The sequence below is a fragment of the Vibrio sp. D401a genome, from assembly GCF_030248515.1.
Classification (GTDB): Bacteria; Pseudomonadota; Gammaproteobacteria; order Enterobacterales; family Vibrionaceae; genus Vibrio; species Vibrio rotiferianus.
In genome coordinates this window covers 1-57,671 of the sequence record NZ_JAHGAI010000044.1, presented here as the reverse complement: position 1 = coordinate 57,671, position 57,671 = coordinate 1, and the positions used below count along the sequence as shown (strand labels likewise).

Sequence of the window (57,671 nt, the reverse complement as noted above, 5' to 3'; positions counted from 1 at the left end):
CCTAATGGAAGCCCACGGTGTACATGGAACGTTGCTACTGGCGAGTGAAGGTATTAACGGTACGGTTGCAGCGAAACGCGAAGGTATTGATACACTGCTTGCATGGCTAAATGCCGAGCCTCGCCTTACTGGTATTGTTTACAAAGAGTCGTACTCAGATACTCAGCCGTTTAACCGCACCAAAGTAAAGCTAAAGAGAGAGATCGTGACATTGGGTGTTGAAGGCATCGATCCTCGCCATGTCGTTGGCACCTACGTGAAGCCGCGAGATTGGAACGAGCTGATTGCTGATCCAGAAGTATTTGTGGTTGATACTCGTAATGACTATGAAATCGAGATCGGAACATTTAAAGGTGCAGTTAACCCAAATACGGACACGTTTCGCGAATTTCCTGACTATGTAAAACAAAACATGGACCCAGAGAAACACAAAAAAGTCGCGATGTTCTGTACTGGTGGCATTCGCTGTGAAAAGTCGACTGCTTACATGAAAGAGCAGGGCTTTGATGAGGTGTACCACTTAGAAGGCGGCATTCTGAAATACCTAGAAGAAGTACCAGAAGAAGAAAGCTTGTGGGAAGGCGACTGCTACGTATTCGACGGTCGCGTTGCGGTGAACCATCAGCTAGAAAAAGCGGACTACGACTTGTGTAACGCTTGCCGATTGCCAATCACAGAAGAAGACAAACAATCAGAACAGTTTGAGCAAGGTGTCAGCTGCCCAAAATGTTTTGGTAAACACAGTGACGAGCAAGTAGCGCGCTTCCGCGAGCGTGAAAAGCAAGTGTCGTTAGCAGCGGTTCGTGGCGAACAACACGTCGGTGGTGAGAGCGCCAAACAACGTGAGCAGCGACGCGCAGAAAAACTGGCAAAGAAAGACGCGCAACGTAAACAAGCGTAATCAATCTGGTGCGAGCTAACAAACCTAGCTCGCACTTCCTCCCCTTTTTATCTAATTTCAATAAAACTGGTTATCTTTCAGCAACACTTCTAGCTCATTAGTACCAATGCTGCTTGGCTGCCCAACCATTTCATCATAGGCACTTTGCTGGCGAAGCATCTGTTTGTTCGCTTTCAAGTTACGACATTGCTTTTGCAACTCTAGTATCGAATGCGCCCTTAAAAACTTCCCTTTATCGTCGGTAACAAAATGCTCCTCTCCGTCGACTAGAACCGAGACTTGATACAATGCGAGATCGAGAGAGTGGATGACAAGCTTGTCGATATAGAAGAATTTTTCCAGTTTACTGAGTGGCATAGACATAAAGCACCTCCTTGCTCCGCGCCTTTACGTCAACCGTAATAAAATCGATCACCGAGTGAGAAATTTGCCTCTCTCATGCGTAGAAATCGGAAAACCAGTGAGGGCTCCGATGCAAACAATCAACTTAGTGTGGCTAAAACGCGACTTACGTCTGACCGATCATGCACCTTTGCAACACGCTCTATCTTCTGAGAATCCAACAGTGCTGCTCTATATTTTTGAGCCCATGCTGTTGGATGACCCACATTACTCCGAACGTCATTGGCGCTTTGTTTGGCAATCACTCCAAGACATGGACGTACAGCTTGCTCAACATGATCAAAAGGTCTCAGTAATGTTTGGCAATGCTCGGGATTGTTTGAGTGCGATTCAAAACCAATTCAACATCAATGCCGTTTTCTCCCATCAAGAAATTGGATTGAATTGTACGTTTGAGCGAGATAAACAAGTATCAGCATGGCTTCAAGCACAAGGCATTTCATGGCATGAGTTTGAACATGGCGCAGTTGTGCGAGGCGCAAAAGACCGATTCGGCTGGGACAAACACTGGGATACCGTTATGCGAGCTCCCATAGAAAAGATTGAACTTGAAAGCGCTTCTCTTATTACCCTCGACATTGACGCGCTAGGTTTCACCTTTACTCCTCCCCCTTCTTGGTTAGAAAAAGTAAAAGGCATGCAAACTGGCGGGAGCTCACTCGCTTGGCAAACCATGGAAGACTTTTTTCAACGTCGGGGACGAGATTATTACCGAAGTATTTCCAACCCGACGGCATCTCGAACAGCCTGTACTCGCCTCTCTCCCTATCTTGCATGGGGGAACATTTCGCTTCGAGAAGTGTACCAATACCTCTTGCAACATTGGCAAGTGACGGGGTTTCGTCGCAGCCTAATTGCGTTGTCTTCAAGGCTTCATTGGCATTGTCATTTTATGCAGAAATTTGAATCTGAATGTGAGATGGAATTTCGCTGTGTGAACCAAGCCTATGAACCTTTGCTTCGCCAAGCGAGCAACAACGACCCAATCCGACTAAAGGCTTGGAAGGAGGGAACCACCGGCATACCTCTCGTCGATGCCTGTATGCACTGCCTTCATCACACCGGATACATCAACTTTCGCATGCGTGCGATGTTAGTGAGCTTTTTAACTCATCATATGAACATGGATTGGCGCGATGGCATAACTCACCTAGCACAGCTCTTTCTCGACTTTGAGCCGGGCATCCATTATCCACAATTTCAAATGCAGGCTGGAGTAACGGGCACCAATACCATCCGTATCTACAATCCGACGAAACAAGCACAAGAACACGATGCCGATGGTGAATTCATTCATAAATGGATCCCGGAGCTCGCCAAGGTACCTTCCCCACTGTTGTTTGAGCCTTGGAAAATGACCGCAATGGAAGTCGTGATGTACCAGTTAGAACCGGACTCAAAATACCTCGCCCCAATAGTCGATTTAGAAGCGAGTGCGAAAGCAGCAAGAGAACGCTTATGGGCTTGGCGAAAACGTGCCGACGTAAAAATGGAAGGTACACGCATTTTATCTCAGCACGTCCGCCCTTCTAATAAAAAGAAAGCCAGTTGATCGCCTAGAAAAAGGCATGCGTAAAAACTGTCACTACATACTCGATAGACACAACGACTGGCGTCAATATTTAGATATGAATAACGTAACTCTTTCAAAACACGACATTAAGGCAATGGAACAACGTAAGCGAACTCGCCTCGTCAATTCATTAGCAGGCTACAAAAGCGCAAATCTGGTCGGGACAAGAGACAGGCAAGGACAAGAGAACCTTGCTATCGTAAGCTCTGTGATCCATTTAGGCTCACATCCGCCACTGTTCGGCTTTATTGTCCGTCCACGCAAGAGTCGCCGCCATACGCTAGAAAACATCCTCGATACCAAGCACTTCACCATCAATGCCATCGGCGTCGATTTCGTGCAAAAAGCGCATCAGACCTCCGCCCGCTATCCAAAGCAAATATCCGAGTTCGAGGCAGTTGGACTCACACCGTATTACGATGATGCGTTTCCTGCGCCATTTGTTCTGGAGAGCAATCTCAAAATGGGGTTAGTGTTGAGAGAGCACATCAAAATTGAAAGCAATCAAACAGAGATGTTGATTGGTGAAGTGTTGGTGGTGCATGCACCTGAAAGAGCCATCATGCCCGATGGCTACTTAGATCTAGAGCTACTCGACTTAGTGACCATTTCAGGGCTGGATAGCTACCACGTCACGCAACGCCTACATCGGTTAAGTTATGCCAAACCAGACACTCGCCTATTCCCCCTAACGAGAGAGGGAGAGCCTTCATCTTGGGGAGCGCTTGAAGTTGATATGGACTAAATTATTTAGGCCTCAAAAGCTAAATACAAAAATGGCAGTTTTCTCTGTCCAACCCGTGCTCACCAGCTCGGTTAGTCAAATGGTTGCGTCCAGCTTCAAGCCCCATTTCATAGCCTTCTAGCAATACCGATTGTCGCATTGATAAGCGCTGCACACTGAATTCATCCGGTGGCGCGATGACTCGAATACTGGTGCCTCTCGGCGGATTACGAATGAACTCTAAAGACTCATTATAGTTTTGCGAACGATGCATCATCGCTTCTGCCATTTGGGGATGTTCAGCAAACAGCTTTTTCATCAACCACGTTGTTTTGACTGGCTTCTTTTCATATGCCAATGGATGAGAAAGGATAACCGTGATATCCCGAGCACCACGACGATGGGCTTCACGCACAGGAATAGAATCCGCCACGCCACCATCTGTGTAACAACCACCGGAAAAACATGGCGTGTGTTTGTAAGCAATAGGCAGTGCAGTCGTCGCTTCCATCGCATTGTGGAAGTTATGACGATTGACACGATAATAGTCTGCCTTGCCTGTATTAACGTTAGTTGTCGTTGCTAGAAAAGGGATTCCGTCAAACAGCTTTGCTTCATCAACTGGGTACAAACGATTTGACTCTTCAAACAGCCATTTTACGTCAATCAAGTCCCCTCCTTTCAAAAAACGAGTGGGATCAAAAAAGCGTTTGCTGGTTGCTAACTTGGTGATCACATTGATACTACGGTGCGGATAGTCCGTGAGATATCCGATTAAGTTTGATGCCCCTGCAGAGACGCCAATCGCAAAATCAAATGGTTTGTAGTCCTGTTCTAAGAATGCGTCTAGTACACCACTAGCAAAAACTCCACGCATTGCTCCGCCTTCAACGACTATTGCTTTTGTTGCCATGTTTCCCCCAATAAATACCCGAAAAAGACTACTGAAATTCGTGCTACAACAACAATTGGTTATTCTTATTATTGAAATAGAGGAAGTCTATGTATATCTGATACTGATTATGAAAACTTAATATGCAAAACCTTCTGGGAGCTTTGATTACGATGGGCAAAGTAACAGATAACTCCAGCTTCCTACGGGCGTAATGACGCGATCTAACTAAGCTGTTTGACGATGCTATTTCTTTACCAAATGACACACCAGTGACAATCCCTAAGCATCTCGAGGTAGCCTAGGTACAATTCAATACCCTCAACGATAAAAATGGTCCAACTTCAAGCAAGCCAACTAAGGTTAATAACATAAGTCAACCTCGTTAAAATCCAGTTAACATTCAAGACCAAGACTCTTACATTCTCTAAATGTCCAATTCAGATCATAATTACGGGATAAAGTTCTAATATTTGACATTTCATTTTATACCGCCATAAACAGCCGTATGCGGATCACTCTTTCCCAATAATCCGTGTGTATCATTCCGAATCAATCACTATTAGTAATGCCGACAAGGTACATATAACGATTATCGCTATCAGTCTTGGTAAAAATAGAGCTAAGACCAGCGTAAAGCATTAGAGTTAAATCTAATATAACTGAAAGTAATATATAAAGATAATTTAGCCAACAAAGCATTTATAAATATTATTGAATATATCTATTCACGAGAATACCACACCAGTAAATCTAATCGTGGATAATTCAATTCTAACATCATATGAATACTTTTCTGGCACTAGGAAAGCCTAACAAAGGCCGCTAATGAGTTACTTATTATGGAAACTAACTGCAAAAGTCATTACTTGGCGTCCAGACTAAAATCGGGAACACATATTGAGTTTAGCGTTTTTAATGTTTTACCTAACGTCCTCATGCTTCGGGGAGAAAACGTTTGTGTCCAATGGTCACTAAACCGCGTTGGAGTTGAGATTTCCGATTACGACAAGATGATCAAAATTGGCTTTCATTATATGCATGATGAACTGGGAGATTGTCAGTACTTCTTCTTTGACAAGGGAGAGAAGAGCGCACTGTTTAACTTTTTCAAAAGTCTGGGATTAGTCCGTATAGAGGAAAATCAAGTCGATTAGGTTCTTCGAATCTCTATCACCCAGATCTTACAACTCAACTTTTATTTATAACTATTCCCATCGCCAAAAATTACTGGGAATGGTCAATAGTTTGTTCTTGTCATTAAAAGGAACTTAAGGGCTGTTAGAAACTAAAAATAACTAAAAAAATTCATGTATTAAACATCAGAAAGATTAAACATTAATAATTACGAGACTTAAAATGAATCTATCACTCAGAGGGAAAATAGCACTTGCCTCTATTGCTATATCCGCGACACTATCGGCATCAATAATTGGATTAAGCACATCCAAAATGACATCTCTAACCGAGAAGGAAATCAAGACAAAAATAGTATCTGTAGCTGAAGTTACTGATAAGTTAGTGGCAAAGTGGGTCGATTCAAAAATCTCCGTACTTAATGGTGTCGATATTAAAGGTGACTTTAAACAAGCCGGAGATCAGGCAATAAAGTCCGCAGACTTAAAAGATGTTTTTTATGGTGAGAGCAACGGCCATTATCGTGGGGCCGCACTAAACGAAGATGAGATGCCAGAAGATGGGTTCGATCCGAGAACAAGGCCTTGGTATAAAGGGGCAATGACAAGTGGTAAAACCATCATAACGAGCCCTTATCTTGATGATGACACTAACAAAATGGCCATTGCTATCGCTAAACCTATTACTGGCCCAACGGGGCTTGATGCCGTAATAAGTGTCGAGCTATTCGTTGAAGAGTTCTCTAAAGAAATTTCGGAAATAACGGTTGGTGATGAAGCGAACATTTACTTAGTAGATAAAAGCAACGCCACGTTTATCGCGCACTCCAAAGGTGAGTTCTTATACAAACCAACCACCGAATACACCAAAGAATTCACCACCAGCAAACTGACTGACTTCGAGTCTGATCGAAAAATCCATCATGTGAACGTTGGCGGGGAAACAAAATTGGTGTACTTCATGCCAATACAGTCGACAAACTGGATCATTGCTGTTGAATTAGATGAGGCCACCGAAATGGCGTCGCTTCACGCCATTATTTTACAAAATGTCCTGTTATCTATCGTGCTGATTTTCGCTTCAGCCCTATTTATTATTTGGTTATCGAAAGTATTACTAAAAGATTTGCATACTGTCTCAGATGCTCTTGGGGAAATTGCTGATGGTGACGGCGATCTAACGCAACGTATTGATATCAAAAATCACGACGAGATCGGTGCCCTAGCGGAAAACTTCAATAAGTTCGTAGGAAACATGCACGGCATAGTCACTCGATTGAGTTCGGTATCCACGAACCTGAACATCCAGGCTCATGACATGAATACTCAATCCGGTGAGAGAAGGATTCTAATTCAGAACCAACAGGGTGAAGTGAATATGGTCGCAACCGCGATTCATGAAATGGCTAGCGCGACACAGGAAATCGCGAAGAACGCCGAAGGCACAGCCAACGCATCCGATAATGCCGTTGCTAAATGTAAAGACGGCGAGTCTCAAGTGGTACGAACCCAAGAATCCATCAACGAATTGGCGAACGAAGTTCAATCCGCAACAGAGATCATTCTCAAGCTAGAAGATCACGGAAATGCGATTAACGCCGTTCTCGCAACCATTCAAGATATTGCTGAGCAAACCAATTTACTGGCGTTAAACGCAGCAATTGAGGCTGCTCGAGCGGGCGACGCTGGTCGAGGATTCGCTGTAGTGGCAGATGAAGTAAGAATATTGAGCCAGAACACGCACAAGTCGACCAAAGAAATTCAAGAAACCATCGAGACGTTAAGAACAACGACAGCGGATGCGGTTGGCATTATGGAGACAAGTAGAGAGCTTGCGTCGAAAAGCGTGAGTGAAGCAGAGTCTGCGGCTTACAACCTAAGTAAAATAAACCAAGTCGTTGTCGAGATTAGTGATATGGCATCTCAGATTGCTACAGCCGCTGAAGAGCAAGCATCTGTGACCGATGAAATTACCAAAAACACGGAGATGATCCGAGATGCGGCAGATGATTTATCGGAAAAAGCCGTGATTGCGGAAGAGCAGTCTGTCGCACTATCTGGGTTATCAGGTGACCTGAACAAAGAAATAGGTAGCTTTAAGCTATAAGCACTCATCCACCGCTCCCTTTTCAGTTTGATTTCAATCACTCAGATAAAGCAGAACACCCCTCATAAAAATGCCCGGCTTAACTCACTAGCCGGGCATACTTGAAGAAAAGGCTCTATGCAAAAACCGTTTTATAAGCGACTGCAGCGCCATCAATAAACATCTGAGTTCCGATGACCGCCAAAATCAACCCCATCATTTTAGTGATAACGTTAAGTGCACTTGGCCCAACGGCTTTCACTAACTTGTCGCCAAATAAGAACAGCACATAAGTGATCACACAAAGGATGGCAAACGAAGCGATGGTAATGATGGTCTCCGTCATGCCACCAGCGGTAGCAAAGTTCATAGCCGTAGCGAGCGTACCTGGGCCCGCTAAGATTGGCATCGCCAATGGGGAAACGGCAATACTCAGAGCCGCTTGTTCTTGCTCAGGTGAATAAGCTTTTTCTTTTGTCTTTTTGTGTGTCGATTCACCTTGCAGCATGTGAAAACCAATTAGAAATACTAAGATGCCGCCAGTAATGCGCAGGGCGTATAGCGTAATCCCAAACAGATCGAATATGACTTTGCCAGCAACGGCAAACACAGCGACGATAACAAAGGCGATAAAGACAGATCGAAACGCAATTGAACGAACCGTTTGTTTATCTTCATCTGCCGTTAGGCTCAGAAAGATAGGAATATTGGCGATCGGGTTCATGATGGCAAAGAAGCCCATAAACACTGTGACCGTATGAAGTATCAGCTCTTTCATGTTCTCCACACTTGGTAAGCTATTGATTATTAAAAATCAGTATATACCTTACTTTATAAATAACGTCACTTTATGTTCAGTTTGCTCGATAGAACTTTGTCAATTTTGCCCTTTGGCACAGTTTGTAGCACGTACAGGTTTACGCTCCCCGCAAATACCATTATGGTGAAGTTTCAACCAACTAAAGGCAGCCCAAGGAAGTTAGCACATCATGAACAGCACGATTGAAACCATACTCGGTCATCGCTCCATTCGAAAGTTCTCCTCAGATCCGATTACGAATGAACAACGACAAACCATTCTTCAAGCGGGCTTAGCCGCATCTTCTTCAAGTATGTTGCAGGTTGTATCCGTCATCCGAGTTACAGATATCGAAAAACGTAAACTGCTGGCCCAGTACGCCGGCAACCAACCTTATGTAGAAAGCGCCGCTGAGTTCTTGGTATTTTGTATTGACTACCAACGCCATATGACAATCAACCCAGAGGTTCAAGCAGACTTTGCAGAGCTCACTCTGATAGGTGCTGTAGATGCTGGTATCATGGCACAAAACTGCTTGTTGGCGGCAGAATCAATGGGGTTAGGTGGTGTGTATATTGGCGGCCTAAGAAACAGCGCAGCCCAAGTTGATGAATTGCTTGGTTTACCACAAAACACGGCCATTTTATTTGGTATGTGTTTAGGTCATCCAGATCAAAACCCAGAAGTAAAACCTCGCTTACCAGCTGATGTCATCGTACATGAAAACCAGTACCAGCCGCTAAATCTTGAAGATATCCAAACGTATGATCAAACCATGCAAGACTATTATACGAGCCGCTCAAGCAATCAAAAACAAAGCACCTGGTCACAAGAAGTCACTAGTAAGCTCGCGGGAGAATCTCGCCCTCATATTCTGCCTTACTTAAACCACAAAGGCTTAGCAAAGCGTTGAATTATCCCCTATTTCTGTACCAGGTGATTTTGACTTCAAGTTAAGGTGTGACTTAGCGTCACACCTTTATAAATAGCTCAATCTTTTCAGTGACATCGGCAACACACGTCTTTATTCTCAACTAAATATGTAATTAGTTGTAGTGCAAGTATTATGTCAGTTGCTTTAGATACCCAATCTCTGGTCGTGGAATACGACCCTCAATCTCTTGAATCTTTACGCCAAGCCCTAAGACACTATCGAGAAGCCCTCCTGCAAGAAAATGCCTTTGATAACTATCATTGTCATGTTCGCTTCCAAGTAAATAACGGGTGTGACGATCAAATTGGTTCATTACTTGAAAATAAAATTGCTCAAGAAGTGTTTGCTTACGTTGGCTACTCGTACAAAAGCGATATTCAACCAACTCAGTTATTAAACAGCACCTATTTAACCAGTGAAGGCGCGTTTTTTCTTCGAGCATGTCAACATCAAGCACTAGAGTCTGAATTAGAGGAAACGGCTAAATTGATTTGCCACCTCGCGAGACAATTTAATGACTCTAGTGAGATGTGGGTATCTGAAGAACAAGTATTTGGGTTGTTACCACTTTTGATTGTAGGGCTCACCTTCCCTCGCCTGGCTTTTTATCTTGGCGGTTACACCATCCCATATTGGGACAGTGAGCACGCTCCCCACGGTGAGTTTGCATTGGGGGTTCTTACAAACCATTTGGGTTATACCCACGATACACTGAAAGCATTTTGCTACTGTGATAACAGTGCTGCTCGAGGATACATGTTTGATGATTCTAAACATGAGAGTGCAAGCAACCTAACGACTCGTAGCCAGATCACTGGATTACTTAAGATCTTCCGCGAAAAGCCACACGAGTTCGAAGTATTTCGATCTTTAATGAAGCAGCGCTTTGCTGATCAAGACTACCTACAATATACAGATGACTCTCGCTACTATGTTGAACGCCCAGTAGACCGATTCATCTATTCCATCATGTCGCCCATTCATGGCATTGATATCGATGATCATGAAGTAGATTACCACGCGGTGATGATGAGCAACTTTATTGACTCATCAGCAGAACAAGCAGCGGTGGCACTTACCAGTGAGATCGAAGCATATCTGGGTCGTCCAATTGTTCCACCCAAAGTCATCGAAAATGAAGACGACTACTACCGTGATCACTACTATTATCGAGGCACTGGTATTGCGCAATGGAAGTCATTCATTACCGAAGGTTTTAATGAAGGGAAAACAATTTGGCATTACATCGAGAGTGGGGAAGATGCACAAGTCCTAGATGTGATTGAACCGTGTAACATTCAAATCGCTGCGAGAAAAGGTAACTTCGATATCTCCGAGAAATTCGAATATTACCTCGGCCGCTATGACTCTTATCACGAAGAGATGATGACCATTGTTGGTGACATCCTATACGATTGGCACAATGAAGACTTGGATGACGCAGCGATAGCGGAAAACAATCAAAAGATCTTGCGCTTGTTTGACGTATTACATTGTTGGAACAACAAAGCGTCTTTTCATGCCGATGTGGCTCATGGGCTTGTCCACGACTTTGAGCTCATAAGTGATGAGGATTTCACCCAACGTTATAACGGTGATTGGAAGGCGCAATTTCTAAACTATGTCAAAGAATGTGGTGCATACCGAGACAATATTCGCCAGAAAGAGACCCAGCTTGCCCATGAGTTATTTAACAAACATCGTGAAGAGGCAACGGATCTTCTCGAACAATTGGCTGACGCGTTTGATGAAGAGTTTAGCTTAGCCAGTCAACTGGCCTTCTGTGCTGGCATGCTTTACCACGATAAAAAGCACGGTATCAACGACAGGGCAACAGAAGCGTTTGAGGACAAACTTGCCTCAAGCCTAAAGTCAGAGCTTCTTCTCGCTTTGAGTGAAAACAGTCGATTCCATTGTATTGAGACTGCCGAGAAACGTTGGCGATACGTTCCTCTCACAGAGGAAGAGGAATCCCAAGCAAAACAAGATTGGAAGATCGTCGATGCATTTCTAAGCAATGAAAGCGATGATTTCGATGTCACGCTAAAATCTTTTAAAGGCAATATCGAACAACTCAGTGACAGCAGACAAATCAACAAAAATCAGCCTTACTATGAGTTTCTGCGTGACTTTGACGACAAAGCCCAAAAGCTATTAGTTGCAGCTCATGTTTGGGGCTCACTTCAAAATACTCCTGAGCAAATCTATTGCCATCGCTTACTTTTACTCTGGTTGACATCAGCTCCGGCGAAAGTCACTCGCATGCTGTCTTATTTTTATTGCGATCGTTATGGAGAGTTAAGCGATCAATCACACTCATTTGTCGATGGCTTAGAATACCATTCAGAGATCGATAAATTGACTGGGCGCTTGGAATTACTATTGTCTCAAATCGATCGTAGGGACGATGATGAAATCAGTTTGATGGACATGTATTTCGATCAGTTCGAAGCGCAGCAACAAACAGAACAAAACAAACAGCTCGTTCGATCAGCACTAAAAAAACTCCGTCCGGATGCTGAGCTGCGCTTCTTCGAGCTGCTGGAGCAACGAAGACCAAATATCAAAACCAGTTACTACGATGAAGCGATCTTAGACTCTATTCGCTACACCGTAAGTGAACAAATGGGACGTCGTAACCCTAATGGTTACGCCATCACCAAAGAGCAATACAAAACAGTAGAGTGGATCACTGCTCAGATCGCCCAAACGACATTGCTCAACTCAGAGCAGTTACAAAAATTACTGGATACACTAAAAACTAACTTCATCAGTGATTTTGATACCAGTTACGGAATTCCTGGTATTGATGAACTGTATTGGAAAGCCTCACCACACATCCAAGATAATCTCTTGCGATTATTTGCTCTTAATCCTAGTCTGGGATTGAAGCAACTTGAGAGTGAACGTGATCTCCCTCTGCCAGACTTGTTTCAACAACTGTATGAACGTGATGCGCAACTGATCGTCTTACTCAAGTATGCAATTAAGCAGCATTGGGTCAGTGCGATGCCTTGGTTTACCAAGCAAACCGATCTAAAGCGCTATACAGATCAGTTGGAGATAAGCCAACTACTTAAGCTGATTGAGTTGGTCGCTAACCTCCCAGAGTTCACAACACTCATCAGTGAATATGCGCAGCACCCATCGTTGAAAGTCCAGCAGCTTGTAGCAGATATACAGGCTGGAAAATATCGTCATGCTGCGCTTTCTCCTTTTGAGTTGCTCGATTGGGGCATTTACCATATTCCAGAAGATGATGACCCAAGCGAATTAATAAAACAAACCACCCTAGTCCGTGCGGAAGATCAACGTTGTTTCGGGCTTCGTATCGGCTATTTCCCAGAAGATGATGACGAGGACGGTTATGAACCCGAAGTCGCCCTAACAGTTCGCATCGATCACCCATACAGAGCTTCAATTGGAGGTTACTCACATGAATATGAGTCTTCGATTCAGCTGAATCACTCCAACTGTTTGACTTGGAACCTAGGCGAAAAAAGTTCTAACTCTACCGGCGTCTATCGATATCGAATTTATCATCCAAATGGCGACTTGCTTGCGGACAAAGTGTTCCATGTCGTCGATGATAGCCCTAGGCAAATGGCGCTACTGGAAGAAGCTCAACAAAAAGCACCATTTGAAAGCTCTCATATTGGTTCGATCTGCCTTAATCAGGGGCTTCTCGATTTTGTGGATGCGAAAACGAAGCCGTACGGAATGATCTTTGGTTGTAAGTTGCCAGAAAAGCCGATGCCCGTTCACTGTCATACAAAAGACAACCAATTGGAAATCGCTGAAATACACGTCACTCCTGCCGAGCCGACACAGTGGTTCTATGCTTCAAACCCAACCTACGCTTTTATGGAACAGCGCGTGAAAAGCCGAGTGCTTCTCGTTGGCAGTACAAACACCATAACCGAGACTCAATCAAAAAAATCGCTATGGAAAAATGCGGTCAAACAGAGCTCCCCCGTAGTACTCATTCAACCAGATGAAACAAAAGCCAACAATGTTGCAGCAATTTATCTCGATAAGTGTGGAGCGAAGGTGTTTTATGGTTTTGATGAGAAAGACAACTTATGTCGTATCGCGGTAACGAACGTTAAATATGGTTTGGCTCGGCGCTTCTTCATCCGTGTCATGAACCGTATTGCGAAAAAGATAATGAAAGATGGTGGCGAGTTTATGCCTCATTAAAAAAGCAAGCCCCGCGCGCATCGCGGGGCTTTCTTGATATGGTTTGTTCTACGATTGTTTCTTCCATTGAATAAAAGTGAGCGCACTCAGTAATAAGAAGAAAGCAGGGTCACTCCAACCAAAGCCAACAAACACACCTGTAATGCCTGCGTAAGTGGTGATCACCACGCCTAAGAGATTCGTGACCAACAGCGCTTTGAACAGTTGCTTGGCTGTGTTGCTAGGTTCCACATCACGTAGCATCAAACTGACCGCAGCAATCCCACCTAAAAAGATCGACGTATGCTGCGATAAAAACAGCGCGTACTGGTCGTTAATTTGTACGCCATACATCGGCCACATCATGGTTGGCACAAAAAATAGCGCAAAAGCGAATACCGTATATATGGCACCATGAACGGTTAGAAAGGTGCGGTTAGTCATAACATTACTCTCCGATTGGACCTTGGTTGATATTACTTAGCGGTGTATTAATATCGAATATCTGACCTCTTACTTCCTCGACACCCATCTGTTTCAGACGAGCAGTGTGCATTTCGAGATAAGCTTGCGCCGTGGCTTCATCTTCAAAAAGATAGATACCCCCACCGAGCTTGTCTTTTTCGCTTTCCGTCCAAATTTTCCAAATCATGCCCGGCTCTTGGTTAATTGATTTCGCTAAATCGATCAGAGCATTCGACATCTCTTCACCAAATGGGCCATTAAATTCAAAATCAACTTGCAGCAATTTCGCCATCTTGAGTCTCCTCTTATTATTGACTCGCTTTCGATGGGAAGATTATTACCTTTATAAAACTGACAAAAAAGTTCATAATTTTGCCATTAACTGTGGAAAAAACTGACCAATGAGACTCAAAACAACCTTAGAGCAGTGGCAAACACTACAAGCAATTGAACATGCGGGAAGCATTCAGTCAGCCGCAGTAACGCTCAATAAAAGCCATACCACTCTTATCTATTCGGTGAAAAAACTCGAAAACCAGCTTGGTATCAAGCTGATAGAAGTAAAAGGTCGTAAGGCGGGGTTAACCGAACACGGTAAGACGATGTTACGCCGTGCGCAATCAATGCTTGAGCAGGCTCGTGAACTTGAAATGATCAGTGAGCAGCTAAATAGCGGTGTAGAGTCGCAAATTACGGTAGCTATCGATCACCTGTGCGATCCAAGTTGGCTCTATACTCCTCTTAGCGAATTTCTCACACAAAACAATACAACTTCAGTTCAAGTCGTAGAAACCTCTCTGAGTAAAACAACAGACATGGTGATCAATGAATTAGCGGACATCGCCATCATCAACCTTCCGATCACCAACTACCCTGCTGAAGCGTTTGGCACTACCACTATGGTCCCTGTGATCGCAGCTCAACATCCGCTAGCAAAGAAGGAACATATTTCATTGGCGGACTTTGCGACCACCAGCCAAATTGTGGTTCGAGATTTGGGGGAATCAGACAAAGAGAAGCGAGACGTAGGCTGGCTGCGCGCGCGCCAAAGAATCACGGTGGACAATTTCGACCATGCGTTTAGAGCGGTTGAGCAAGGTGTCGGCTTCTGCCGCCTCCCAAAACATCTCGTTGAATACCGCCAAAATGACCACCTCAAAGTAATTGACCTAGAGCATTCGAACCAATATCAAGTCGCTCTGCATCTCACCTTACCTAAAGGGGCGAAAAGTGGACCAGCCGCTCTTGCCCTCTATCAAACACTACTTGATAGTGCCAAAGTGCGAGTGGAATAGAGCAACACAAAGCACGCTCAACAACCGGCGAATCTTGAGTTTTCATCATCGATGCTCTCTCCATTCCAACTTGGGTTCTGTCGCAGGGTTTGGCCGCATAGGTTAAAACCCACCCAGCACTCACTTAACACATTGAATCGTAAAGTTTAAAAGCTACCCCCCCATCAAAAGTGATTCTGGAAATCATTGCGTTATCAAATTTACACCTGTTCTTGAGCATAAAGCGAGGTCTAATAAAAAGCCTGTATTTGCTTCGTAGCGTATGGACGAGACCTATATCAAAGTCAAAGGAGAATGGCTCTACTACTATCGAGCTGTCGGTAAGTTTAAAGACGCCATTGATTATTGCCTAAGCTCCAATCGCGATGAAGCTGCTGCCAAAGCCTTTCTAAATAAGGCGATAGCTCAACATGCTGTCACTGATAGAGATACTCGACATCAAGTATTTGAATAATATCGTTGAACAAAGCCATCGCTGGGTAAAACAGAAAACTCGGCAAGCACTTGGTTGGAAGTCAATAGAGGGAGCTGCAGCCTGCATGGTCGAGAACTGTGGACGATAATTAACCTAGGTCAAATTAATCTTGAGGGAGCAACTCCCTCTGAACAATTCTAATCTCTCGCAAGCTGAATGTGTCTGTAGCACGGCTCTGCCATAGCCTAATCTATATTTGCGACAGCACCGCGCAACCTGATAGGATGGCAACAGACAGAGTTGATACCAATTTAATTTTTATTAAAAATAAACCCCTAAAGCATCGGTTAATTCAAGTGAGCGATCATCGTACCCATCAACGCGGTTAAATGTCCATTCTGCTAAATCATCTGATAACTTGACTAGCACTGCGTCATCGTGCATTGCTGTGCATTCGTTTGTCAGCTTGTAACAAGTAAAACGCTCATCATTACCGTTGTTTTGGACTACAATGCTGGCCTCCTTTCCGTAACGATAAACGTAGATATCAAACGAGTTACCAAGCAAATCTTTACACTGGCGCATCTTGGTTTTAGTTGTGCCCCACCAACGCCATTCAACCCAGTCGTTGCAATCATAAGCAGCAATACTTTCGCCAGAAAGGAGTTCACTGCTTAGGTTCACATACTCAACTCTCATCGGCGCATAAAAATCAATGGTAGGAACGAAATCAGTACCACACTCGCCACCTTTCGCACGGCATTAATATGCTGTTGGCGCTTGAGAATAGCTGTAGAAAACCCACACGACTTTATTTGTTGGGGGAGGTGTTGGATTACCGCAACTGCTTGAATTACCAGAATCACCACCACCGCAACCAGACAGAGATATTGCAGTAGCTATTGTTAAAAGTTTAAATGTTTCATCTTTCTCTTCACTATTGTTTTGCTTTGATGAACTGGAGTTGATTTGCGCTCACAACACAACTCATTTTTGAGTTCCGTGATACTCTTCCAAGATGCGACGCAATTCAGCTGTGTTTGTCTCATCAAAGTATGTCCAACCATCACGACAAACAGCTAAGCGAGCAACTGGATTCTTTATTGAGCAAGCACTCATACCAAAGTAACGCTTTCCATCTTTAATGCGACCTTTGAAGACGTATGAACCATAGAAGAGCGGAGCATAATCGAGATCACCATTTAGGCCACGTTGAAACATATCAATGTTTTCTATTGTCTTCTCGTAACCTTCTGGCGTGAATGCTCGAATCTCATCACCAAATACAGGAACAAGGCCGTCGAACTTAGCAAATATATTGCCCGTTTCATTGGTGAAGACTTCCGCAGATTCTTGCTCATGCCCAAAGATGTCATCAAAAACCGTCATCTCAAGTGTCGAATCAATAGCTTTATTGGTCACACAACCTGTAGTAAGTGCAGCCATAGCCGCAACGATTAGTAGCTTTTTCATTGGTTATTTTCGCAACTCACTAGTCAGAGTCGATGACGTTTTAACAGGTTCGTTTTTAATGATCTGCATCTCTTGGGGGGCGTCGCCTTTGTTGCTCATTTTCACGTTGATCTCACGTGGATAATCATAGAACGCACCTGTTGCCGCATCGATTGGGCAAGACAAAGTGATTAGACACAAGTCCCAAAAGAAGTCAGCTAATAGCCAACCCGCTTGAAAATTACTTTCTACAATTGCTGTTCCTACTTGGGTATCGTTCTCACACTTCACCGCAATGTCACTGTAATCACGTTTAACTACAACCGTGTCTTGCTTGCCTTGTGTGTACCAACTACCCTCATCGCTCGACAATAGGCATTGAGTAAGGCGATCATCCGTGTTAAGCGCTCTCACGTTTACTGTGTCGTCTGTGCCTTGAATTACTGTTGCACAACCTGATAGTGTCATTGCTGCAGCCACTGCTAGAGTTTTAAATTGTTTCATTTTTTCATTCCAATAAATAAGCGCCCTAACTTAGAGCGCTTGAGTTAGATATTATTTGTGTTTGGTCGAGTAAATAGGACAAACAACCTAAAACAAAATCACCGAAGAACCAGATTGCTGCGATAACTGAGCTACCTGGTTAGCCGAAAAGAAAAGGAAGGTTTTACCCTTCTTTATAATTAGATTTGAGTAATACGTTAACGTGAGAGTTAACGTTAAGGAGCAAATTTGCTTCACCTAGACCACTGCAAAGGCAACGATCTAGAAGAAACTTATTTCTTTGATTCCAAATCTGTATAATCGTTTAAGTCAATACCTAACTTATCAAACAGCTCAGCAAACCCCTCATTTATGTATCTATCTATGGGTTTATCATTCTCTTCTGCTAAGTAACGTATGTATTTAAGTCTGGTTTGCTCAAACGAATGGTATATCTCTCTTTAGGATCTCTACTCTTAAAAATTCCCCAAACTGAATCTTCACATCATTTCGAATTGTTAAAGAGCATAATATAGAATCTAGCTCTCTATCCTGGCAGGGGAGTATGTATGTCTTTTGTCATGACATAAAACTAACTAATTTAATCGATATGACAAAAATTGGTTCTGTCGCAAAATTTGGCCGCATAGGTTGAAGTTTACCCATCACTCACTTAACGCATTGAATCGTAATGTTTAAAGGCTGTCATTTTCCTTCAGAAGTGATTCTAGAAACCGTTCGCTATTATCTTGCTTACAAGCTTAGTTATCGCGAGATTGAAGAGATACAGAGGGACGTGGTGTTAATGTGGACCATGCAACCATTAATCGTTGGGTTATCAAATTTGCACCTGTTCATGAGCATAAAGCGAGGTCTAATGAAAAGCCTGTATTTGCTTCGTGGCGTATGGATGAGACCTATATCAAAATCAAAGGAAAATGGCTCTACTACTATCGAGCTGTCGATAAATTTAGAGACGTCATTTAATATTACCTAAGCTTCAATCGCGATTAAGCTGCTGCCAAAACCTTTCTAAATAAGGCGATAGCTCAGCATGCTATTCCTGAAAACGTGGTGATTGACTGCAGCAAAAGTAATTACGCAGCGATAGATGCAATGAATGTTCAGCTCTGGTTAACGGAGATCTTCATGCTGTCATTGATAGAGATACTCGACATCAAGTATTTGAATGATACCGTTGAGCAAAGCCATCGGTGGGTAAAACAGAAAACTTGGCAAGCGCTTGGTTGGAAGTCAATAGATGGAGCGGCAGCCTGCATGGTCGAGAACTGTGGACGATAATTAACCGAGGTCAAATAATCTTGAGGGAGCAACTCCCTCTGAACAATTCTATTCTCTCGCAAGCTAAATGTGCCTGTAGCACGGCTCTGCCAGAGCCGTAATCTATATTGGTGACAGAACCAGTCCTTGAACTGTTTTATGTGAAGTTAAGTGCACTTTTGCTTCTTTATATTATTCAAAGTTGCGATACCTGTTTCGATTACATACCATGTAAAAAGCTCAAGCCTAAAGCACCCAACACTCGCGGAAAGAACTCGGTTCACGGCAACTCAACCTCCCTGCTCTTGTTAGCAGGAACAATCTGTTTTTACCTTCTTTTAAACTTCTAATAAGGCGAGTGTGGAAGAGATAAGAAAGGTGAAAAATGCAATCTCATAATAGCTTCTCTATTAACCTCAACCAGCAAAAGTCTCTGGCCAAAAAACGCTTAAAAGCGATCCGCCAAAATGATGAGCGTGCCTTACAGCAAGTTAAGCAGTTTCATACTCAGCCAGAAAAGCTTACGACAGAGTCCATTCAACTAGCAGATGTTCAACATGCCTTAGCAAGAGAACTCGGCTTACCTAGTTGGAGTAAGTTAAAGGCGCATATAGAAGAGTTGGAATTTCACAAGCTCGCCATCCATAACCGAGAACAGCCTCTAGATGCGGAGCTAAAGACTCTGCACGTGCGATGTGGACATGACATTCAGCAACAATTGAAAACTTGTGGCTTTGAAGGTGAATTCTTGCCCATGATTGATCCTTTGTGCATCGGCCCCATTCCAAATGATGAAACGGCTTTTGTCGCAATCCGAGCACAATATGTCGTTGATACGTTGTTACCCGTAATGGGGCGTGAAGGCTCGGTGCAAGACATCGCCCTATCTGAGCAAAAAAATATCAATACTCTGCTCGACGAGCAGTTTGAGCGAATTGTGTTTTGGGTAGAACATGATGCCTATGATCAGTTCATGTTACTTCGAGGGTTAACACTTTTAGAAGACACCGAAGGAAAAGTCATCGAGATCATCGAGTTCAATCAGTTTCCGGGAACCGAGCGTTTTATTGGCTTTGGGCAACTCCCTGCAGAGGCGGTTCGCTCATGCTGGCAGCATCGAAAGGCCGTTACATCAAAGCTTAGAAGCCAAGCTAAGCGTTGTTGGCAGGCTTTGATATCACCGACTCCTCAATCCCTTATCGAACTGCTTACGCAGCATGAGTTAGATTGTTTGCCAAATATTAAAGCCGCGATGAAACGACACCTTCAAGAGCTACCTCACTCGGAGTCAGGGTTGAGCTTCACCCAACAATTGGCGCTAGAAGCATTGGCCGAACACAGCACACCAATCACCGTTAAAGATTGGTTTGAGGAATACCAAGAAAAAGAGCCTCTTCCGACATTGGGTGATGTGATGTTTTATGCATTACTCCTCCCACTGACATGCAGCGACAAGCCGCTATTTAGCACCGACTCATTGCAAAAGAATTGGTGGGAGCAACAAGTCTGTATTACTGAGCACGCTCAAGCATGTCTGGAGGGAAGCCAACCCATAACTCAAAACTACTGGGTCGGAGGCATGCAAGTCCGAGAATCAAACCTATGGGTTTGGGATCACAATCAACTATCCAGTTTGAGCCATAAAGAATGGTAACAGAACGCTCTATTTAACAACGATACCCATCTAGGAACAGCGTAAGTATATCTTCAATCGATTTCTTGCGCTGTTCAAGGTTTGGCACCTTGTGGTTAGCAATCAACTGAGGCCATAAAAAGTTACCTTTCAATAGACACATCAACATATTACTCATCATAGCCGGATTTAGGTTTTTGATTTTCTGATCGTCAATTGCCTCAGAAAACCACTTCTCTAATTGTTCATCCTGGCTTTGAAGTTGATGCAGATAGTTTTCCACAAGTTCTGGTGTGCGCATAAACTCGCTAATAACCATCTTAGCTAACGGCAAACCAAAATCCTCATACATCGAATCGAGCTTAGCGAGTAAATAAGTGCGAAGTTGAGCCTCTATACTCTCTTCTGGTGAATACTGAAATTGTAGACGTGCCCTTTGAATTTCCATCACAGCTTGAATGGACTCAATAAACAACACATCTTTGCTTTCAAAATGGCGATATAGAGTTCGTTTGGAAGTGCCGGCTCGCTCGCAGACTCTGTCCATATTGGCACCTGAAAAGCCATGCTCGATAAATTCTTGTTGTGCGGCTTCAATCAGCGCAATCCGTTTTTTTTCTGAAAGCTTCATCGTTCTAAATTCACCAACCTCATGTAAGTGGCTGCAGAGTATAGCGCACAACAATATAAAGTACACTTTAAAGTTTACTTTTATAATTTTAGGAGTAAGATGCGCTCGCCGAAGTTAAGAAGCTGCTCTAAATCCGTTAAAAAACAGCGGTCCTTATCTCTCGCTAAAGTGCTTTTTCTCCATGATAAAGCTGTGATTTACCCGTGACGCTCATTAGATATTCATATCCCGTTCAAAACGGCTCTGGCTATATAATGATCGCCATGCTTAATGAAGTGACTTATGAAATTACCTTCTTTGCTTGTTGCTGCTTCTTGCCTCGTTACCGGCGTCGCGAATGCGGATTCAATTTCTCTGCCGATATGGAAAGAGAAAGCAGAAGCACTTGGCTACGAGTTACCAAAACCTTTTGGTTTAAACCTCAGCTATATGAGTATGGAACAAGGCATCAATGTCGACTCTATCGCACTAAAAGGTTTAGGCGGGATTGAAAAGTTAGTCGATATGCAAGCAGAACCAGGTAAGCAAGCCACTGACGTTATGACATTACGCGCCGATGTCTGGCTGTTCCCTTTCCTAAACGTTTATGGCTTGATCGGTACGCTTGATGGCTACTCAGAAACTGATGTAAACGTAAAGGTTAAGTTGCCGTTTGTGAAACCACAACGTATTGAAAATTTCCGCCTAGATCTCGATGGCTACACTAAAGGCCTTGGTTTTGTGCTTGCTGGCGGTTATGACCAATGGTTCGCATTGGTCGATGCAAGTTACACTCAAACCAATTTAACCGTTATTGATGGTTCAATTGATGCAGTTGTGGTTTCTCCTCGTATCGGTTACGACTTCCATCAAAATGGCGTACCGATTCGTTTTTGGGTTGGCGCTATGTATCAAGATGTCGAGCAAGAACTCTCTGGCTCACTCAAAGACCTTGGCTTACCGCCATCTTTAAGTGGATTAATGTCATCAGATGCCCGTTTTGAAGTAAAGCAGCGCTTAGAATCTGAATGGAACACCATCGCTGGCATGCAATACCAAATCAATGAAGATTGGTACCTTTTGGGTGAAGCCGGTTTTGGTGATCGTCAAAGCATCTTCTTCTCTTTAGACCGTCGTTTCTAGGGTAGCGAGAAGATGAAAGCCTCTTATACCCTTGCGCTGACAGCGCTGCTTAGTTCGTCATACGCTATTGCTATCGAAAAAGACGAAAGTAGCTTAATGGATGACATCCTGACCAAGCTTGGTTCAAGTGAAGCCGTGGATGAATCTAAATTAATCGACTGGGGCGTATTACCTGGTCCTTTTGTTAACCCAGAACAAGGGTTTGGTATTGGCGTTGCCGCAGTAGGTTTGTACACGCCTTACGACTGGCAAAAAGGCGAGCCTTACTCGACCGTCACCGTTACTTCTTATGGTTCAACCTCAGGTTCTTACGGATTGGGGTTAAACAATCGCACCTATTTAAAAAATGACAAAGTGCGTCTTTTAGGTGAGGCATGGATAAGCCATACCCCCGGTTACTATTGGGGTATTGGCAGCCAAGCCGCTGAAAACGAGAACAACAAAGTGCAATATGAAGGGCAACGTTTACAGTTGAGCCCAAAAATCGCCGTTGAAGTCGCGCCAAATACTTACGCCAAACTTGGTTGGCAATGGCAGTCATTCAGTAAGGTCGACGGTGTCGATGGCGATATTCTCCCTTCAGAAGTTGCCGATGCCACTAGCAGTGGCGTCTTAGTTGGAATGGAATACGACACTCGTGATTTCGAACCGAACCCAATGCGGGGGCAGTTTCTCGATGTTGAATGGATTGCTAACCGAGATTCACTCGGCAGTGATGAAGACTACGACAACCTCGTTGCTAACTATCGTGTTTACCAACAATGGTCTGACACGACGATTATTGCAATGGAGGTATATTCACAATCGATTTTCGGTGACGCACCTTGGTTTGATTACGCCCAGCTAGGTGATGACCAGCGTATGCGTGGCTACTACCAAGGGCAATATCGCGATAAGCACCAGCTTTCTACACAAGTAGAAATTCGCCATACCATTGCAGGTCGCCATGGTGTGGTTGGGTGGCTAGGTGCTGGTAATATCGCACCAACTTATCACGAGCTCTTTGAAAATAGCTGGCTACCGACTGTCGGGGTTGGTTATCGATTTGCCTTTAAGGCACGTATTAACGTGCGCGTCGATTTGGGTGTGGGCAAAGACAGCACCGGTTTTTATTTCCAGATTAATGAAGCATTCTAGGAGTATGGTTTGAAGAAAGCAGCACTATTACTACTAAGCCTTTGTAGTGGATTCGTTCACGCGCAACAACTAAAAGCACCGGTCGGCGTTAGACCGTGTTGTGCATTTGGTGTCGATCTCAAAGCGCAATTAGGAAGCGTGCCTGTTCCTTTCTTTTCTCTTGAGAATGTCTTATCCAGCAACGAAGTGGGTACTCACCACTATAACGACGGCAGCGAGTCAGTCTCTGGCAGCTTGCTAGGGCTGAATGAAGAAGCCAACGGTATTATCTTTACCGAACTAGGCGGCTTTATTGATACTGCCCACGTCCGTGATACCGCAGACTACACCTATTATTTGTTCACTCTCAACCAACATTATTTAGGTCGCGCTGCGCACCTAGATTTACCAGAAGAGCTACGTGTTCGTCGTATTCGTTGGTATGAACAAACAGAGCAACTGAGTGAAGAAGAAAAGCTAGATCGCAGTGCTCAAGCAGCAGCGTTAACGGCATTTCGCCTAGCTCAATGGCATGAAATTGCTCAGTGGTTCGGTATGGTATCCGTCAGTGGCTTTAAAGAACTGGCATCAGCATTCTCATCGGAAGATCTCTATTCCAACATGCTTGGGGCAAAGTTAGCCAAGCAAGTACTCCTGAACAACCCCGAACTCGATCAAATAGGCTTTTCGAAAGCAATGGACAGCGCTTTTAAACAAGCATTAAAGGACTTAAAAGCTCAGTCGAAAGCCGTCACTAAAGAGAAAATTCAACAACTCGATGGGGATTGGTGGGACAGCTCAAGACGCCTACCGGAGAAGTGGGTGGTTCGCTTCCGTGATTACCATATGGCGCTGAAATTAACGCCGAACTATTCTGGCGCGAACCATGAGCTTTCACTATCGGCGACCTTTGCGGATCAGCAGCCGATCGACAAATGGATGAGCGTTGAGTTTAGAGCAAGCGACAATGAAAAAGCGTTCTCCGCACTGCCTAAATCATTATCATCAAAACCCATTTGGACGCCCGCTGATTATCAACAGATTTCAGATTTTGCTCGCACTATCGATAACCAAACCCGCCCGCCATTGAACTGAGGTCGAAAACAACGAGTGAATAAAACATGCCTAGTTATTCACTAGGCAATGTATTACCCCATTCTATGCAAGTCGTTTTCTACCACTCAAGAATGTAAGAAATCATTTCTATCGGTTGTATGTTCGATAAAAATGTTAATTTACAAACTTTTCAACCACAAATTCGTTACCATTTGGTTAAAAGTCTATTTTTTATAGTGATATAGTTCACATCTATTAACCATTCAGACGATTATTCTTTCGTGTTTCCACACTCCGCTGCTAATCTGCACGCCGCCTTGAAGTGAACTTAAGGTGCATAACTATAAGGAGTGTTCTCATGAATACCAAGAAGCCGATGTCGCTTACCAGCCGAGTAATCTTAGGTATGGTAGCGGGTATCTTGACAGGATTTGCAATTCGCACACTTTTTGCCGACAACGGATTTGTCGACGCATACATTGTTAATGGATTATTCGAAGTTGGTGGACAGATCTTCGTTGCCAGCTTAAAAATGCTTGTCGTACCGCTAGTGTTTGTTTCATTAGTTTGTGGTACTAGCTCTCTAAAAGACCTATCGACATTAGGTCGCATGGGTGGCAAAACCCTAGCTTTCTACGTAGCAACTACTGCTATCGCAATCACACTTGCTCTAACCATGGGTACCCTATTCCAGCCTGGCGCTGGTGCAGACCTAACCGCAGCAAGTTCATTCAAATCAGCAGAAGCGCCATCTTTGGGTCAGGTGATCATTGATATGTTCCCGACTAACCCAATCAGCGCAATGGCAGAAGGTAAAACTCTGCAAGTTATCGTATTTGCCGTCCTATTCGGTATCGCGATCAGTGCAGCAGGTAAGCCAGGCGAACGTATCGCAGCATTCTTCTCTGATCTGAATGAAGTGATCATGAAGCTAGTTGCGATTCTGATGAACCTAGCGCCTTACGGTGTCTTCTTCCTAATGGCGAAACTGTTTACCGGTCTTGGTCTTGGTGCAATCTTGAACCTTGCCGAGTACTTTGTGGTACTAGCTGGTACGCTATTGCTGCACGGCCTTGTCACTTACAGCTTGATGCTAAAAGGCTTTACTGGTCTAAACCCAATTACGTTCCTACGTAAGATGGAAGACGCAATCATGTTTGCTTTCTCTACAGCATCATCGAACGCAACCATTCCAGTAACAATGGAAACGGCTAAGCACCGCATGGGTGTTGAGAACCGCGTATCATCGTTCACAGTACCGCTAGGTGCAACCGTGAACATGGACGGCACGGCGATCATGCAAGGTGTGGCGACAGCGTTCATCGCGCAGGCATTCAACATCGACCTAACTATGGGTGACTACCTAATGGTTATCATGACGGCAACATTGGCGTCTATCGGTACCGCAGGCGTTCCTGGTGTTGGTCTAGTAATGTTGGCAATGGTATTGAACCAAGTAGGTCTGCCGCTGGAAGGGATTGCACTTATCATGGGTGTTGACCGTCTACTTGATATGATTCGTACCGCAGTTAACATCACCGGTGACAGCGCAGTGACTATCATTGTTGCTAAATCGGAAGGCGCATTGGATGAAGCTCGTTTCAATGATCCAATGGCTGGCGTAGCCGAAGAAGAAGTGCATCTGAAACGTGCTGACGCCTAAATCGTTCTACGATTAAACTATCCTGTCTAAATGAAAGCCCCGATGGAAACATCGGGGCTTTTGTTTTATTTGGAATCTAAAGAATAGGTCACAGTCCTACTCCGTCATTGAACTCAGCTTTTCTCTCGCTTGTTCTTCATGCTCGTCGGTGATGGCATTGCCGACCGAGTTCACCGCTAGGGTAAGTGCTGCCATGTCATCGGTAAAGCCGACGCCTGCTAGTACGTCTGGCACCATATCAGTGGGGAGAACAAAGTAAGCTAACGCGCCACCAAGGAGCGCTTTGTGGCGAACAGAGGTATTGGAATCTGCCATCGCAAGCCATGATTTGATGCCCATAACCGCAATCTCTTCGCCTGCTTTCTTGACGGAGTTTTTCATTTTACGCCAGAAGGTTTTCTCATCTGGTGCTTGCATCGTTTGGTCTAAGACGTCATCGGACGCCGAATTTACAGACATGCTTGTGGTCATCGTGCCTCCTAAATTAATGACTGTGTCATAGATATTAAGACGATGAACCTGAACGTAGGATTAATAGCGAGTAATGATAATGAAGAAAGGAAGCCAATTGGCTAGATAAAAAAATCCCCAAACCGAAGTCCGGGGATTATTGCTTTGGAAACCAAAAGCTTTGGGAACCAAGCTCTAGAAAAATGCCTTATTGAGCAATCTTCTCCAGTACACGCATCAACATTTTGATACGTGGTTCGATAGACTCAAGCAACAAGTACTCTTGATCACTGTGGAAGCCTGCACCGATAGGTCCTAGACCGTCCAAAGTTGGAACGCCAAGAATTGCCGTGTTATTTGCATCAGAGCCGCCACCCACTTCTTTCCAGTTGATGTCGATCGCCAGTTCACTTGCCGCTTCTTCAACTAGCATCATCAGGCTTTCTGTTTGTGGACTTGGCACCATAGAAGGCTTATAAGCTTCACGAACCAATTCGATACTTACGCCATCAACGAATGGTGTCTCCAACATACCGTTTAGCTTGCTATCGACATCATCGTATTCTTCGTTGCTCCAGAAACGCACATCCACGATCGCTTCAGCGTGCTCAGGGACGATGTTCGCACCGTTACCGCCAGAGACAATACCGACGTTCAACGTGGTACCCGATTCAAAGTTGGTCATTGCATTGACAGCCAGAATCCAGTTCGCCATCTCTGTGATTGCGCTGCGACCATTCTCTGGTTCGTTACCTGCGTGAGCAGCAACGCCATTAAAGGTCATTTTGTAGCGAGCCATGCCTTTACGCGCTTTGACTAAACCACCGTCTGCACGTGCTGCTTCTGCAACCAGTACATTCTTAGCGTTATTCGCAACTGATTGAATCCAATCCACAGAATCCAGAGAGCCCGTCTCTTCATCTGGGTTCATACAGATAGCGATAGACAGCTTATCCAACAGCGCTTGGTCTAGACTGCGCATCGCGTATACGATGTTCAGCAAGCCAGATTTCATGTCCGAGACGCCCGGGCCGTAAGCTTTCTCTGCATCTTGAGACATTGGACGAAGCTCAGCGGTACCCACAGGGAACACGGTATCCATGTGACCAATCAGCATCACATCAATGTGAGCAGCTTCAGGCTTGTTTCGAACTTCAAGACCAACGCCTGCTCTGCCACAGTCGATGCGTTTTACGCTCCAACCTGACATTGCTTGGTACTTCTCTTCAAATTGAGAAGCGATGAATTCGATACCATCAGTGGTGTAAGTGCCACAATCTACATTAATTAGCGGACGTAGCTCTTCTAGATATTCATTTAGAGAGAATTGCATGACTCACTCCTAGACAAACAGATTCATCACCAGCATTGCGCCAAACGCGTTCAATACTGAGATTGCAATCATAACTGGGATGTAACGACCTTCAGTACCAATTGGACCCATGATGCGACCCATGTACTGAACTTGAGAGCCCATTAGGTAGATAGCTGGCGCTAGAATCGCAATGTGCGTGCCGTTCAGGATGCCTTGGTCAAACAGCGTGATGACTACGCCAACCGCGCCGCCCATCGACATCCAAGCACCGATCAATACCGCTGCTGCTTCACCCGGCAGACCAAATACCGCCATGATTGGAGAAAACACCGTGCCCATCAGATCCAGCGCGCCTGTGATTTGCAGCGCTTTGATGATAACGAACGCCATCAATACGTTAGGAACCGTAGAGGTAGTCGCAATCACCCAACCTTTCTTAGCACCTTCGACGAAGATATCCGTCACCATTGGTTTTTTCGCTTTAACGTCACCCATTATGCCGTCTCCTCTTTTAGGTTCTCTGATTTGTTTTGGTCTTGTTTGTCTTCTTTACCTTCCGTCATATTTAGGTAAATGCGGAACAGGTTCGCACCGATGATCTTAAATGCGAACATCACCACAACCGCCAAACCAATAGAAGAGGTGACCGCTAGAGAGCCGTCAGCCATCGTCAGTGTGAACAGCACAGCACCCGATGAGAAGAAGTTCACGATGGTTGCACCCGCAGTGAACTGGAACATCGTAAATACGTCCGTTTCACGCTTAGTTAGGTGGCCTTCATCTTTTAGCTGACGCGTCATCGCTGCACCTGCATCGGTACTTTGTAGAGAAGCAATCAGAGCCAAACCTGAGTTACCAGGGATGCCCATTAGAGGGCGTAGAAGAGGAGTAAGAAGCTTACGAGCTGCTTCAAGTGCACCGTAGTGTTCAAGTACGTTGATCATACCTAATGCGAACATAACGGTTGGGATCAAAGTAAGCGCAAAAATGAAACCATCACGAGCACCGCTACCGCCAGTACCGCGGAAAGAAGTGGTCGCAGCTTGTACCGCGCCATCCGCACCTTCCGTTACGCCGTAGGCCACTTTACCAAAAGAGCCATTAAGCGTTGTAAAGTCGAATACACCGTACCATTCGTTGGATTGCATCAGACCAGAAAAGAACACAACCGCAAACGCGAGTGCAATGTAACACCCAATCGTCACCTTGCGTTCAGCATGAACAGGGCTTGTCATAAATTCACCTATGTATGTGGAACAGAACACATAGATGATCCCTTGAACGACGTGCTAGAGAGATGATCAAAATCAATCCATTTACCGAACAGCCATGCCGCTTAATTATGAAGTTTTATTTTATGATTTTAATCACATTTAAAAGATAATAAATATTTATGACCAAGATAAGGTATATTTATCTGAAAACTTACCTATCCAATCCATTAACAAAGCAAGCTAAAGTTTGGAACAAGTTTGTGATTAGCCACATTCTCAACGTGCTTCATGGTTTGTTGCTTATTTGAGATTTCTTGACCAAAAACTAACAAATTTTCTGTGCAATTTAATTTAGGGTGGTTCGGTCATAATTATGAGAATTATTCAGGGTTTGCCTTTTGCTTCGATCACAATCCAACATCGCTCGATGGACACTCGCCCTTGTAGCTTGGGTTATCGTGATCTGTCTAAGTAAAAATGCGGGCCTCTATCAATCTTGCCCTCTCATTAGCGATCAAGTCGCGCCTGAGCACGCCACTGCGCAGCAAGAAAAGAGCACAAAAGGACTAAATAAGCAGTGTGAACTGTCTGAAAAGCTGATTCAGGTGTCACAAAACCATCTCGACAGCTTTATTGTGCCCTTATTTCTATTTGCGTTTGTCTTGCTTTCCATCAGTGGCGGTGAACGTAACGCTTTCCGTCATCATACCGAGCCGATACCCGAAAAAGTTCGGGTGCACCTCAAACTGTGTGTGTTTAGAGAATAAAACCCGATGGCTAGGATCTATTGACCTTAAATCGTTTATTTTATTTTTAATCACTTCGCGGCAAAACCGCAAAGAAAAAGAGTTTTAGGAAAAATCATGAAATTCACTCGCACACTATTAACTGTGGCTATCGCACTCACTCCACTGTTTTCACACGCAGCAGAAAAGACATCGCAAGAGAAGCTCGACGAGATCAATCAACTGCTTAAAGAGAATCCACAGCTCCTAGATGCGCTGCATCAGAACTTGCAAGACTACGTCGCTTACCAAAAGACGTTTAGCACGACGCTGGATGAAGTGCGCAGTTACTTAAACGATGGCAAGCACTCGTCATTCGGATCAGAGAATCCAGAACTGACCATCATCAACGTGACCGATTACAGCTGTCCTTTCTGTAAGCGTCTTGAAGGTGAGTTAGTTAAAGTCGAGAAAGAATACCCGCAGGTAAAAGTGCTGAACATGACGGTATCGTTCAAAGAACAGTACGAAAAGAACGGTTACAACTCGGCAAGTTACGCATTAAATGTTTGGCAGAACCAACATGACAAGTACAAAGAAGTACACGACTTGTTGGTGAAGAAGCCGGGGCCACATGATGCAAGTTCACTACAAAAAATCGCTAAGAAAACAGGCACCGAAGCACAGCTTGTTGACGACAAAGAGACCAAAGCGTTGTTGGATAAAAACTACGAGTACTTCACTCGCTTAGGTCTACGAGGCACACCAGCTATCATTATCAATGACCAAGTCATTCCGGGCTATGTACCTTTCGAGGAGCTTGAGAAAGTTATCGACCAAGAGCTAAAGAAATAACTATCGAAGCAGGTAGCTATTAAAAGAGATAAGTAACAATCAAAAACAACAAAGCCCTTCCCTGATATCTCAAGGAAGGGCTTTTTATTTATCGAAATAAAGAACGTTTGGTTACTTATCGCGCCCTACAAACGCCACAACGACTTTGTCATTGCCAAGCGAACGAGAGAACACGTACGCGCCTTCTTGTTTAATCACTTGATGCTCACCCGCACCAATCGCTGGGTGCGCTTTACGGAACTGACCAAGTGTCTGCCAATGCTTGAGCAGCGCTTGCTTCTCATCAGATAGCTTCCATACCATGTCAGAGCGTGTGCCTTGGTGGAAATCATCCGCGTAAGGACCAATGTTACGACCCACTTCGTCACCGTAGTAAACCTGAACAGCACCAGGGCTTAGAAGCAGTGCATTCGCAGCATTACGCTGCATGCCGTAGTCTTTGAAGCGAGAGAAGAACAGCTCGGTATCGTGAGAAGACATGTAGCTCACTGGGTTGAAGTCTTTCTCGTTGGCGATTGTGTCTGCGTAACTTTGGTAGGTGTCTGCCATTTGGCTGAAACACGCCGCGCCTTTATCTAATTTCTTCTGCATGTCGAAGTTAATCAACGCATCAAAGCCATCGTCAAAATATGGGCTGCGATATGCTGTATGTCCCCATACTTCGCCCATCATCCAGAATGGCTGACCTGATTTGCCGTTCTCTTTACGCCACTGCTCAAGACTGCTCGAAGCTTCTTCTTTCAAGCGTTTCCACACATCACCTTCTACGTGCTTCACCGTATCGACACGGTAGCCATCAATGCCAAAGCGTTTCACCCAGTCAGTTTGCCACTCAATCAAATAATCGGAGACGGTGTAATTGTCACGCGCTTCTACACGTGTGCCCGGGTTATCTAATAGCCATTGCGCTGGCTTCACGGCTTTGTCTGATTCAGTGATAAAGTCAGGTAAACCCGCCAATGACATGGTGATATCGCTGCTGCCCGGTGCAGGGTAGCCCGGTAAACCCGTTCTTACCCAGTCGCCGCCCCACCATTTCGCCCAGTTTGGACTCTGGTAATCAATATTCTGGTGGTAGCTATGCCAATTTTCACCCGCTTTTGGTTGCCAATCACCCCACTTCTTAGGTAGGTCAGCGTTTGGTTTTAACACCTCAATACCGTCAAATTGCAAATCGGCTAACGTTGAGTAGCCAGTGTGGTTGATTACTGCGTCCATCAAGACTTTGAGGCCACGTTTATGCGCCTCTTCCACCAGCACTTTAAGGTCATCTTCGTTACCAAAGTTCTCATCAATCTTGGTGAAATCACGCGTCCAGTAACCGTGATAAGCGTAGAATGGGAATGAGCCGCTATCGCCACCACCAACAAAGCCATGCACTTGCTCGACGATTGGCGATAGCCAAATAGCATCGGTACCTAGACTCTTGATGTAATCCAGTTTCTCGATCACACCTTTTAGATCACCACCGTGGAAAGTGCCGATTTCCTCTTTGCCGTCTTTCTTGCGTCCATAGCTGTTGTCATTGCTCGTATCGGCGTTGTTAAAACGGTCGACCATCACGAAGTAAATGTTGGCATTACGGTAGTCGAACGGCACTGCTTCTTTGGTTTTCTTCACTGGCTCTAGTAGCACCAAACCGCCAGAACCTTTACTTGGCGTCAGCGATACTTGTTGATCTTTCACTTCCACCATCTGACCCGAATAGGCATCACGTAACTTCGTACCGTCAGGGAAGCTATTGCCCAGTGCGATCGTGACTTCCCCACCTTGGTACACTTCACATTGCACTTGTGGAATTGGACGTTTGAATTCAGTCTTTGCGGCTTTCTTAGGTTCACGCTTAAAACGCAGTGTTTTCGCTTCTGCATCAAAAGCGAAAGAGTAATCGCCGGTAAAGCGGATTTTTAACGGCAGTTCCGTTGGCTTTCCGCAGTTCAGCGCGATAGGTTTGTTGAATTTCACCTTCTGACCATCAGGCGCGACACAGTCGCCTTCAACGCCCGTAATTTTGAGCGTGTAGCCATCTTTGGTTAATGGCACAACCAGAGGTTGCTCAGCACTTAATGGAAAGTCTCGACTGTTGGTCGTGGTAGAAATGGTAATGTTTGGCTCGGCGATGGCACTTGCCGATGCAAGCAATAAAGTGGTCGTAATCAGATTCAGTTTCATCGTTCAGTCCATTGGAAAAGTAACGCTAAGTTATTAGTTTTATTCACGCTAATAATAAATGGATGAAATACTGAACACATCATTCTAAAAGGCTACGCCCTAAAGCTTGTGATGCTTCACATTTTGCTTTTATCGGGGCGTAGTTCTATTTATCCGAGTTTTGCCAAGACATTAAGCCCCAAATATCTACAGCTGCACATTGCCCAGATTGCGCATTTGGGTTAGCGCCCAATTGGTGCGGTGTTGAGTGTAGTTAGTGTGCGGATACACTTTAATTTTGTAAGGATTAGGCAGGACCACTGCCAATCTTGCCGCTTGCCATTGGGTCAATTGGCTTGCATGAATGCCGTAATAGTTTTGCGCTGCCGCTTCGATACCGTAGATACCGGGACCGAACTCCACCACATTTAAATACACTTCGAGAATGCGTTCTTTACTCCACATCGCTTCCATCAACAGGGCAAAGTAGAGCTCATACGCTTTACGTACATAAGAGTGAGAAGGGAACAAAAAGACATTTTTGGCGGTTTGCTGAGTAATCGTGCTAGCACCACGAGAAGGTCCATTCTCACCGGCTTGTGAAATAACTTTGAACAACGAATCAAAGTCCACCCCATAATGATGAGGAAACTTCTGATCTTCCGTTGCCATCACTGCCAGTTGGATGTTTTTTGAAATCTCAGACAATGGCACCCACTCTTGTTGGCTACTTTCTGGGTACCCTTCTGGTGGCGAGATCATGCGGCTGATCTTCCATCCCCACACTGGTGGATTAACGTATTTGACGAAGCCCACCAACAACACGGGAGTCAGTAACAAAACCAATGAAATTTTGAATAGAAACAACTTCAGTCTTTTCAGCATGCTTTATTTGCCTAACCAGAGTAAGGGGTACGCCACTGATGAATCTCTATTTGTGGCTGTTTAATTAAATGGGAGCGAAGATTGCCTGATTCAAGGTAGAACAACAAGGTTACAAGGTCAAAAATTGGTTAAAAAAAGCCCGATTTAAATTGTAAAGCGGGCTTGATGTTGATTATGAATTTTGGCTAGTTACGTTTGTTTTGCTAACTCAACTTACTTTGCCAACTTGTAGAATACGGTTGATAGTGGCGGTAAACGCAGCTCAAGAGACTGAGGTAGCGATTCGCTCTCTACTTCTTTTGTTTCTACGCTAGTCAGCACCTCAAAATCGCTGCCGTCGTATTTCGCGTCGTCAGTATTCAACAGAAGTTCGTACTTACCTTCCATTGGTACGCCCAAGCGGAAACGCTCATGCGGCACTGGCGTGAAGTTGCTGATCACTAATACGCGTTCGCCATCTTGGCTGATACGCTCGTGCGCAAGAATGCTTGCTTCCGCCTCATCCTGTAGACGCCATTCAAAGCCAGCTGGCACACAATCTTGATCGTGCATCGCCGCTTCGTTGCGGTACAAGTAGTTCAAGTCTCGAATCAGTGCTTGCACGCCTTGGTGGCGACCAAACTCCAGCAAGAACCACTGTAGCTGGTCATCGTGGTTCCACTCTGCGGTTTGACCAAGCTCTGCACCCATGAAGTTTAGCTTCTTACCCGGTTGACCATACATGTAGCCGTAGTAAGCACGTAGGTTCGCGGTTTGTTGCCACTCATCACCTGGCATCTTGTTGTGGATAGAGCCTTTGCCGTACACCACTTCATCATGAGAAAGCGACAATACGTAGTTTTCGCTGTGTGCATAAACAAGCGGGAACGTGATGGTATTGTGGTGGTATTTGCGGTGAATAGGATCTTCTTGGATGTAAGAAAGACTGTCGTGCATCCAACCCATGTTCCACTTAAAGCCGAAGCCTAAACCGCCCATAAAGGTCGGCGCGGATACACCTGGGAATGCGGTCGATTCTTCTGCAATGGTCATTGCGTTCGGGAAGTGTTTGTAGACCTCTTCGTTCATCCACTTCAGAGTTGCGATCGCATCATAGTTCTCATTGCCGCCATCCGCATTCGGGATCCATTGATCATGGCTGCGTGAGTAATCAAGGTAAAGCATCGACGCAACAGCATCTACGCGAATGCCATCAATGTGGAATTGCTCGAACCAGTACAGCGCGTTAGACACAAGGAAACGACGCACATGTTCACGACCTAGATCGTAAATGTATGAGTTCCAATCTTGATGCCAGCCACGACGCGGATCTGGGTCGTGGAACAGTGGCGTACCATCAAAGTTTGCTAAGCCATGATCATCCGATGGGAAGTGTGCTGGAACCCAATCCAGTACTACACCAAGACCCGCTTGGTGACACGCATCAACAAAGAACTTGAAATCATCAGGTGAGCCGTAACGACTCGTTGGCGCAAACAGACCTACTGGTTGGTAACCCCAAGAGCCAAAGAACGGGTGTTCAGAAACTGGCATTAGCTCAACGTGAGTGTAGCCCATATCTACTAGGTATGGCACAAGCTCAGCAGCCAGTTCACGATAGTTTAAGAAATCACCATCTTCATTACGTTTCCAAGAACCTGCGTGCAGCTCGTAGAAAGACAGTGCTTCATCACGCTTTTGCGTCACTGCACGGTTCTGCCATTTCGCGTCTTGCCATTGGTAACGGTTGTGATCGTAAGTGATCGATGCGAAAGATGGGTATTGCTCTGAGTAGAAGCCCCAAGGATCTTGTTTGTGAGGAAGCCCTTCCCCATTCGGACCTTTGAGTTCAAATTTGTATTGTACGCCCTCTTCCAAACCAGGAATAAACAAGCCCCAGATACCGTAGTCTAGGCGTTGCATTGGATGACGACGGCCATCCCATTGGTTGAAGCTGCCCACTAAGCTAATTGCCGATGCGTGAGGAGCGTAAACCAAGAAGCGAACACCAGAGATGTTTTCACCACCACGCTCTAGGGTCACAAATTGCGAGCCCATATAGCGGTACATGTCTTTTGGTGTATGCAGGTGTTCATATTCTTGGTAAATGTTGTGGTACTGGTAAGGGTCGTCGATCAACTGTTCAACGCCATTCCAATCCACGGCAAGTTGGTAATGAGTCAGGTTTAAGTCGTGCTTTTCTTTTAAAATAAAACCACTTTCGCCTTCGCGCTCAAGTGCAACGCGGGGTTCACCAGTGACGACTAGCTCGACGTTATCCGCACCCGGCATCCACACACGTAATGACCCTTCGCCGTCATCAATGAATGGACCAAGCGACGCAAATGGATCTGAGTAAGCCGCCTGAGATAATAGTTCGTAAGCACGTTCGTGGTTTTTCTTTACCTTAGTTTTCAAATCTTTCTCCCTAGCCCCGATATTCTCCATATATTTTCGAACATCGGTTTCCACAGCCAAACGTTGTGAATTCACATAAAAGACTCTGTTATCGAATTTAACAGCGTCAAAAAGCAAAAATGCCCGCTATTTTTGCGGGCATAATAACGGTACTTCATCCTAACGGATTGTGCCGGTTCAATGAGTGACCTAGGCTTTACTTTCGTACCTCGGTACAATTAATTTAAGTAATTGCTACATCACTCATTTCACCTTATTTGCTCGCTTTCGCGCGCACTTCAGTTAGGCGCTTAGAAATACGATTTACGTCTTCACGGCTAAAGATTTCATCTAGGTTCATCGACAGTTTACGACGCCAGTTCGGGTACTCATTTACCGTACCAGGAATGTTGACCGGTTGATCCATTTCTAGCCAGTCTTCAAGTTGAACACTCAACAGTGCAGAATCACCCGCAGCCACGTGCAACTGCAACGCTTCACTTAGGTAAGTATCCATCGGCACATATTGTGCGTCATGACCAATACCTTCTGGTAGGTAACCATGCCAACGAACGCTGTCTAGGATGCCTTGTTTGCACTTCAGACGGTCATCAAACAAGCCTTCTAGTTGCTCTTCGTCAGGGTATAGACCGATCTCACGACCCATCTTCAAGTCATCACAATGCCAGAAGCCACGTAGGGTTGGCATATCGTGCGTACACAGTGCTGACATAGACTGTTCAGCGTAATGCTTCGGAGAAATAAAGCCGCCGTCATCTTTTGATGTTTCGAAGAAGAACACTTTGTACGAGTGAACACCTGCGTCACGAAGGATATCCACGATTTCATCAGGCACTGTACCCAAATCTTCACCGATAACTGAACACTGATGACGATGTGACTCAAGTGCTAGGATTGCTAGCATGTCTTCAACTGGGTAGTACAGGTAAGCACCTTCAGTTGCCTTCTCACCTTTTGGAATCCACCACAGACGAAGTAGACCAAGTACGTGGTCAATACGAAGTGCACCACAGTGTTTCATGTTCGCACGTAGTAACTTGATGTACGCGTCGTAACCGGTCGCTTCCAACACTTGTGGGTTAAGCGGTGGTAGACCCCAGTTTTGACCAAGAGGGCCAAGGATATCTGGTGGAGCACCAATACTAGCGTCCAGAACTAGGTTGCCATCATCAGCCCAAGTTTCGCTGCCTGAATCCGCAACACCAACAGCCAGATCACGGTACAGACCAACCGTCATACCTTTTTCTTCAGCTAGCGCTTGTGCTTCTTTAATTTGATCGTCAGCGATCCACTGCAAGTACATGTACAGGTGAACACGTTCTGCGTTGTCTTTGATGTACTTCTGAGTGGCTGCAGAATCAAATGTGCGGAACTTCTCAGGGAATACTGGCCAGCCCCACACACTTGAATCTTCAGCATGCAGTTCACCGTGTAGCGCATCGAATGCTGCTTGGTGAAGTAGGCTTTCGCCACCAAGTTCTACAAACTCTAGAAATGCGCGCGCGCGATCAGTATTCTTGTCTAGATGACGTGCTTTGAACTCGCTAAACAGCAGCGGTAAAACACTCATCTTGAGTTCAGACACTTCGGTGTAGTTCACCCAGTGTGAGTCACGAGCTTTTTGCAGACGTTGCTGGAACTCTGCGCTGCCAACACGTTGCTGAGCTTCTGCACTTAACGCAAATTCAGGCACTGAACTTACGTCGATGTACATGATGTTCAACCAACGACGAGAAGACGGGCTGTATGGGCTCGCACCTTCTGGGTTCGCAGGGAACAATGAATGAATTGGGTTCAAACCAATGAAGTCACCGCCACGCGATGCGATGTCGCTTACCAACTGCTTAAGGTCGCCAAAGTCACCGATACCCCAGTTGTGCTGAGTGCGCAGTGTGTAAAGCTGAATGCTTGGACCCCATAGCTTTTTGTGTTGGTTTAAATCTTCTTGTTTGAAACACGCTTTCGGTGTGATGATCAGCGACATTTCGTAAGGAGTCTTACGACGTTTACGACTGATGATCAGTTTGTGGTAACCCCATGCCAAGTTCTTTGGCAATGCAAACACTAGAGGGCCACCCTCAGCTCGTTCATCACGAACAATTTGCGACTGAAGATAGCCTTCAAGTACCTCTCCTTGTTCTGTTTCTAAACGCCAGCTAAATTCACTCTCACGAGCACTCGTACCTAGGTTTAGTTCCACTTCGACAGGATCGCCGTCGCGTAAAACAAGAACAGGGGCTAGTACGTCTTTTTTATGTTTTCGTTCAGCAGAAGCCAATAGCTTCTCATCGCTGCTAGTATCGTAGCCAAGTGAAGTGAGCAAGCGGCGCAGAGTCTCTTCAGAAACTTTTGCTTCGTCTCCCCACGCGCTGACGTAGCTGTCAGCCAATCGCGCCATGTCTGCGACTTTCTTTAATGCTGTTTGTTCTTTCATCGCTTTCTCCGAAGGTAATACCAACACCTTCCATGTAGGGTTTTATTGTTATCAATAATTTATCTTTGAAATGACCAAAGGTAGCGCTCGGCTACCTTGGTCTTAACTGGGTTCTATTAACGTTTTACCGCTTCAAGTTTCCAGATGTTGTTCACATAGTCTCGAATCGAGCGGTCTGATGTGAACTTACCAACTAGGGCGGTGTTAAGAATTGCTTTCTTAGCCCAGCCTGCTTGGTCTTTGTATTGTTTGCCCATTTCTTCATGCGCTTTCACATAAGATGCGAAGTCAGCAAGACATAGGTATGGGTCACCGCCATCTAGTAGGCTATCGAATGTAGCGCGTAGCAGGCCTGGTTGACCTGGCGTGAACTCGTCACCTGTTAGTAGGTCTAGGGACGCTTTCAGTAGGTGGTCAGCATTGTAGTAGTCGTATGGGTTGTAGCCAGCAGCTTTCGCTGCTTTTACGCCTTCAACGTCTAGACCGAAGATGTAGATGTTCTCGTCGCCCACTTCTTCACGGATTTCAACGTTCGCACCATCCATCGTACCGATAGTTAGCGCACCGTTTAGAGCCATCTTCATGTTACCAGTACCAGATGCCTCTTTACCCGCTAGCGAGATTTGTTGAGAAACGTCCGCTGCTGGGATTAGCATTTCAGCCATGCTTACACGGTAGTCAGGGATGAATACCACTTTCAGCTTGTTGCCAATGCGTGGGTCGTTGTTGATCTTATCTGCAATCTTGTTAATCGCGAAGATGATCTCTTTCGCTAGGTGGTAACCTGGCGCCGCTTTAGAACCGAAGAAACATACGCGTGGAGTACACTCGAAGTTTGGATCGTTGATAATGCGGTGGTATAGAGACAAGATGTGTAGCAAATCAAGTTGCTGACGCTTGTACTCGTGCAGACGCTTGATCATCACATCAAAGATAGCGTTAGTATCTAGCTCGATACCCATGTTCTCTTTAACCCAATCCGCTAGGCGCTGTTTGTTTTCTTTCTTAACAGCCATGAATTCTTTTTGGAATTTCGCGTCTGTTGCGTACTTGGCAATACCTTCTAGTTGCTCAAGTTTCGCTGGCCACTCAGAACCAATCTTACCAGTGATAAGGTTAGATAGACCTGGGTTACAGAACTTCAACCAACGACGAGGTGTAATACCGTTTGTCACGTTATGTAGACGAGTTGGGTACATCTCGTGGAACTCTGGGAATAGGTCTTTCTTAACTAGCTCAGAGTGAAGTGCTGCTACGCCGTTAACTGCGTAAGAACCGATTACACATAGGTTAGCCATGCGAACCATGCGGTGGAAACCTTCTTGGATGATAGAAAGCTTCGCTTGCTTCTCACCGTCACCAGGCCACATCTTACGAACTTCTTGTAGGAAGCGGTGGTTGATTTCAAAAATGATTTCCATGTGACGTGGAAGTAGACGCTGAATTAGCGACTCAGACCAAGTCTCTAAAGCTTCTGGAAGTAGTGTGTGGTTCGTGTAAGCGAACGTGTTTGCACTGATTTCCCATGCCGCTTCCCAAGTTAGACCTTTCTCGTCTACTAGGATGCGCATTAGCTCAGGGATAGCGATAGTTGGGTGCGTATCGTTAAGCTGGATAGTCTCTTGCTTAGGTAGATCCGCTAGCGAGTAACCTGCTGCTTCGTGGCGACGTAGAATATCGCGTACAGACGCTGCTGAGTGGAAGTACTGTTGCATTAGACGTAGTGTTTTACCTTTCTCGTGGTTATCGTTCGGGTAAAGCACTTTAGTGATGTTACCAGCGTCGATCAGCGCGTGCTGAGCTTCGAAGTAGTCACCATTGTTAAAGCTTTCTAGTGAGAATGGTGCGATAGCCTGACATTCCCAAAGACGTAGAGGGTAAACCGTGTCTGATTCATAACCTACGATAGGCAGATCCCAAGGCATTGCTTTTACAGACATGCCAGGAACCCATTTACGAACTTCTTTACCGTTCTCGTTTACCACTTCAACGTGACCGTAGAAGCCGATTTCTTGCGCAAGTTCTGGACGAGCCACTTCCCATGGGTAGCCTTCTACACCGCGCCATGCGTCTGGTGCTTCTTGTTGACGACCATCTTTGAACGACTGTTTAAACAGACCGTATTCGTAGTGCAGGCCGTAACCTACTGTTGGGAATTCTTGAGCGGCACATGAATCCATGAAACATGCTGCTAGACGACCAAGACCGCCGTTACCCAATGATGGGTCGCGTTCTTCTTCTAGAAGGTCTGTTAGGTTGTGACCTAGTTCAGCCATTGCTTCAGTGATCTCTTCGTAAAGACCCATGCTGATTAGGTTGTTACCAGTCAAACGACCGATAAGGAATTCTAGTGAAAGGTAGTTAACGCTTTTCGCTTTTTGGATGCGAGGGTCAGCTTCAGTAGCAAGCAAATCACAAGTTGTGAATTCAGCCAGTGCACGACCCATTGCTAGGTACCATGCGCGGCTGTCTGCGTTTTCAATAGTGTGTGCGTAAGTCACTGATAGGTGTTTCTTTACGCTTTCTTGGAACGACTTCTTGTCAAATTTTTTCTGTTGAGTAGGTTTCATTAAGAAATTCTCACGTCTTGTATTAATTCATCTGCCATACATCCTGCATTTCCCCCTGTGAATAAACATCCTCCTATTTCTCCTCCTTAACGGGAGTAGGAAGTAGGGCGTAGAGAGGGGACCATTGCGAAGTTAGTGATCCAACTCTCAACACAAGGCTCATTTAACGAGTTCTTAGTGATTAGGATCACATCACATCGTTACTTAGATTACTTTTTCAAAGTGACGATATTTATTACGCCATTTTTGCTTGTTGTAAAAACTGTCTGTTCGATCACACAAAAACAGCGAATAAAACCAAACTTCCTTTAATATGTGCGCAACTGTGCCTATACACGTTCACTACATTCGATTTTAAAGTGAGCTAAATCACAAATTAAGGGCGTAGTTGGTGGCAATTGCATCAACTCTTGAGAATTAGGAAGTGGATCAAAGTAAGAGACATTTCGGATGTCGTAACATCCACAACACATAGGAAAGTAGTATAAATATTAACCAACGCTGCCCGTTTACGTTCGTTTAAGAATTATTTTTCGCTAGCTCATGTACCTAAGTGATCTCTAGCCACATTTTTAGTCGTGCTGCATCCACGAGATGAATAGGCACCTTGTGGCAATAAAAAGTAAAAACGGATTGATTGCTAGATACGCATAAACAAAGGACATATAAAATGTGGATCCCTTCTAAACTTACTCGCCCAGGACGATTGCATAATGCCATTGTTCGCCCAAGAGTATTGGACCTACTACAACAAGCGCCCTTTTATAAGCTGGTTTTATTTCGTTCACCAGCAGGTTACGGAAAAACCACTATGGCTGCTCAGTGGCTATCAGATAAGCCAAATGTTGGCTGGTACAGCATAGATGACAGTGATAATGATGGTTTTCGTTTCGTCAATTACCTTTTGCAAGCACTGAACAAAGCAACTAATCACAACTGCTCGAACTCTCAGAAACTGGCGGAGAAGCGCCAGTTTTCGTCATTGCGCTCTTTATACAGTGAAGTTTTCGCCGAAATGGCCGATTTCCAACAAGAATGCTACATCGTTTTGGATGACTATCACCTAATCACTAATGATGAAGTCCACGAGTCCATGCGATTCTTCCTCAAGCACATGCCAGATAACCTTACTGTCGTCGTAACCAGCCGCGCAAACCCTCCTTTGGGTACCGCAAACTTACGTGTTCGAGACCTGATGATCGAAATTGGCAATGAAATGCTGGCGTTCGATATCGAAGAGACCACTCGCTTCTTTAATCAACGAATCGAGGACGGTATTGATGAGGACACCGCAAATAACCTACGTACCTATGTAGAGGGGTGGCCTTCAGCACTTCAATTGATTGCCCTCCAAGCCCAGCATCAAAATCGCACGCTGGCGCAAACAGTCGAATCAGTGTCTCAGTTTAACCATGCCCACTTATGGGATTACCTCGTTGAAGAAGTATTTGACTTACTAGATTCAGAAACGCGCCATTTCTTAATGCAAGTATCTGTCCTTGATCACTTCAACGACGGACTAGTGTTTGCCCTAACACAACGTGAAGATGCGCTGGGGATGATCGAGTCATTAAACCGTTACGGCTTATTTATCTACCCACTCGAAGGCGAGCATAATTGGTTCCGTTTCCATAACTTGTTTGCAGAATTCTTATCTCACGAACGTTTAGCTCGCATTCCTCAACAAGAAAAAGATCTTCACCGCAATGCTGCCGTCGCGTGGCTGCAACAGAAAGCACCTCACCAAGCGATTCATCATGCTCAAAAATCGAACGACAAAGATCTCGTTGTCGAAATTCTTAACGAGTTTGGCTGGAAGATGTTTAACCAAGGTGAGCTAAGCACGCTAGAGTCAGCCATTAATCAACTAGATAGCGACCTGCTATTCAGTCACCCTAAACTCACCATGCTAAGAGCGTGGTTGGCACAAAGTCAGCACCGTTACAATCAAGTCGGTCAGCTACTAGCGGAAGCAGAAGAAGAGCACAGTAAACGCGACATTGAACTGGATATTCATTATCAAGGACAAGCCAACGCGCTACTTGCTCAAGTTGCCATTAACAGCAACCAACCAGAACATGCGCTTGAACTCGCAGAATTGGCATTAAGTCAGTTAGACCACACCGTCTATCGTAGCCGCATTGTTGCAACCTCAGTCGTGGGTGAAGTAAACCACGTGCTCGGTAAACTCGACCGTGCTTTACCTATGATGCAGCAAACAGAAAAGCTAGCGCGTCAATATCAAGTTTACCATCAAGCACTTTGGGCTATTTTGCAACAAAGCGAAATCTTAATTGCTCAAGGCTATGTTCAAGCTGCATTTGAATTGCAAGACTCAGGTTTCCGTTTGATTGAAGATCAACAACTGCAACATGTTCCTTTGCATGAGTTCTTACTTCGTATCCGAGCACAAGTGCTGTGGTGCTGGAACCGCCTAGATGAAGCAGAAGAGTGCGCTTACAAAGGCCTACAAATCCTAGAAAGCCATTCACCGAGTAAGCACTTACACAGTTACTCAATGCTGGCACGAATCGCCATTGGCCGCGGTGAACTGGATAAGGCAGGCAAGTTCATCGAGCACATGCAGCATTTGATGAAACAATCGACTTATCACGTAGATTGGATGGCAAACGCCTCGTTATCTCTGATTTTGTTCTGGCAAGCACGTGGGAACACTGAAGCAATTCAAGAATGGTTAAACTCGGCAGTGAAACCAGAGTCCGCATGCAACCATTTCTCTCAACTCCAGTGGCGAAACATCGTTCGTGCCCATATCAATTTAGGCCAGTATGATGACGCTCGACAAGCGCTTGATTTCCTACAAAGCGAAGCGTCTCGAGCAAACTTGATCACAGACACTAATCGTAACTTAGTGGTTGACGCGGTTTTGGCGGCTAAGCAAAAAGATGAAGAGAAAGCAAAAACGCTACTTAAAGAAGCGTTAGTCATGACCAATCAAACAGGCATGGTGGGTAATTTCCTCATTGATGGCGCAACCATTGGTGGTCTACTTGAAAAGCTCAGCCTACGTCATGAGCTAGGCGATCTAGAACGCCATCGCGCTCAGCAATTGATGAAAGACATTTCTTCAAACCAGCGCAGTCGCTCGATTCACTTTGATGAAGACTTTATTGAGAAACTGGTAAACCACCCGAACGTACCAGAGTTGGTCCGTACGAGCCCACTGACTCAACGTGAATGGCAGGTACTTGGCCTGATTTACTCAGGGTTTAGTAATGAGCAAATCGCACAAGAACTTGATGTCGCTGGCACGACTATCAAGACTCACATTCGCAACTTGTACCAAAAGCTAAATATTGCCAACCGTAAGGAAGCAATCGTGACAGCTGAGAACTTGTTGCAACTAATGGGTTACTGATTTAGCGGATTAAATAAAGCGTAAACATAAGGGTTGGCGTAATGCGTCAGCCCTTTTTTATTACTCAATAATCTTTGAAAAGTGCAAATTGCAAAGTACGTAAGAAACGTTGTACATATATACCCAAGTAACCTCAAGATGACTAGGGATACAACAGGCAAAAAAATAGCCAACCGCAATTAGTGCGATTGGCTTATATATATTGTGAACAAATTTTATTCACTAACAACGTCAGTTGGCTAGGTGACCCTCGGCTTAAGAAGGGTCGAAAAGTATTATGCATTAAGCGTGCCAACTTTTGAAGTGCTATTTTTGGGTATAAGGTCGCATATCAAATCATTTCCCCTCTCCAACAATTGCATTATGCAAAACAAAGTTGCGAAATGAAATTGCAACATGCAACAACGCTAAAGTGATGATAATTAACTCATCAGAATTAGGCCATCTTATCTAATTACACATCCCTACAAGAAATTGAATATGAATTCATACTTTTTTGACATCAATGTTTGTATACTCACTGCCACTTACATGACTTAGTATTTGAGAAATGAACTATTTAACTACCTTCTTTAAAGGGATAGCCATGGGTGCTGCTGATGTGGTACCAGGCGTATCAGGCGGCACCATCGCATTTATAACTGGTATTTATGACACCTTGCTCGAGAGTATCCGTCGCATTAACCCTTCTCTTTTTTCAATTTGGAGAAAAGAAGGCTTCAAAGCCGCATTTAATCACATTAATGGCTTCTTCCTAATCTCATTGTTTGCGGGCATCCTTACCAGTATTGCAACGTTGGCAAAGCTGATCACGTGGCTGCTGGAAACACACCCAATCCCAATTTGGTCATTCTTCTTCGGCCTAATCTTGGTCTCTGTATATCACATCATCCGCCAAGTAGAACAACGTGATGCGATTCGCTTTGTTGCGCTGTTGGTTGGAATTGGCTTCGCTTACTGTATCACTGTACTTAAACCACTCCACATGGAACCAACGGCGATCAACACCATTCTTGCTGGCGCTATCGCGATCTGTGCAATGATTCTACCGGGTATCTCTGGAAGCTTTATTCTGCTGTTGATCGGCATGTACACTCCCGTTTTAGGTGCGGTTAAAGGCTTCCAAATTGATATCCTTGCGCTGTTCCTTGTAGGCTGTGTTGTTGGTCTTCTGTCCTTCTCTCACCTACTATCTTGGTTACTACGCAAATTCCGCGATTTAACCTTGATGTTCCTAACGGGCTTGATGATCGGCACGCTACCAAAGATTTGGCCTTGGAAAGAGACGCTAACATGGCGCACCAACTCGAAAGGCGAGCAAGTACCACTACTGCAAAATAACCTGTCACCATTTGAGTTTGAGCACATCACTTCTCAACCTTCACAACTTGTGTTGGCTGTCGTGATGATGCTGGCAGCAATCGCGCTGGTACTTGGTTTAGAGAAGTTTGCAGACTCAGACAAATAACCATAATTGCACGTCAGTAATTTTAGAAGCGGAGCCAAGGGCTCCGCTTTTTTATAGGTGTGGGTTCAAGTACATATCCCCGATTCAATTCAAAACTAGGTTACTGGGTATAGTGCACAGTTTGTCGAAGTTACGAGTTTTCATATATGCCATCTGTGCTAGGATGCACTCAATGTTAAGTGATAAGTACTGAATCTTAATGAAAGTGTTACAAATCGCAGGGATAGCCGTGGCGCTGGTCGCCGGCTTTTACGCGCCTACTCTCATCAAAAATTTTTCCTCAGCACCCGAGCCTAAATCGCTCGATGAATACTGTTTCCTTTCTACCGACCCTTGCATCCAAAATGATGTTGCGATGACGCTCAGCGCCGATACTGCTCAACCTTTGATCCCAGCGAAGCTCGAAGTCGAATGGCTAGACAGCGACGCCGATCAGCTTGTATTAAGCTTGGTTGGGCGAGAAATGGAAATGGGCGAGCCAAAATTCATGCTGAAGAAAGTGGCGCCAGGTAAATTCGTGGGTGATGTGATATTGCCCGTTTGTACACACGATGCAATGACGTGGGTTGGTGAGCTTTCAGATGGCAAAGACACCATCTATCCAGCCCTAAAAATGCAAAGATAAGGAATTGATATGAGCCGTAATTGGTCTCTCTTTCTCGTAGTTGCTTTTGTCCTCGGCTTTGGCACTAAAACTTACCTAGACGGACAAAAAAACGTCGAGAAAAAACAGCAAGTCTCAACGGAGCAAAGCGTGTTGTTTGGTGAAGGCGAGAAACCCGTCGATATCTTCGATACCAGCGATGATCGCATTCGCATCGTTTATTTTGGCTTTACACGCTGCCCGGACGTTTGCCCAACATCTTTAGCTATGCTGGCAGGCGCACTCAATCAAATTGACGATACACAAAAATCCCAGCTACGTCCGATGTTCATCTCGCTCGATCCAGAACGCGACGAAGCAGATGCATCAGCGAAATATGCTCACTACTTCCACCCTATGATTGAAGGTTTGTCAGCGCCACTCGAGGTGACGACTCCGCTTGCCCACAAGTATGGTGTTATTTTCCGTAAAACGGAACTCGAAGGCTCAGAGCTGAAATACACGCTCGACCATAGTTCTTACTTCTATTTCTTAAAGCCTGACGGCACACTCATCACCAAAGTGCCGCATACCTTAACGCCTGCGCCAATTGTCGAGGCGATAACCAAAATGACTGCAGAAGGAAAAACCAATGAAAGCTAAGCATGCAATCAAAACGTTGGCACTCTCCGCCCTACTTCTAAGCCCTTTGGCACAAGCGAATCTCAACGTGATACCACATGAGCCGTATGCGCGAGCAATGGCGCCAGGCGCTGTCACTAGTGCGGTCTTTGTCACTTTTGCTAACCGTAGCCAAGAAGACATCAATATCGTCGCGGCAGAAACACCAGCAGCGGGTAAAGTCGAACTGCACGATGTGATTAAAGAAGGTGACGTAATGAAGATGCGTCAGGTAGACCACATCACATTAACGGCAAAAGAAACCACAGAGCTAAAACCGGGCAGCCTGCATATCATGCTATTTGACCTTAAAAAGCCACTTAACGAAGGCGACGAAATCGAAGTCACTGTGACTTACGGCAACGGTCAAAAGCAAAGCTTTACCGCTCCAGTGAAGAAAGTCATGGCAGGAATGAAAAAGCACGAACATCACCACTGATTCTTGCTCGGTACATCAAGCCAAAGCTCCTCTGTATGAGGAGCTTTTTTATTCCCCCAACATTTTCTCCTATCAATAAACATAAGCTGCCCTCCCATTTCCCAATGCTAACTTTTGTGTTCTAAATCAGAGTCAATAGACCGCAGCTGAGATATAAACAAGGCTTTGCTGCCAAACGAGTTTCTCACCATGTTAAAAGCCCTTTCTCGCGTATTTAAAATGCTGACGCAAGTGAATCCAAATCTGGAACAGGACGTTGATACCATCATTGACGCTATTGGTGGCATGGATAATTTGGTGGAAACCGGTGCTTGCGCGACAAGGTTACGCCTAACTCTAAAAGACACTGCTATCGTGAATCAAAAAGCATTGAAAGCACACGGGGCACATGGTGTGGTGATCATTGATGAGCGACATATCCAAATTATCTATGGCGTAAAAGCCAATACCTATTCACAAGAGATGGAAGAACGTCGAATAAAACACATATAAAACGCAAAGGAGTTGTAAGAATCGAATCACAGCCGCTATACTCCGGCCGTTAACTCACCAACCAAGAGGAAATATGATGATTGTAATGAAAAACACTAACTGGGCAGCGAAAGGGTAAACGTCCACTTTTTCTCGTGGCTAAGCCACAACACCTCCCTTCTTTGCCCGGTCTTCACCGGGGTCAGCTCTATGCGAATTAGACCCTAATGCGATTTGTATTAAGGCGCTTTGTTGCGCCCGGGATAATTCAACAATGAATAAAACACATTCTTTTTGTGAATCACTACTTACTCAACCTAACCCACTAAAACTATTAGGTTGGAAACCATTTTTTCAACAACAACTGACGTTAGACGATTACGAAGACACACTCTTTGCACGAGTGATTGCTCACCATCGTAGTGGCTATGTCGTGGTTAGCGAACAAGGCGAAACCCACTTACCAATCCAAGCCTCGCTACCCAGCATGACCGTCGGCGACTGGGTAATATTAAACCACCAGCAACAGTTTTCTCGTTTGCTTGAACGCCGCAGTTTGTTCAGCCGTAAAGCCGCGGGCAGTAAAGTAGCCGAGCAGCTTATCGCCGCCAACGTGGATACGGTATTTATCGTGTGTTCACTCAACCACGATTTTAACCTTAGCCGAATTGAGCGTTACTTAGCACTCATCAATGAATCCGACGTCGAGCCCGTCATTGTGCTGACAAAAGCCGACTTATGTGACGATGCTGACGAGCTTAAAGCTCAGGTACAAAAGCTTGATCCTCTGCTTATGGTAGAAAGCGTTAATGGTCTGGATGAATCGAGCGTTACCAAATTGATGAGTTGGTGTGGCGAAGGCCAGACCGTTGCGTTCATCGGCTCTTCTGGGGTAGGAAAGTCCACCTTAGTGAACACCCTACTTGGCGAGCAAGAACAAGCAACTGGTGGTATTCGCGAAGATGACAGCAAAGGTCGACACACTACAACCTCTCGTTCAATCCATCTACTGCGCTCTGGTGCAATCCTAATGGACACACCGGGAATGCGTGAGATCCAGTTGGCAGACAGTGAAGCAGGGGTCAGCGAAACTTTTGCTGATATTGAAGCGCTAGCAGAAAGCTGCCGATTCAATGATTGCCAACATCAAACCGAACCTGGATGTGCGGTTCAAGCCGCAATTGAAGGTGGTTCATTGGAGTTGCGCCGCTTTACCAACTACCAGAAGTTATTGCGAGAACAAGCCCATAATGGTGCGACTCTCGCTAAGCAGCGAGCGCAGAACAAACAGTTCGGAAAAATGGTGCGCAATGTTGTGGGTGAAAAGCGTAAACGACAACAAGGTTACTAGATTGTTACATCCAGAAAAACCATAGAACATAGGAGGCTAACGCCTCCTTTTTTTATAACTTTATAAAATCACACCTTTCATAACAGACAATACTTTACAACATTTAACATCAATTAAATCAACATTGAGCAAACATTTAAACTAAAAACAAACTAAAACTAGACACAAAATATTACCAAGCTAAGATATGTGATATTCAGCAAGAAAATGGCTGGATTTATAAAAACAGGATAAGTAATCAAATTGCAGGAATGATGTATGCAACACAACAGTCTCGTTGCCCGATACGCTCGCGGTAACCTCGTTCTCCAAATCCTCGTCGGTATTGTTCTCGGTACGTTGCTCGCAACGATTGCCCCTGAGCATGCTGAAAGCGCAGGATTACTCGGTAGCCTATTCGTAGGCGCTTTAAAAGCAATCGCTCCAGTTTTGGTGTTTATTTTGGTTGCCGCTTCAATTGCGAACCAAAAGAAAAACCAGCACACTTACATGCGCCCAATTGTGGTTCTATACCTGATGGGTACGTTCTTCGCAGCACTGACCGCCGTGGTTCTGAGCTTCCTTTTCCCTACCAATCTAACTCTGGTAACCGGTGCTGAAGGTGCAATGCCACCTCAAGGCATTGCTGAAGTATTGCGAACGTTACTCTTCAAACTGGTTGATAACCCAGTAAATGCGCTAGTAGAAGCAAACTACATTGGTATCCTTGCATGGGGTGTCGGTCTTGGTCTTGCACTACACCACGCGTCTGCGACAACTAAAGCAGTATTCGAAGATCTAAGCCACAGCGTTTCTCACATTGTTCGCTTCATTATTCGTCTTGCTCCATTTGGTATCTTTGGCCTAGTGGCTTCTACCTTTGCTACGACAGGCTTTGGTGCACTTGCAGGTTATGCTCACCTTCTTGCTGTATTACTCGGCGCAATGATGGTCATCGCTCTAGTTGTTAACCCAGCGATTGTTTTTGTAAAGACAAAGCAGAATCCTTACCCACTGGTGTTCCAATGTCTACGTGAAAGTGGTGTAACCGCATTCTTTACTCGCTCAAGTGCTGCAAACATCCCAGTTAACATGGCGCTTTGTGAAAAGCTGAAACTAGACGAAGACACATACTCTGTCTCAATTCCTCTTGGCGCGACCATCAATATGGCTGGTGCTGCAATTACCATCACTACTTTAACCCTAGCTGCCGTTCACACTATGGGCATTGAAGTAGACCTAATGACTGCAGTACTGCTAAGCATCGTGGCTGCTGTATCAGCTTGTGGTGCATCTGGTGTTGCCGGTGGTTCTCTACTTCTTATTCCTCTTGCGTGTGGTCTGTTTGGTATCTCAAACGACGTAGCAATGCAGGTTGTAGCAGTTGGCTTCATCATCGGTGTGATTCAAGACTCGGCTGAGACTGCACTAAACAGCTCAACGGACGTTATTTTCACAGCAGCAGTTTGCAAAGCAGAACAGCAAAAAGCGCAATAGTACTCGCATACAAAATGTAAAAAGGGAGCCAATTGGCTCCCTTTTTTTATTTAAACTCAAAGCTACTTACTTGATGCAACTTCTTCTAATGGGAAATGCTCGCTAGGCTCAACAAACTCTTGTTGTGCCGCGATGGTTTGCAGCTCCCACTCACCGGCTTGGTGAGTCGCATTCAATACGCCATAGCAAGCATCATGACAATGCTGGAACGCTTGTTTTGGTGTCCAGCCTTTTAACAAGCCTGCGGTAAAGATCGCTGAAATCAAATCACCAACACCTACTGGTGCTTTTTCAAATTCAAATTGAGGACGCTTAGCAAGGAAAGTACCTTCCTGCGTAGCCAATAACATATTGAAGCTCACATCGGACAGACAGTACAGGTGTTTCACCAATACCACTTTGGGACCTTTTGCTAATGCGCGCTGACAAGCTTCAATCGCATCATCCAAGGTATGGATTTCCATCTCTGCAAATTGAGACAGTTCAAACTGGTTAGGGACTATCACATCAGCCATTGGCATTAGACGAGTCAATAAATGATCTGCGATACCCGGAGCAACAATACAGCCTTTGTCAGGAGCGCCCATTACCGGATCACACACATACAGAGCTTCTGGGTTAGCTTGTTTCACTTTTGCGACCGTTTCAGCAACGGCAAGACACTGCTCTGCGCTGCCTTGATAGCCCGTAAGCACTGCCTGGCATTTGTCCAGGGCGCCTATATTGCTAAGGCCACGAACCAACTCGTTGATGTCATCAGCAGAAAACGCACGACCCGTCCAACCTTCTTGATATTGAGTGTGGTTAGAAAATTGAACAGTGTGAATAGGCCACACTTCGAAACCCATGCGTTGCATTGGGAAAACAGCACTGCTGTTACCAGCATGGCCAAAAGAAACATGCGATTGTATAGAGAGGATACCTTGCATAGTACCAGACCTCTTCTTGTAATTATCAATAGTTCAAAGACAGCGGCAAGCGCCAATTTACGAAACCAGTAGTGTATCCGACAAACCTCAATTCTCTCACTCAATTCTCACCGTCTTGGTTTGAATCGGTTGGAGAGTTGGTTTTCAGTACCATTTTCTTAATTTCCATTTTGTCTTTATTGAGCGCAATTTCGAGGGTGTCCCCTTCCCTTATCCCGAGTTCACTCAGGATCACGCTTGGAATGACTACGACGGTATCGTCACCGATTTTAACAGGTTGGCTAATCATCTTTCGTCCTCCAAATGTCAAAAATGAGTTTTCACGTTATGAATGGCGAGTAATCAGGTGGTCTCCCTAAAAATAAAACAAAAGAGCCTTCCACACCGCGTATGGGAAGGCTCGATTGAAAAGCTTAGTTAGCTAAAGGTTCGTGTTTCGATGCAATCAAACCGTAGGCGCTCCAACCTAGGAAGGTTACAATAGAGCCCCACATCATTGCGTCATAGCCAGAACCGTACAGTGCGTAGAAGCTGTATACTGAACCGATCAGAGCGATAATGTTTGTCGTCTTCATTTCACGCTCAGGCACATGAGCCACTTGCTGCATAATGAAGATTGCGCCCATACATAGGATGTAAGGAACAACGTTAGTTACCACCGCTAGGTTAACCAGCGCTTCAAATTGCTCGTTCAATGTTGGTGAGATGGTCATCAAAGACAATGCAGATTGAATCACAGTGATCGCTACCATACCTTTGATAGGCGTACCGCGTTTATCAACTTCTGAGAACAGTTTAGGGAAGAAGCCTGCATCTGAAGAAGATTTGAATACTGAAGCGATAGTGAACTGCCAACCTAGTAGTGAACCTGCACAAGCAAGTACTGCCATGCCCGCAACCACTTTACCAGCCGTAGAACCTAGCATCACTGTCCATACCGTTGAGAATGGCGCTGTTGATGCTGCTAGTTCAGAGTTCGCTACAATACCAGAACAGATGTTAGTCGAAACAATGTAAACCACAGCCGCAATTAATGTACCGCCCAATACTGCAATCGGTACGTTCTTTTCTGGGTTATCTACTGCTTCTGAGTTAGCACACGCTGATTCTAGACCTAGGAACGCCCAAAGAGTCATCGCGATAGATGCACTTACCGCTTCACCAAATGGTAGGTGATGTGGGTTCCATGCTTCAACGTACATTGTTGGGCTAAAGTAGAACCAACCAACAATACCCAAAGAACAAACAGGAAGGATAACGCCCCACACAGTGAACGAACCAATTTGACCCGTGATCTTTGCACCACCAAAGTTAGCAAAGGTACAAATCCAAAGGATAGCGATGGTATACAAACACGTTTCAACTGGTGATAACGTCACTTCAAAGAAAGCAGAGCCATAACCGACACAGGTAATCGCGATCGCAATATTGGCAATCAGTAGTGACAAACCATAGGTCCAGCCGGTCATAAATGCACCCGATTTACCAAACGCGTAAGAGGCATAACCGTTCATACCACCTTCACGCTTACTAAAGCGACCACATTTTGCAAATACATACGCCAAAGCTAGTGAGCCTGCCGCAGTGATCAGCCAAGATAGAATCGAGATCGTGCCCACTTGCGCCAACTTACTTGGCAACATGATGATGCCCGAACCCGCCATGTTAATGAATGTCAAAATGGTTAACTGCACCACCGACATTTTTTTAGTTTCAGTACTCATAAATTATTCTCCACGAATAAACGGTTCGCACCAGAGCCTGATGGCTCGGTGCGAACGGGGTAGATTAATCTTTTAGGACGTAACAATGTGCAGTAGTGCGACCATTGACATCTTCTAGGTAAACACCTTGAATTTCAGGAGCGAAGCCTGGGAAGCGGTTGATGCCCTCTTCAAGTGATAGGAAGTAATCCACAACTTGTTGAGTCCAAACCTCACCTGGGATAACACATAGGATGCCTGGAGGGTAAGGAAGCGCACCTTCTGATGCGACGCGACCGCTTGCTTCTTTCAGTGATACATAGTCACACTCACCACGGAAGTATTTACGGGTTGCAACATCTGGTTTGTGAACCATTGTTGGGAAGTATTCGCTACGGAACATCGCTTTTTGTAGCTCTTTAACGTTCAGCTCTTTGTACATGTCGTGCATTTCTTGACATAGCTGACGGATGGTGTAGCCGCGGTAACGTTCTTTGTTCGCTTCGAACACGCGTGGCAGTACAATGCTTAATGGCGCGTCATCACGGATGAATTTTTCGAAGCGGTTGATCTGTGCCACTAGGTGACGGATCTTACCCATATCCTCTGCTGGAGTTAGAAGGAACAAGATAGAGTTCAAGTCACACTTCTCAGGGATGATGCCGTTTTCACGTAGGAAGTTAGCCAACAACGTTGCAGGAATACCGAAGTCTGCATAACCACCATCTTCAGCAATACCTTCTGTCGTTAACAGCAGTTTACATGGGTCAACGAAGTACTGACCTTCACCGTAGCCTTCAAATTTGTGCCATTTTGCGTTTGGTTCAAACATGAAGAACTCTTTGTTAGATGCGATTTCTTCAGTGTCGTAGCTGCCCCATGGCTTACCATTAATTTCAGCTGGTACGAATGGGCGGATCAGTTCACAACTCTTAAGGATTTCTTTACGCGCTTCGATACCTGTCTTCACAGCATCACGCCATAAACGTAAACCTGCTTCGCCGTCGTGGATCTTCGCGTTCACATCCAGTGCAGAGAACAGTGCATAGAATGGTGATGTTGATGCATGCATCATAAACGCGTTGTTGAAGCGTTTGTGGTTACAGTAACGAGCCTGTCCTTTGATGTGCGCATCTTTTTTATGGATTTGCGAAGTTTGAGAGAAGCCAGCTTGTTGTTTGTGAACAGACTGAGTTACAAGTACACCTGCGTCTTCTGGTTTCAGATCCAGTAACAGTGGTGAACAGTCTTTCATCATTGGAATAAATTGCTCGTAACCAACCCAAGCAGAGTCAAACAAGATGTAGTCACAAAGATGACCGATCTTATCCATCACGTAGCGTGCGTTGTAGATAGTACCGTCGTAAGTACCAAGCTGGATGATAGCTAGACGGAATGGACGTTCATCACGAGCACGCTCTGGTGATACTTTCGCGATTTGAGCTCGGATGTATTCTTCATCAAAACAATGCTCGTCCATACCACCGATAAAGCCCCAAGGGTTACGCGCTGTTTCTAGGTAAACTGGCGTACCACCTGCTTGGATTAACGCACCATGGTGGTTTGATTTATGGTTGTTACGGTCAAACATCACCAAGTCGCCCTCGGTCACCAACGCGTTACATACCACTTTGTTTGACGCTGAAGTACCGTTTAGTACGAAGTAGGTTTTATCTGAGTTGAAGACTTTCGCTGCGTGTGCTTGAGCTTGGTGCGCAGAGCCTTCGTGGATAAGCAAGTCACCTAAATCAACGTCGGCGTTACATAAGTCACTACGGAACAGGTTTTCACCGAAGAAATCATAGAACTGTTTACCAGCTGGGTGTTTCTTGAAGAACTGGCCGCCTTGGTGTCCAGGACAGTCAAACGCAGAGTTACCCATATCTACGTAGTGAGTCAATTGTTTGAAGAATGGAGGAAGCAAACGACTTTCATATTTAGTCACCGCTTCATTGATTTGACGGCAGTAGTACTCGATTGATTGTCTTTCTAAATCAATCACACCTGTCAACCAAACATAATCTTCTGCTGAAACTGGAGTTTCATCAATAACTAGGAATACAGGAATGCCATAGCCAGTTTCAGAAATTGCTTTATGTAGACCAGCTTTAATATCTGTAGAGGTAATAATAGCTGCGCCAACATCTGTTAATTCAACATGATCTAATGGTTGTAGGGATCTATTGTAGGTTTCATCCAGAGATTCAGACAATAAACTAAAATCTTCTGGCATGTAATTACTAACACCAATTACTAAACGATTCATTTGGAATATCTCTTATTTGTTCTTTAAAAACGACAGGTACAGATATTACAAAGGAAATTAATATTTAAAATTCAAAAAACAAATTTCGTGACTATATGTTCATTATTAAAAGACTTATTTTATCGAAATTAAATTTCGAGACTTTAATCACTTTTAAACCACGAGGCTGATGATATTAGATTTGGTTATTATTGAAACTAATCATTAAAATTGTGTGATTTAGACTGCTATTATTGAAAAACAAATATTAGGAAAATAAAATTTTGCGATTTCAATCACTATATATGACTTGGCGTTGTAATATTAGTGATTATCAACAGATGAAATTTAACCAAATTTAAACACATAACAAAAAAGCCATCAACACAAACGCTGATGGCTTTTTACTTTGAATGGTAGGTTAATACAAAATCAATTAAATAAATGGCTATCGAGTTTTACTCCACCATTTGACCATTGCTGGTAGCGCTTAACGGCAATGCCCGATGAATACATCGTATGTTTACAGTCCATACACTCAACGAAGTAAAGCCCACTCATACCTGCCATCACATGTAGCCTTCGACTATCGCAACGCTTACAGGACAAACGTTGCACCTTAGAGTTCACATCAACTCTACGTGCAAAGTTAAGCGTTTCATGCGTGCACAGTGCCTCTACGGCGCTGTCTTTGAAAGGGTGTTCACTCAGCAAATGGTTAATCGCATAATCGTAAACAGGGGGAATCGAAGATTTGCCACTCTCTATATTGGTTATCTTAGCAACGGAAACACCCAACAAAGACGCAAACTCCACTTTGCTGTATTCCAAGATAAACCTTGATGAGATGAACTTATCTGCACTAATGATTCTCAACATACACAAATCTCTACTAAAGTATATCTAGGAGGCTAAAGCAACCTCCGACTCTATACTAAAAATGTTAAATAAAATCACTTCCTAAATCTTTTAGAACTGCGTTCTATATTATAATTCGCTAGAGACCATACTAAAGGCATGAGCTTTCAATATAAGTCAGAATATAAAGTTTGCTTTTACTAATACAAAAATTAATAGCTGCTATTAGTTAAACTAATTTGTATCCATTAAAGTTATTAATTTGTCATTTATTGAGCAAACTTACTTTTTATTTTTAGCGAACCTGATTTGAGCTATATTAGGTTAAAGAAACAAGGGGGGAATTCCCTCTATACAAGAAAAACATTTACAAAGCAGATCATGTTTCCATTTTATGTTGAAATAAGAACAGAAAGTGTACGCTATTAAATATCCACTCATTAACAAAAAATAATATTTCTACATTTTTAGGATAAAAATTTTAAAGGCAGAAGTAGCTATAAATTAACACTAGTGTAAGAAATACTTTAATATGCAACTACTCTAACCGTGTATCACTATCGTGACTTCAAGATGCAGAGTTCAGCGTGTTGTCATTGATTCGAATTTAAGGACAACAGCACAGTGTAATAGCGGGCACTCTCCAAGCTGTTTAACACAGCGATTCTTTAAAAAAGAACGCGGGTCTATAACCCGCTCCCGAAGGACGAGCTGTCTTGGCTCGTATACTCGGATTCTTGACATAGACTCACTAGACCTTCAATCACCGCTCGCCTACAAACCATATCATTCTCACTGAACCTAGCATTTCGACGTAACTTGGGTATAGCAACAGATATAAAAATGTATGGTCC

Annotated in this window: 45 protein-coding genes and 2 pseudogenes (1 of these 47 running past the window's edge); 24 read left to right on the top strand and 23 right to left on the bottom strand. The window is 44.7% G+C overall.

Going from position 1 to position 57,671, the window contains the following annotated elements; translation table 11 throughout:
• A protein-coding gene (locus tag KIV41_RS18670; RefSeq protein WP_285337379.1) for a rhodanese-related sulfurtransferase crosses the window boundary here: on the top strand, positions 1-901 show its 3' portion. Its footprint begins 80 nt before the window's first position; the window shows 901 of its 981 coding nt (coding positions 81-981); its start codon lies off the left edge, out of view; it ends in the stop codon at positions 899-901.
• A gap of 57 nt (positions 902-958) precedes the next feature.
• Here the strand turns inward: KIV41_RS18670 and KIV41_RS18665 are convergent, their stop codons facing one another.
• Positions 959-1,264: a DUF6482 family protein gene (locus tag KIV41_RS18665; protein ID WP_285337377.1), complete on the bottom strand. Its 306-nt coding sequence runs from the start codon at positions 1,262-1,264 to the stop codon at positions 959-961.
• 109 nt (positions 1,265-1,373) lie between these two features.
• Between KIV41_RS18665 and KIV41_RS18660 the strand changes: the two genes are divergently transcribed.
• The gene (locus tag KIV41_RS18660; RefSeq protein WP_285337376.1) at positions 1,374-2,855 is read left to right on the top strand and encodes a deoxyribodipyrimidine photo-lyase; all 1,482 of its coding nucleotides are present in this window, start codon (positions 1,374-1,376) and stop codon (positions 2,853-2,855) included.
• 76 nt (positions 2,856-2,931) lie between these two features.
• Positions 2,932-3,621: a flavin reductase family protein gene (locus KIV41_RS18655; protein ID WP_285337399.1), complete on the top strand. Its 690-nt coding sequence runs from the start codon at positions 2,932-2,934 to the stop codon at positions 3,619-3,621.
• A 19-nt stretch (positions 3,622-3,640) separates the two neighbouring features.
• On the opposite strand, the gene KIV41_RS18650 is transcribed toward KIV41_RS18655, so the two are convergent.
• The gene (locus tag KIV41_RS18650; RefSeq protein WP_045390735.1) at positions 3,641-4,513 is read right to left on the bottom strand and encodes a patatin family protein; all 873 of its coding nucleotides are present in this window, start codon (positions 4,511-4,513) and stop codon (positions 3,641-3,643) included.
• A gap of 1,338 nt (positions 4,514-5,851) precedes the next feature.
• Between KIV41_RS18650 and KIV41_RS18645 the strand changes: the two genes are divergently transcribed.
• A complete protein-coding gene (locus tag KIV41_RS18645) occupies positions 5,852-7,735 on the top strand; it encodes a methyl-accepting chemotaxis protein (RefSeq protein ID WP_285337374.1) in 1,884 nt (627 codons plus the stop codon).
• Between the two features lie 115 nt (positions 7,736-7,850).
• Here KIV41_RS18645 and KIV41_RS18640 read toward each other — a convergent pair whose 3' ends face one another.
• On the bottom strand, positions 7,851-8,492 hold the full coding sequence (locus KIV41_RS18640) for a MarC family protein (protein ID WP_010450672.1): 642 nt from the start codon (positions 8,490-8,492) through the stop codon (positions 7,851-7,853).
• 211 nt (positions 8,493-8,703) lie between these two features.
• Here KIV41_RS18640 and nfsA point away from each other — a divergent pair, with 211 nt between their 5' ends.
• Together nfsA and KIV41_RS18630 are read left to right on the top strand one after the other, a co-directional pair.
• A complete protein-coding gene (nfsA, locus tag KIV41_RS18635; protein ID WP_285337372.1) occupies positions 8,704-9,426 on the top strand; it encodes an oxygen-insensitive NADPH nitroreductase in 723 nt (240 codons plus the stop codon).
• Positions 9,427-9,579: 153 nt separating this feature from the next.
• The gene (locus KIV41_RS18630; protein WP_285337370.1) at positions 9,580-13,647 is read left to right on the top strand and encodes a hypothetical protein; all 4,068 of its coding nucleotides are present in this window, start codon (positions 9,580-9,582) and stop codon (positions 13,645-13,647) included.
• Positions 13,648-13,695: 48 nt separating this feature from the next.
• Here KIV41_RS18630 and KIV41_RS18625 read toward each other — a convergent pair whose 3' ends face one another.
• Together KIV41_RS18625 and KIV41_RS18620 are read right to left on the bottom strand one after the other, a co-directional pair.
• On the bottom strand, positions 13,696-14,070 hold the full coding sequence (locus KIV41_RS18625; protein WP_285337368.1) for a hypothetical protein: 375 nt from the start codon (positions 14,068-14,070) through the stop codon (positions 13,696-13,698).
• A gap of 4 nt (positions 14,071-14,074) precedes the next feature.
• Positions 14,075-14,383, bottom strand: coding sequence for a monooxygenase (locus KIV41_RS18620; protein WP_285337367.1), 309 nt, complete (start codon positions 14,381-14,383; stop codon positions 14,075-14,077).
• A 109-nt stretch (positions 14,384-14,492) separates the two neighbouring features.
• Here KIV41_RS18620 and KIV41_RS18615 point away from each other — a divergent pair, with 109 nt between their 5' ends.
• Together KIV41_RS18615 and KIV41_RS18610 are read left to right on the top strand one after the other, a co-directional pair.
• Positions 14,493-15,386: a LysR family transcriptional regulator gene (locus KIV41_RS18615; RefSeq protein ID WP_238790941.1), complete on the top strand. Its 894-nt coding sequence runs from the start codon at positions 14,493-14,495 to the stop codon at positions 15,384-15,386.
• Positions 15,387-15,567: 181 nt separating this feature from the next.
• Positions 15,568-15,949 (top strand): annotated as a pseudogene (locus tag KIV41_RS18610) (DDE-type integrase/transposase/recombinase); the annotation flags it as partial.
• A 173-nt stretch (positions 15,950-16,122) separates the two neighbouring features.
• Here KIV41_RS18610 and KIV41_RS18605 read toward each other — a convergent pair.
• From KIV41_RS18605 to KIV41_RS18595, 3 genes are all read right to left on the bottom strand, one after another.
• Complete coding sequence (locus tag KIV41_RS18605) at positions 16,123-16,485, bottom strand: hypothetical protein (RefSeq protein WP_285337365.1); 363 nt, start codon at positions 16,483-16,485, stop codon at positions 16,123-16,125.
• A 303-nt stretch (positions 16,486-16,788) separates the two neighbouring features.
• A complete protein-coding gene (locus KIV41_RS18600; RefSeq protein WP_285337363.1) occupies positions 16,789-17,274 on the bottom strand; it encodes a hypothetical protein in 486 nt (161 codons plus the stop codon).
• 3 nt (positions 17,275-17,277) lie between these two features.
• The gene (locus KIV41_RS18595; RefSeq protein WP_285337362.1) at positions 17,278-17,757 is read right to left on the bottom strand and encodes a hypothetical protein; all 480 of its coding nucleotides are present in this window, start codon (positions 17,755-17,757) and stop codon (positions 17,278-17,280) included.
• 670 nt (positions 17,758-18,427) lie between these two features.
• Between KIV41_RS18595 and KIV41_RS18590 the strand changes: the two are divergent.
• Positions 18,428-19,038: pseudogene (locus KIV41_RS18590) on the top strand (IS6 family transposase).
• Between the two features lie 364 nt (positions 19,039-19,402).
• Positions 19,403-20,671 carry a DUF1835 domain-containing protein gene (locus KIV41_RS18585; protein WP_285337361.1) on the top strand — a complete coding sequence of 423 codons (1,269 nt, stop codon included), beginning with the start codon at positions 19,403-19,405 and terminating at the stop codon, positions 20,669-20,671.
• Positions 20,672-20,684: 13 nt separating this feature from the next.
• On the opposite strand, the gene KIV41_RS18580 is transcribed toward KIV41_RS18585, so the two are convergent.
• Positions 20,685-21,281, bottom strand: coding sequence for a TetR/AcrR family transcriptional regulator (locus KIV41_RS18580; RefSeq protein WP_010450658.1), 597 nt, complete (start codon positions 21,279-21,281; stop codon positions 20,685-20,687).
• 282 nt (positions 21,282-21,563) lie between these two features.
• Here KIV41_RS18580 and KIV41_RS18575 point away from each other — a divergent pair, with 282 nt between their 5' ends.
• The 4 genes from KIV41_RS18575 (at position 21,564) to KIV41_RS18560 (ending at position 26,238) form a co-directional block, all read left to right on the top strand.
• Positions 21,564-22,403 (top strand): hypothetical protein, encoded by an 840-nt coding sequence (locus KIV41_RS18575; protein WP_045627190.1) that lies wholly within the window; start codon positions 21,564-21,566, stop codon positions 22,401-22,403.
• Between the two features lie 12 nt (positions 22,404-22,415).
• Positions 22,416-23,540, top strand: coding sequence for a BamA/TamA family outer membrane protein (locus tag KIV41_RS18570; protein WP_285337359.1), 1,125 nt, complete (start codon positions 22,416-22,418; stop codon positions 23,538-23,540).
• Positions 23,541-23,549: 9 nt separating this feature from the next.
• Positions 23,550-24,614 carry a DUF4056 domain-containing protein gene (locus KIV41_RS18565; protein ID WP_285337358.1) on the top strand — a complete coding sequence of 355 codons (1,065 nt, stop codon included), beginning with the start codon at positions 23,550-23,552 and terminating at the stop codon, positions 24,612-24,614.
• A gap of 319 nt (positions 24,615-24,933) precedes the next feature.
• Complete coding sequence (locus KIV41_RS18560) at positions 24,934-26,238, top strand: dicarboxylate/amino acid:cation symporter (RefSeq protein WP_038883284.1); 1,305 nt, start codon at positions 24,934-24,936, stop codon at positions 26,236-26,238.
• Between the two features lie 96 nt (positions 26,239-26,334).
• Here KIV41_RS18560 and KIV41_RS18555 read toward each other — a convergent pair whose 3' ends face one another.
• The 4 genes from KIV41_RS18555 to KIV41_RS18540 form a co-directional block, all read right to left on the bottom strand.
• On the bottom strand, positions 26,335-26,709 hold the full coding sequence (locus KIV41_RS18555) for a YkvA family protein (RefSeq protein ID WP_285337357.1): 375 nt from the start codon (positions 26,707-26,709) through the stop codon (positions 26,335-26,337).
• 187 nt (positions 26,710-26,896) lie between these two features.
• Positions 26,897-28,021: a M20 family metallopeptidase gene (locus KIV41_RS18550; RefSeq protein WP_285337356.1), complete on the bottom strand. Its 1,125-nt coding sequence runs from the start codon at positions 28,019-28,021 to the stop codon at positions 26,897-26,899.
• A gap of 9 nt (positions 28,022-28,030) precedes the next feature.
• Positions 28,031-28,498, bottom strand: a complete 468-nt coding sequence (locus KIV41_RS18545; protein WP_005374849.1) for a YjiG family protein — start codon at positions 28,496-28,498, stop codon at positions 28,031-28,033.
• Entirely contained in the window at positions 28,498-29,238 is a 741-nt protein-coding gene (locus KIV41_RS18540) for a nucleoside recognition domain-containing protein (RefSeq protein WP_005437881.1), read from the bottom strand. Before KIV41_RS18540 ends, KIV41_RS18545 begins: the two co-directional genes overlap by 1 nt.
• 377 nt (positions 29,239-29,615) lie before the next feature.
• Here KIV41_RS18540 and KIV41_RS18535 point away from each other — a divergent pair, with 377 nt between their 5' ends.
• Together KIV41_RS18535 and KIV41_RS18530 are read left to right on the top strand one after the other, a co-directional pair.
• Positions 29,616-29,984: a hypothetical protein gene (locus KIV41_RS18535; protein ID WP_038883267.1), complete on the top strand. Its 369-nt coding sequence runs from the start codon at positions 29,616-29,618 to the stop codon at positions 29,982-29,984.
• A 96-nt stretch (positions 29,985-30,080) separates the two neighbouring features.
• A complete protein-coding gene (locus KIV41_RS18530; protein ID WP_285337355.1) occupies positions 30,081-30,797 on the top strand; it encodes a DsbA family protein in 717 nt (238 codons plus the stop codon).
• Positions 30,798-30,908: 111 nt separating this feature from the next.
• Here KIV41_RS18530 and KIV41_RS18525 read toward each other — a convergent pair whose 3' ends face one another.
• The 5 genes from KIV41_RS18525 to KIV41_RS18505 form a co-directional block, all read right to left on the bottom strand.
• A complete protein-coding gene (locus KIV41_RS18525; protein ID WP_285337354.1) occupies positions 30,909-32,969 on the bottom strand; it encodes an alpha-amylase in 2,061 nt (686 codons plus the stop codon).
• 186 nt (positions 32,970-33,155) lie between these two features.
• Positions 33,156-33,833, bottom strand: a complete 678-nt coding sequence (gene mtgA, locus KIV41_RS18520) for a monofunctional biosynthetic peptidoglycan transglycosylase (protein WP_088879532.1) — start codon at positions 33,831-33,833, stop codon at positions 33,156-33,158.
• Between the two features lie 213 nt (positions 33,834-34,046).
• The gene (glgB, locus tag KIV41_RS18515) at positions 34,047-36,260 is read right to left on the bottom strand and encodes a 1,4-alpha-glucan branching protein GlgB (protein ID WP_285337397.1); all 2,214 of its coding nucleotides are present in this window, start codon (positions 36,258-36,260) and stop codon (positions 34,047-34,049) included.
• A 223-nt stretch (positions 36,261-36,483) separates the two neighbouring features.
• Positions 36,484-38,664 carry a 4-alpha-glucanotransferase gene (malQ, locus tag KIV41_RS18510; RefSeq protein ID WP_010450621.1) on the bottom strand — a complete coding sequence of 727 codons (2,181 nt, stop codon included), beginning with the start codon at positions 38,662-38,664 and terminating at the stop codon, positions 36,484-36,486.
• 116 nt (positions 38,665-38,780) lie between these two features.
• The gene (locus KIV41_RS18505) at positions 38,781-41,234 is read right to left on the bottom strand and encodes a glycogen/starch/alpha-glucan phosphorylase (protein ID WP_045390686.1); all 2,454 of its coding nucleotides are present in this window, start codon (positions 41,232-41,234) and stop codon (positions 38,781-38,783) included.
• Between the two features lie 670 nt (positions 41,235-41,904).
• On the opposite strand from KIV41_RS18505, the gene malT reads away from it, so the two are divergent.
• From malT to sstT, 8 genes are all read left to right on the top strand, one after another.
• Positions 41,905-44,613 carry an HTH-type transcriptional regulator MalT gene (gene malT / locus KIV41_RS18500; RefSeq protein WP_045390683.1) on the top strand — a complete coding sequence of 903 codons (2,709 nt, stop codon included), beginning with the start codon at positions 41,905-41,907 and terminating at the stop codon, positions 44,611-44,613.
• Positions 44,614-45,163: 550 nt separating this feature from the next.
• Positions 45,164-46,081, top strand: a complete 918-nt coding sequence (locus KIV41_RS18495; protein ID WP_045390680.1) for a DUF368 domain-containing protein — start codon at positions 45,164-45,166, stop codon at positions 46,079-46,081.
• 199 nt (positions 46,082-46,280) lie between these two features.
• Complete coding sequence (locus KIV41_RS18490; RefSeq protein ID WP_285337349.1) at positions 46,281-46,706, top strand: hypothetical protein; 426 nt, start codon at positions 46,281-46,283, stop codon at positions 46,704-46,706.
• Positions 46,707-46,715: 9 nt separating this feature from the next.
• The gene (locus tag KIV41_RS18485) at positions 46,716-47,327 is read left to right on the top strand and encodes an SCO family protein (protein WP_285337348.1); all 612 of its coding nucleotides are present in this window, start codon (positions 46,716-46,718) and stop codon (positions 47,325-47,327) included.
• The gene (locus tag KIV41_RS18480) at positions 47,317-47,784 is read left to right on the top strand and encodes a copper chaperone PCu(A)C (protein WP_285337346.1); all 468 of its coding nucleotides are present in this window, start codon (positions 47,317-47,319) and stop codon (positions 47,782-47,784) included. The genes KIV41_RS18485 and KIV41_RS18480 overlap by 11 nt, the downstream gene beginning before the upstream one ends.
• A gap of 189 nt (positions 47,785-47,973) precedes the next feature.
• Positions 47,974-48,276, top strand: a complete 303-nt coding sequence (locus tag KIV41_RS18475; protein WP_138942529.1) for a glucose PTS transporter subunit EIIB — start codon at positions 47,974-47,976, stop codon at positions 48,274-48,276.
• Positions 48,277-48,529: 253 nt separating this feature from the next.
• Positions 48,530-49,606: a ribosome small subunit-dependent GTPase A gene (gene rsgA / locus KIV41_RS18470; protein ID WP_285337344.1), complete on the top strand. Its 1,077-nt coding sequence runs from the start codon at positions 48,530-48,532 to the stop codon at positions 49,604-49,606.
• 258 nt (positions 49,607-49,864) lie between these two features.
• Complete coding sequence (gene sstT / locus KIV41_RS18465) at positions 49,865-51,082, top strand: serine/threonine transporter SstT (RefSeq protein ID WP_010450605.1); 1,218 nt, start codon at positions 49,865-49,867, stop codon at positions 51,080-51,082.
• A gap of 62 nt (positions 51,083-51,144) precedes the next feature.
• Here sstT and pdxY read toward each other — a convergent pair whose 3' ends face one another.
• From pdxY to KIV41_RS18440, 5 genes are all read right to left on the bottom strand, one after another.
• Positions 51,145-52,011 carry a pyridoxal kinase PdxY gene (pdxY, locus tag KIV41_RS18460; protein WP_285337343.1) on the bottom strand — a complete coding sequence of 289 codons (867 nt, stop codon included), beginning with the start codon at positions 52,009-52,011 and terminating at the stop codon, positions 51,145-51,147.
• Positions 52,012-52,111: 100 nt separating this feature from the next.
• Entirely contained in the window at positions 52,112-52,300 is a 189-nt protein-coding gene (locus KIV41_RS18455) for an AbrB/MazE/SpoVT family DNA-binding domain-containing protein (RefSeq protein ID WP_010450600.1), read from the bottom strand.
• A gap of 124 nt (positions 52,301-52,424) precedes the next feature.
• Positions 52,425-53,735 carry a putrescine-ornithine antiporter gene (potE, locus tag KIV41_RS18450; RefSeq protein ID WP_010450598.1) on the bottom strand — a complete coding sequence of 437 codons (1,311 nt, stop codon included), beginning with the start codon at positions 53,733-53,735 and terminating at the stop codon, positions 52,425-52,427.
• A 64-nt stretch (positions 53,736-53,799) separates the two neighbouring features.
• Entirely contained in the window at positions 53,800-55,980 is a 2,181-nt protein-coding gene (gene speF, locus KIV41_RS18445) for an ornithine decarboxylase SpeF (protein ID WP_010450596.1), read from the bottom strand.
• A 411-nt stretch (positions 55,981-56,391) separates the two neighbouring features.
• Positions 56,392-56,838, bottom strand: a complete 447-nt coding sequence (locus tag KIV41_RS18440) for a helix-turn-helix transcriptional regulator (protein WP_010450595.1) — start codon at positions 56,836-56,838, stop codon at positions 56,392-56,394.
• Positions 56,839-57,671: the final 833 nt, after the last annotated feature.

What these genes read in the sequence shown, in the direction of transcription:
- KIV41_RS18600 (WP_285337363.1), bottom strand. Translation starts at nt 17,274, where the DNA reads ATGAAAAAGCTACTAATCGTTGCGGCTATGGCTGCACTTACTACAGGT.
- nfsA (WP_285337372.1), top strand. Translation starts at nt 8,704, where the DNA reads ATGAACAGCACGATTGAAACCATACTCGGTCATCGCTCCATTCGAAAG.
- KIV41_RS18580 (WP_010450658.1), bottom strand. Translation starts at nt 21,281, where the DNA reads ATGAAGCTTTCAGAAAAAAAACGGATTGCGCTGATTGAAGCCGCACAA.
- KIV41_RS18660 (WP_285337376.1), top strand. Translation starts at nt 1,374, where the DNA reads ATGCAAACAATCAACTTAGTGTGGCTAAAACGCGACTTACGTCTGACC.
- KIV41_RS18650 (WP_045390735.1), bottom strand. Translation starts at nt 4,513, where the DNA reads ATGGCAACAAAAGCAATAGTCGTTGAAGGCGGAGCAATGCGTGGAGTT.
- KIV41_RS18595 (WP_285337362.1), bottom strand. Translation starts at nt 17,757, where the DNA reads ATGAAACAATTTAAAACTCTAGCAGTGGCTGCAGCAATGACACTATCA.
- KIV41_RS18475 (WP_138942529.1), top strand. Translation starts at nt 47,974, where the DNA reads ATGTTAAAAGCCCTTTCTCGCGTATTTAAAATGCTGACGCAAGTGAAT.
- KIV41_RS18505 (WP_045390686.1), bottom strand. Translation starts at nt 41,234, where the DNA reads ATGAAACCTACTCAACAGAAAAAATTTGACAAGAAGTCGTTCCAAGAA.
- KIV41_RS18615 (WP_238790941.1), top strand. Translation starts at nt 14,493, where the DNA reads ATGAGACTCAAAACAACCTTAGAGCAGTGGCAAACACTACAAGCAATT.
- glgB (WP_285337397.1), bottom strand. Translation starts at nt 36,260, where the DNA reads ATGGAGAATATCGGGGCTAGGGAGAAAGATTTGAAAACTAAGGTAAAG.
- mtgA (WP_088879532.1), bottom strand. Translation starts at nt 33,833, where the DNA reads ATGCTGAAAAGACTGAAGTTGTTTCTATTCAAAATTTCATTGGTTTTG.
- KIV41_RS18440 (WP_010450595.1), bottom strand. Translation starts at nt 56,838, where the DNA reads ATGTTGAGAATCATTAGTGCAGATAAGTTCATCTCATCAAGGTTTATC.
- KIV41_RS18455 (WP_010450600.1), bottom strand. Translation starts at nt 52,300, where the DNA reads ATGATTAGCCAACCTGTTAAAATCGGTGACGATACCGTCGTAGTCATT.
- speF (WP_010450596.1), bottom strand. Translation starts at nt 55,980, where the DNA reads ATGAATCGTTTAGTAATTGGTGTTAGTAATTACATGCCAGAAGATTTT.
- rsgA (WP_285337344.1), top strand. Translation starts at nt 48,530, where the DNA reads ATGAATAAAACACATTCTTTTTGTGAATCACTACTTACTCAACCTAAC.
- KIV41_RS18625 (WP_285337368.1), bottom strand. Translation starts at nt 14,070, where the DNA reads ATGACTAACCGCACCTTTCTAACCGTTCATGGTGCCATATATACGGTA.
- KIV41_RS18665 (WP_285337377.1), bottom strand. Translation starts at nt 1,264, where the DNA reads ATGTCTATGCCACTCAGTAAACTGGAAAAATTCTTCTATATCGACAAG.
- KIV41_RS18570 (WP_285337359.1), top strand. Translation starts at nt 22,416, where the DNA reads ATGAAAGCCTCTTATACCCTTGCGCTGACAGCGCTGCTTAGTTCGTCA.
- KIV41_RS18560 (WP_038883284.1), top strand. Translation starts at nt 24,934, where the DNA reads ATGAATACCAAGAAGCCGATGTCGCTTACCAGCCGAGTAATCTTAGGT.
- sstT (WP_010450605.1), top strand. Translation starts at nt 49,865, where the DNA reads ATGCAACACAACAGTCTCGTTGCCCGATACGCTCGCGGTAACCTCGTT.
- KIV41_RS18655 (WP_285337399.1), top strand. Translation starts at nt 2,932, where the DNA reads ATGAATAACGTAACTCTTTCAAAACACGACATTAAGGCAATGGAACAA.
- KIV41_RS18640 (WP_010450672.1), bottom strand. Translation starts at nt 8,492, where the DNA reads ATGAAAGAGCTGATACTTCATACGGTCACAGTGTTTATGGGCTTCTTT.
- KIV41_RS18525 (WP_285337354.1), bottom strand. Translation starts at nt 32,969, where the DNA reads ATGAAACTGAATCTGATTACGACCACTTTATTGCTTGCATCGGCAAGT.
- KIV41_RS18495 (WP_045390680.1), top strand. Translation starts at nt 45,164, where the DNA reads ATGAACTATTTAACTACCTTCTTTAAAGGGATAGCCATGGGTGCTGCT.
- pdxY (WP_285337343.1), bottom strand. Translation starts at nt 52,011, where the DNA reads ATGCAAGGTATCCTCTCTATACAATCGCATGTTTCTTTTGGCCATGCT.
- KIV41_RS18540 (WP_005437881.1), bottom strand. Translation starts at nt 29,238, where the DNA reads ATGACAAGCCCTGTTCATGCTGAACGCAAGGTGACGATTGGGTGTTAC.
- malT (WP_045390683.1), top strand. Translation starts at nt 41,905, where the DNA reads ATGTGGATCCCTTCTAAACTTACTCGCCCAGGACGATTGCATAATGCC.
- KIV41_RS18630 (WP_285337370.1), top strand. Translation starts at nt 9,580, where the DNA reads ATGTCAGTTGCTTTAGATACCCAATCTCTGGTCGTGGAATACGACCCT.
- KIV41_RS18550 (WP_285337356.1), bottom strand. Translation starts at nt 28,021, where the DNA reads ATGCAATTCTCTCTAAATGAATATCTAGAAGAGCTACGTCCGCTAATT.
- KIV41_RS18490 (WP_285337349.1), top strand. Translation starts at nt 46,281, where the DNA reads ATGAAAGTGTTACAAATCGCAGGGATAGCCGTGGCGCTGGTCGCCGGC.
- KIV41_RS18555 (WP_285337357.1), bottom strand. Translation starts at nt 26,709, where the DNA reads ATGACCACAAGCATGTCTGTAAATTCGGCGTCCGATGACGTCTTAGAC.
- potE (WP_010450598.1), bottom strand. Translation starts at nt 53,735, where the DNA reads ATGAGTACTGAAACTAAAAAAATGTCGGTGGTGCAGTTAACCATTTTG.
- malQ (WP_010450621.1), bottom strand. Translation starts at nt 38,664, where the DNA reads ATGAAAGAACAAACAGCATTAAAGAAAGTCGCAGACATGGCGCGATTG.
- KIV41_RS18545 (WP_005374849.1), bottom strand. Translation starts at nt 28,498, where the DNA reads ATGGGTGACGTTAAAGCGAAAAAACCAATGGTGACGGATATCTTCGTC.
- KIV41_RS18620 (WP_285337367.1), bottom strand. Translation starts at nt 14,383, where the DNA reads ATGGCGAAATTGCTGCAAGTTGATTTTGAATTTAATGGCCCATTTGGT.
- KIV41_RS18530 (WP_285337355.1), top strand. Translation starts at nt 30,081, where the DNA reads ATGAAATTCACTCGCACACTATTAACTGTGGCTATCGCACTCACTCCA.
- KIV41_RS18645 (WP_285337374.1), top strand. Translation starts at nt 5,852, where the DNA reads ATGAATCTATCACTCAGAGGGAAAATAGCACTTGCCTCTATTGCTATA.
- KIV41_RS18585 (WP_285337361.1), top strand. Translation starts at nt 19,403, where the DNA reads ATGCAATCTCATAATAGCTTCTCTATTAACCTCAACCAGCAAAAGTCT.
- KIV41_RS18480 (WP_285337346.1), top strand. Translation starts at nt 47,317, where the DNA reads ATGAAAGCTAAGCATGCAATCAAAACGTTGGCACTCTCCGCCCTACTT.
- KIV41_RS18575 (WP_045627190.1), top strand. Translation starts at nt 21,564, where the DNA reads ATGAAATTACCTTCTTTGCTTGTTGCTGCTTCTTGCCTCGTTACCGGC.
- KIV41_RS18485 (WP_285337348.1), top strand. Translation starts at nt 46,716, where the DNA reads ATGAGCCGTAATTGGTCTCTCTTTCTCGTAGTTGCTTTTGTCCTCGGC.